This window comes from Paenarthrobacter sp. 4246, assembly GCF_040546855.1.
Lineage (GTDB): Bacteria > Actinomycetota > Actinomycetes > Actinomycetales > Micrococcaceae > Arthrobacter.
The window spans coordinates 461,373-516,928 of sequence record NZ_JBEPOP010000003.1 but is presented as its reverse complement, the minus strand read 5'-3'; the positions used below and the strand labels follow the sequence as shown (position 1 = coordinate 516,928).

Genomic DNA, 55,556 nt, shown 5'->3' with positions numbered 1-55,556 from the left:
CAGCACGGAAGGCCCGACGGGTTCCTTGGTAATGAGGATGCGCGTGTTGCCGTCCACGGAGGAGGCGTTGTCGCCCCCGATCCTGACTGCCTCTTCGGAGAACCAGCGGAGCATCTCGGCACCATAGGCCACTTCGCCCCTTGCCTCGGCGAGGGGCTTGCCCATCTCGGCGGTCATGATTGCTGCCAACCGATCGGTGTTGGCGATGACGAGGTCGAAGGCGCGGCGAAGGATGTCTGCGCGCTCACGGGGAGTGGTTTTCCTCCACGTTGCCTGTGCACGTCCTGCAGCTTCAATAGCCAAGGCTGCGTCTTCAGGGCTGCCATCGGCGACGTGCGCAATGACGTCGTTCGTGGCGGGATTCTCCACAGCAAAAGTGGCGCCGTTTGCAGCCTTCTGCCATACGCCGTTGATGAACAGATCTGTCTGCAGGTTTGTGGGATCAAAGGAGGTGGTCATGGTGGCTCTTTCAGTGATCGTAAGGTGAGGAAGTGGCCGCTTTGAGTGCCTGCGTGAACCTGGCCAGGCCGGCTTGGATTTCGTCGCTTGTGACGTTCAACGCGGGGATGAGGCGGATGACGTTACCGTGCGGCCCACACGTCAGGAGCAGGAGCTCTTCTTTGATGGCGGCCTGTTGGACGGCCAAAGCGGTGGGCGCGTCCGGGGTCTCGTCAGCGGTCGTGAATTCGACGCCCTGCATCAGGCCCCGGCCCCGGACATTGCCAATTCCGGCGAACTCGCTTTGCAGCGCTTCCAAGCCCGTCCGCAGTTCGTCGCCGCGAAGCTGCGCGTTTTCCACGAGGTTTTCGCGTTGGATGACGCCAAGAGTGGCGACGCCAGCGGCTGCGGCCACAGCGTTTCCACCGTAGGTTCCCCCCTGGGAGCCCGGCCAGGCTTTGCCCATCAGCTCTGCTGAGGCGGCGATTGCCGAGATGGGGAAGCCGCTGGCGAGGCCCTTGGCGGTGATGACGACGTCCGGCGTGATTCCGGCCCAATCGTGACCCCAGAACTTACCGGTGCGGCCAACCCCGGCCTGAACCTCATCCAGGACCAGCACGATGCCGTGTTTGTCTGCTCGTTCACGCAGACCTTGGAGGAAGGCAACGGGGGTGGGGATGTAACCGCCGTCACCGAGCACGGGTTCGATGATGAAGCCTGCAGTGTCGCCGGGGGCGCTGATGGTCAGCAGGAGGTGGTCCAGTTCCTTCAGGGCGAAGTCGACGGCGGTGGCCTCGTCCCAGCCGTACCGGTACCAGTGAGGGAACGGGGCAACGTGGACGCCGCCCATGATGGGGGAGAACCCGGAGCGGAACTTGGTTCCGGCTGTTGTGAGGGATGCCGCGGCAACGGTCCGGCCGTGGAACCCTCCTTGGAAGGAAATGATGTTGGGCCGCCCGGTGGCCATGCGCGCCAGGCGAATGGAGGCCTCAACAGCTTCAGATCCTGATGTGGCGTAAAAGACGCTGTCCAAACCTTGCGGCAAGACCTTGCCAAGAAGTTCGGTGAGTTCCAGGAGTGGCTTGTGCATCACGGTGGTGTATTGGGCATGGACAATCTTGCCCACCTGCTCGCGGGCTGCGGCCACAACATCCGGGTGGCAGTGACCCGTGCTGGTCACGCCAATCCCGGTGGTGAAATCAAGGTATTTCTTGCCGTCGGTCGCGTGGATCCAGCTGCCGGCCGCGTGGTCGACAACCACGGGGGTTGCCTGCTTCAGGATGGGGCTAAGTGTTGCCATGGCTTCATACTTTCTTAGGAACTGTAGATTGTCAACAATGTGCGATTGTGAGGTATTCCCGTTGTTGGGCGCAGAACTCGCTAGGAGTCTTGAAACCTCTGCGGGCGGAGGAAGTCCAGCCCGTCGTACCACCGTTTTCCGAGGGCTTCGTTGGCTGCAATTTCTCCATAGCCGGAGGCCATCTTGAAGCCGGCTCCCGAGAACCCGGTGGCGGGGTAGATCCGGGTGGATTGGCTGAGGAAGCCCATGAGAGGCTGCGAGTCGGAGGTAAAGAGGTCCGGGAATGCATCCGAGCGCACGATGCTTGGGATCAGCCCTGGAAAGAACTCCGACACAGTCAATGTGGTTTCCGTGATCTCGGCGTTGGTGAGATCACGGGGAACCGAGTCGGCAGCGGGAGTTGATGAACCCCGACCGTCGAGCGTGGCCTTAACGGTTACGCCGTCCACTGCGGGCGCCCCGTACATGGAGCGATCACCCGAAATCCTGATGAAAACCGGAAACTTCTCCGGCGAGAATTGGTCTGCGTCGCGTGCGACGAACCACGAGAGGAAGATCCTCTTGGTTTCTGTGTGGGCCTTGAGGTAATCGGGCATGAGTTGTTTGGACCAGGCGCCCGAGGCGACGATGATTCGTTCGAAGGTCCAGGAGTTTGCACCGGACGTGATAACCACGCCGTTGTCAGTTTCAGTGATGCTGTCAACAGGAGTGTTGGTGTTGACCGCTGCACCGTTGGCCTGGGCTGCAGTGATGGCCGCGGTGATTGCACGATCGGTTCGCAGGGCACCTGCCTTGGGGTCGTAGACGGCGATGTCGTCGGCACGGAGGTTGTGTTGGGGGTAGCGGACGGCCATCTCCTCACGGCTAAGGATCTGGTGTTCAGCTCCGGTAATTCGGGTCGTCTCAAGCAAACTGCGAACGTATGGTCCGTCGCTGGTGCCGATGGAGAGTCCCCCGCAGCGGGTGAGGATATCTTGCCCGGACTCCGCCTCGAGCTCTGCCCAGAGTTCGCGCGAGCGTTCCAAGATGGGGTAGTAGCCAGGGTTGCCGCGGTAGATCATACGAAAGAGCCTGGTGTCTCCACCTGCTGCGCTGCGTGCGTGGGCAGGGGACTGTGCTTCGAAGCCCACCACGGAGTCGGTGAGCCGGGAGGCCTGCCAGAGCGCCATGCTGCCGATGCTGCCCAAGCCGATGACTGCGAGTTTTCCGTCCATGGCTAGAGGACCTGCTTAAGGAAGGCCTGGGTGCGGGGTTCTTTGGGGTTGGTGAGGACTTCGCGGGCGTCGCCGCGTTCTACGACGTTGCCTTCGTCCATGAAGATCAGGGAGTCTGCTACTTCGCGGGCGAAGCCCATTTCGTGGGTGACCACCACCATGGTCATGCCCTTTTTTGCGAGGTCCTGCATGACGGCCAGGACTTCGCCGACCTTTTCGGGGTCCAGGGCGGAGGTGGGTTCGTCGAAGAGGATGATTTCGGGATTCATGGCCAGGGATCGGGCGATCGCGACGCGTTGTTGTTGCCCGCCGGAGAGTTCGGCGGGGTAGCGGTCCGCGAACGCGCCGAGGCCGACGCTGGTGAGCAGTTCCTGGGCTTGTTTGGCTGATTGTTTTTTGTCGGCGTGCTTGACCAGGACGGGGCCGGCCATGACGTTCTCGCGGGCGGTCATGTTGGGGAAGAGATTGAAGGACTGGAACACCATGCCCACGCGGGTGCGTTGTTGGGCCAGTTTTTTAGGGGGTAGTTCGTGGTAGGCGGTGTCGGTTTCGTAGTAGCCGAAGTCTTCGCCGTTGACTTTGAGGATGCCGGAGTCCACGGTTTCGAGGCCGTTGATGCAGCGCAGCAGGGTGGATTTGCCGGAGCCGGACGGGCCGATGATGCAGCAGATTTCGCCGCTGGCGATCTCAAGGTCGACGTCTTTGAGTACTGTTTTGGGTCCGAAGGATTTGCGGATTCTCTGGGCGTGGATGGTGCCGTCAGCGTTCATCGTGCGATGCCTTCCGGTGCGGTGAGTGTCACTTTCCTGGCCTTGCGGGGGACCCGGGCGGAGGTGTGGGAGTACTTTTGCTCGAGCTTTGACTGCGGGTAACTCAGCAGCATGGTCATCACGAGGTACCAGAGACTGGCCACGATGAGCAGCGGGATGGTCTCATAGGTGCGGGCGTAGATCAGTTGGGCGCTTTGGAGCAGTTCGGCGACGCCCAGGACTGAGACCAGGGAGGTGCCTTTGAACATGCCGATGACTTGGTTGCCGGTGGCGGGGATGATCGAGGGCATGGCCTGGGGGATGATGACTTTGCGCATTTTCATGGCCCCGCTCATGCCCAGGGAATCGGCGGCTTCGATTTGGCCTTTGCCCACCGAGGAGAATCCGCCGCGGATGATTTCGGCCATGTAGGCCGCTTCGTTCAGGGTCAGGCCCACCAGGGCCGCGGTGATCGGGCCCATGAGGGCGTTGGTGTCGATCGCTGTGCCGATGTCGGTGAACGGGATGCCGATGGACAGGTTCGGGTAGAGCGCGGAGAGGTTGAACCAGAAGATCAGCTGGACCAGGACCGGGGTGCCGCGGAAGATGGTGATGTAGACACCGGCCAGGGTGGCAATGGGCTTGATGGTCGAGGCCCGCATGATGGCCAGTCCCAACCCCAGGAGGGTGCCCATCGCCATGCTGGCTACGGTCAGGAAGATGGTGAGCATCAACCCGCGCAGTATCGATTCGTGTGTGAAGTACTTCGCTACGACGTCCCATTTGAAGTTCGGGTTCGTCGCGACCGAGCTCAGGACGCCGATACCGACCAGGATGCACACAACCCAGGAAACGTACTCAAACGTGCTCCGCCGCTTCAACCGCGGCTTGACCGCCGAATCCAACCCGCTCATTGGTTTACTTCTTTCAATAGTCGCTTGCTTCATCCGGGCACCCACTAATTGAGTTTGGCGTCGGTGATGGCTCCGGAGTCCAGACCCCAGTTCTCGAGGGACTCTTTGTACTCCGGCGTCGCAAGAACGGACTGGAGGGCTGCCTGGAACGCCGGTGTAAGTGGCGAGCCCTTCTTCAGGCCGATGGCCGTCAGGTCGCTGGAGCCGACGTCGACCCGACCGACGAGGACGAAGGAACCTGGCTGCTGCTTTTGAGCCCAGCCGAGTGCGGTGGTGTCATATAGGATGCCGTCGATGCGCTTGGAGTGCAGCTGGGTCAGCGCATCCTGCACGTTGGGCAGTGTCACGCCGTTGATGGCAGGCTGTCCCTTTGACGTGCAGGTCTGCTCGCTCAGGGCCGGAAGTCGCTTGAGCTGTCCGGTTGATCCCTGCGTTACCGCGATGTTCTTACCGCAGAGAGTCTCGACAGTGAGATTGAGTGGGTTACCGGCGGCCACGGCCACGGAGTTGCCGGCCTTGAAGTAGTCGATCATATCCAGGACCTTCAGGCGTTCCTCGGTTTTGGACATGGTGGTGGCAGTGAAGTCGAAGCGGCCGCCGTCGAGACCGGGAACAATCGTGTCAAATTTCGTATCCACGAACTTCAACTTCAGGTCAAGCTTCTTGGCGATGAGCCTGGCGATATCCGGGTTGAGGCCGATCGGAGTCGTATTGTCCTCAGCCAGGAAGGTGGTGGGCGGGTAGTGCAGGTCCATGGCAACTGTGAGCTCGCCCTTGTCCTTGATCGCCTGCGGCAAGAGGGCCACGGCAGCTGAGTCGGGCTGCACGCCTTCGGAAATGTCGGTGGTATTGGCAGTTTTGCTGCTGTCTGCGGAGTCGCTGTTGGCGGTGCCTCCACAGGCGGTCAGCGCCATCAAAACGGCAAGTCCAGCAGCGGCGGTCTGCGCCTTGGTTCGGATCTTCATGGTGGTTCCCTTCGAGGGAGTCGGGCGGTGGGGAGGGAGAAGTCTTGAGTTGAAATGTGATCCGGATCTCTCCGTCATCTAGTGCAATGCAACCGCTTCAACAGTAGATTGTCAACAATTTACAGAAAACTTTTTTGACAGTCTCTCTCAGTTGGGAATCATTCCGATGGGGGAGCGAAACTGTTGACAATTGACAATTTTGCGTCCTAGAGTCGAAGCAATGGTCGAGCAGCACACCGGCCCACCCTGCAGGATATTTCGGTGTATCCCCGCCGAACCCGGCAAAGCCATAAGCCGCTAGACCACCCCCATCCCACACACGTGATAAGAAACGGAATCGACATGGCAGAGACAAACTTCCGGCCGAAGTACATCTCCTTTGACATCTACGGCACCCTGATCAACTTCGACATAGATCCCACCACCCGGCGTCTGCTGGATGGACGTATCTCTGAAGAACAGTGGCCCACCTTCAAGAAGCAGTTTCGCGGATACCGCTTCGACGAAGTCCTCGGCGAATACAAGCCGTATGAGCAGATCCTTCAGGACTCCTTTGACCGTGTTTGCAAGCGCTGGGGCATTGGTCCCACCGAAGGGGCCGGTGCAGCGTTCGCTGACGCGGTTCGCGGCTGGGTTGCCCACGAGGACGTGCCGGCCCCGCTGAAGCTCATGGGCGACAACTACCAGCTAGTGGCTCTGTCCAACGCCGACACCAGCTTTCTGGACATCAGCATTCCCAAGCTCGGCGCGAACTTCCACTCCGTCCTCACCGCCGAGCAAGCCCAGGCGTACAAGCCGCGCTACCAGGCCTTCGAGTACATGCTGGACACCCTGAACGCAAAGCCGGAAGACTTCCTGCACGTCTCCTCCCACACCCGCTACGACATGCATCCCATGCACGACATGGGCTTCCGTAACCTCTGGATGCTGGACCGCGGCTACGACCCCATCGGTCATGGCTACGACCTCAGCACAGCGAAATCCCTGGACGAGATCAACAAGCACCTCGGACTCTGAAGCGACTACGAGGCGAAAGGCCACCCCGTGAAACTTGTTCCCTACTGGCTTGACACTGCAGAGCCATCCGGCGATTATCGCCGAACTCCGGTCCCGGACAATGTTGATGTTGCGATCATCGGCGCGGGCTTTACCGGGCTGTCCGCAGCCCTTGAATTCGCCAAACAGGGCGCCAGCGTGGCTGTCTTCGAGCGACACACTGTTGGCTGGGGTGCGTCGGGCCGTAACGGGGGCATGGCTACCACTGGTTTGGCCATTGGTTTCAGTACCGCAGTCAAACGCTACGGGGCACCCCGCGCGGTTGAGATGTTTCGGGAATACAACGACGCCATCGAAACCATCGAGAAGCTCGTGCACGACAACGGCATCGACTGCGACTTCAAGCGCTTCGGCAAGCTTTCGCTCGCGTTCCATAAGTCACACTACGATGGATTCCTGAAGTCCCAGGAGTTGCTTGCGAACCTTGTGGATCACCACGTAAAAGTCATCCCGAAGGCAGAGATCCACAGCGAAATCGGGACGGACTTCTATCAGGGCGCCATGATGGATCCCTTGGGTGCAGGCCTGCATGTGGGCAAATTCGTTCACGGGCTGGCAAAGGTGGCAGCTGACAACGGAGCGGACATCTGCGAGAACGCAGCGGTCACCGAGCTGAAAAAGGTTTCCGGAACGGTCCATGACGTCCACACCACCCGCGGCATTACCCGTGCAAAGCAGGTCCTGGTGGCCACGAGCGGCTACACGGGCAACGTCACCCCATGGCTGCAGCGTCGTGTGATTCCGGTAGGCAGCTTCATCATCTGCACTGAGCCACTGTCCGAAGAGATGGTCAACCGCATTCTTCCAAACAGGCGCCAAGCATCCGACAGCAAGATGCTCACCTACTACTTCCGGATTACCCCGGACAACAGGCTTCTGTTCGGTGGTCGGGCACGCTTCGCACTTTCCAGCCCGGATTCCGACGTCAAAAGTGCAGAGATCCTGCATAAGGCCATGACTGAGCTCTTTCCCTATCTGTCCAACGCCAAGGTGGACTACATCTGGGGTGGCCTGGTGGACCTCTCCATGGACCAGATGGTTCATGCCGGCCAGCATGACGGCCTCTTCTTCTCCCTTTGTTACAGCGGTCATGGCGTGCAGATGGCTGCCCACATGGGCAAAAGGATGGCTCACTACATGGCCGGTGACAAACAGGCCAATGTGTGGGAAGACCTGAAGAACCCGCCAGTGCCCGGCCACTTCGGCCCGCCGTGGTTCCTGCCATTCATTGGCGGAGCCGCGAAGATCATCGACCGCATCAAATAGCAGGTAAGGATCCCATGAGCTCACCAACCAAAGTCGCTGAAGGGCGCCCAAAAACAGGGCAGGAGACCGCATATCGGCGGGCGGCTATTTCCGTCCTGCCGGGCGGCGCGTTCCTGGAGGGCCGTTGGGAGACGGCTGACAGGATCCTCGAAGTCCGGGATCCTGAGGACGGCGTTCTATTGGGGACCGTGTGTTCTTCCACCCCACAGGACGTGCGCCGGGCGGTGGCGTACATATACCGCCACCTCCAAGAGAATGATTGGGCTCTACGGGACCGCCGGGAGGCTTTGGAACACGCCGCAGTGTTGCTCGCGGACCAGGGCGTGCATTTCGCGGAGATCATTGCCGCGGAAAGCAGCAAAACCATCACCGAGGCGGAACGCGAGGTGCGCCGGTGCATCGAGACGCTGAGGCTGTCAGCAGCAGCGTCGAGCGAACTCACGGGAGAGACTCTCGCCTTTGAGGACAGCATGGCCGGAGCCAACAAAGTTGGCTGGTACAACCGCAAACCAGTCGGAATCATTGCGGCCATCACCCCCTTCAATGATCCGCTCAATCTCGTGGCGCATAAGCTGGGCCCGGCCTTGATCGGAGGTAACGGCGTCGTACTTAAACCCTCAGGCCGTACGCCGCTCACGGGCCTTGCCTTCATCCAACTATTGTTGGAAGCGGGCGTCCCCGCAGGTCGCCTTGCCGCACTCGTCTCGGGACCGGGTGTTTCGGAGGCGATCGTGACCGACGCCCAAGTGGACCTCATCTCCTTCACGGGTGGACCGAAAACTGCCGACCGCATCGCTGCCGCCGCGGGAGCAAAGAAGATCCTTTCCGAACTCGGCGGCAACAACGCAACGATCGTCTGCGCGGACGCTGACGCCAACGCCGCGGCCGCGGCGATAGTGGCCGGCGCATTCGGAGTGGCAGGGCAAAACTGCCTGTCCGTGCAGCGGGTCTACGTTCACATCTCCCTGTTCGATCAAGTCCTCGATCAGGTGGTGGCTGGAACCCGGGCACTCCGTGTCGGGGCCAAGTTCGATCGCACCACGGACGTCGGCCCCCTCATCACCGAAGCCGAAGCCCGCCGCGTGGCGGAATGGGTGGAGGAGGCCAAATCTCTTGGCGGCACCGTCCACGTGGGTGGCCAGCGCCACGGCGCGTTCTACCAGCCGACTGTACTTACGGACGTGCCCGCGAACGCCCTGGTCATCAGCGAAGAAGTTTTTGGCCCGGTGGTCAGCATCATGCCGTTCATCCAGCTCACCGATGCCATCCACGCAGCCAATGACTCCGATTACGGGCTCCAAGCTGGAGTATTCACGGAGTCGATCGAGCTGGCCCTGGCCATAGCCGACAAGCTGCACGTGGGTGCGGTGGTGATCAATGAGACCAGCGACGTCCGCATTGACTCAATGCCCTTCGGCGGCTTCAAGAAATCCGGTGTGGGACGTGAAGGCGTCAAACACGCGGTACGAGAGATGACTGAACCCAAGAGCACCATTATCAAGTTGGCCGAGCCTGCCACCCGATGGCAACAGCTCTCTGCCTCCCCAGAACGGAATGCATCATGACGACCCATAAAATCGCAGTCATCGCGGGCGATGGAATCGGCAAAGAAGTTGTGCCCGCAGCCATCGAATGCCTCGAACGCATCGGGAAGCTCCACGCCATCAGCCTTGAGTTCACCCATTTCGGCTGGGGCTCGGACTACTACGGCGAACACGGGCGGATGATGCCGCTGGACGGACTCGAACAGCTGGCTCAGCACGACGCCATCTTCCTGGGCGCAGTCGGCTCACCCGAGGTTCCGGACGCTGAATCGCTGTGGGGACTGTTGATCCCCATCCGCCGCGAGTTCCAGCAGTACATCAACCTTCGTCCTGTGAAAACGCTCGACGGCGTCAAGTCACCGCTGGCCAACAAGGAACCGATCGATATCCTCATCGTGCGTGAAAACAACGAAGGGGAGTATTCGGAGGTAGGCGGCCGCGCCTATCGCGGGCTGCCCCATGAGACCGCCGTCCAGGAAACCATCTTCACCCGCCTAGGGGTATCGCGTGCCGCGCACTACGCGGCATTGCTGGCATCTTCCCGCAAAGGTCACCTGACGTCGGCCACCAAGAGCAACGGCATCATCCACACCATGCCCTTCTGGGACGAAGTAGTGGAAGAAACCACCCGCCTCTATCCGGACGTAACACTCACCAGCGAATTGGTGGACGCGCTGGCCGCGCACCTGGTCCTGAAGCCTTGGACCTTCGACGTCATTGTCGCCTCGAACCTGCTGGGCGACATCCTTTCGGACCTGGGCAGTTCAGTCACCGGATCCATCGGGGTCGCTCCCAGCGCCAATCTGAATCCCGAAGGTGACTTCCCGTCCCTCTTTGAGCCCGTCCACGGATCAGCCCCGGACATCGCGGGCAAGGGCCTGGCAAACCCTGTAGGTCAGATCTGGTCCGGAGCAATGATGCTCAAGCATCTGGGCCATCCGGAAGCTGCCGAGCACCTGCAACTGGCCTTCGAGTCAGTGTTGCGGGAGGGCCTGGGCACCCGGGACGTGGGAGGACCCTCAAACACCTCGGAGTTCACTGCCGCCGTCCTGGCTGCCATCGACGTCTTGGCGGAGGTCGGCCGGCCTGGAGCCGTCGAAGCAGCGAAGCCAGCGGCAGCAGCGGCGTCGTAAACATGACGACCGTCAACGCTCAACGACCAATCGTTGCTGTCCTGTATCGGGAAGCCATGCCGCCCAGATTGGACGAGATTGCAGAGCTGGCCGAAGTCCGCCTGACCAAGGCAGGGGGCCTCGCTGCAGCAATGAATGGCGCGGATGTGCTGTATCAGTGGCATTCCTTTTCGCCTGCACTGCGTGAGAACTGGGCTGCAGCCTCGACCCTGAAATGGGTGCACGTTTCAGCGGCCGGTGTTAGCCAGCTTCTGTTCGATGACCTGATCACCAGCGACGTTGCCTACACGAACTCGCGCGGCGTCCTCAGCCGTGCAATAGCTGAGTTCGCCCTGGGGTTTGTCCTGGACATTGCGAAGGATTCGCAAGGTTCACTCAAGCTTCAGCAGGGCAGGCGTTGGCAGCATCGGGTCACCCGGAAGGTCCAGGGCCAGCGTGCGCTGGTGGTAGGGACAGGCTCCATTGGGCGGGAAATCGCAGCCTTGTTCAATGCCGCTGGCCTTCGCGTCAGCGGTGCCGGGCGCAGAAGCCGGCCAGGGGACAGGTGCTTTGAAGAGATCCACTCTTCGAAACACCTGGCCCTGGTTGTCCGCGAATTTGACTACGTTGTCCTGGCAGCACCGCTGACCGACGACACTAAAGGCTTGGTAGACAGGGATGTACTGTCAGCAATGAAGCCCACGGCACACCTCATCAATGTGGGCCGGGGGGAACTGGTACACACCGACGCGTTGGTGGACGCGCTTCGCTCGGGATCCATTGCGGGGGCTGCACTCGACGTGGTCCATCCTGAGCCCCTACCGGCGGAACACCCGTTGTGGACCATGGACAACGTCATAATCACCCCTCACATGAGTGGCGACACCCAGGATTATCTCGACGACCTGGCGAAGCTCTTCGTGGAAAACCTCAAGCGGTTCAGTCGGGGTGAACCACTGCAGAATATGGTGGACAAGAGTCTGGGTTTCGTTTCCGCTCCGTGAATCCCGCTAGGACACCGGACCGTCATGACCTTTAGCAGGCCTGTGACCGGAGATCGCAGCACGGACATCGCCTTCTTTGTGTCCGTCCTTTTTCTTGCCGAACGGCAGCACCTTAAGAAGCGGGTGCAGGATGACCATAATGACCAGACCCCAGATGGCGCCGAGAATGGCTGAGCACAGCGTGTTGACCAGCCAGGCCAGGAAGCCACCCACAACGGGGATTCCGGCAAAGGGTGTCTCCAGGACATGAACCAGGTCGTAGGGGCCGTGCCAGCCGAGGTCGTGTGCCCCTTGCAACATGATGTGGCCGCCAACCCAGAGCATGGCAATGGTCCCGATGAGGGTGATCGCTGCCAGTACGGCGGGCATTCCCTTGACGAGAAGGCGGCCGAAGCGCTGGGAACCCGCGGAGTCCTTGGTGGTCAGGTGCAGGCCGATGTCATCCATCTTGACGATGAGTCCTACCGCACCATAGACGATGACCGTAATCGCGATCGCTACGACGACGAGGATGAACGCCCGGGCCCAGAGAGACTCAGTGGCTACCTCGTTCATGGCGATCACCATGATTTCGCAGGACAGGATGAAGTCGGTGGTGATGGCTCCCTTGGTCACCTTGGCCTCGGCTTCAGGGCCGCGTTGGACAGCCGGCGCCTTCTCGGCGTCAGCGTGGCCGCGGAGCTTGTGCCAGACCTTTTCGGCGCCCTCGTAGCAGAGGTAGGAACCGCCCAGCATGAGGATGAACGGAATGATTCCCGGGATGAAGGCGCTGACGAGCAGCAGTGCCGGCAGGATGATCACCAGTTTGTTGCGAAGGGAACCCCAGAAGATCTTCTTGATCATGGGCAGTTCGCGGGATGGGTCAGCCCCGGACACGTACTGCGGGGTTACGGCGGCGTCGTCGATCACTACGCCGGCAGCTTTGGCCCCAGCCTTGGCGGCTCCCGCTGCGATGTCGTCCACCGAAGCGGCCGCGATGCGGGCCAGGGCAGCAATGTCATCCAACAGGGCGACGAGACCGCCGCTCACAGAGCTGTTCCGTCCTGGCTGAGGCCGGAAGGCTGGGCATGGATAACTGGTACGGGGAGCATGAAAGGCATGCTCGGATTATACGTTGGCTGGTTAAACCGAGGATGGCCGTGACGCGCCTAAACCGTGACATTGCCACGTGAAATGTACCTGGGCGCGGGTTCTTCCTGCGGGGCATGGCGGGCGTGATCCACCTATGCTGGCTTCATGTCTAGTGATGAAGAGAAGGATCCTCCCGTACCTGCACACCTTGAGGGCAAAATGCCGAGAAAGGTCCACGACGCCTCCGGCCACGACCAAAAGGAAACAACCAAGGAAGAACCTGACGAAAGTTAGTTTGTCCGAGGGGCTAAGAGGAGTGTTGACAGAGTCGAAGTAACGCGGGTAACCTAAGTCACATGCTCGCTTGGTAACGCGCGTTACCAAAAGCATTACCAAGCAAGCGGACCAGACAATGAAGGTCTGGTCAGACACCCGGAACACTGAAGAACACCGGAGCATTCGATGGCGAAAAGCACCACCCCTGGCACTGCGGCTGTCCGGCAGCGCGGAGTCACCATGAAAGACGTCGCCAAACATGCCGGTGTTTCCCGGACTGCTGTTTCCTTTGTGTTGAGCAACCGCGAAAATGCCAGCATCTCCGAGGAAACCCGCACCCGGATCAACGACGCCGTGCAGGAATTGGGCTACCGCCCCAATGCCGGTGCCCGTGCGCTGGCATCACAGCGCAGCGACTGGTACGGGATCGTGACAGAGATCGTCACGGCACCCTTCGCCGTCGACATCATCAAAGGTGCGCAGGATCAAGCCTGGCTTGACCGCCGTTTCCTGCTCATCGCGCCATCCGACCAGGCCGATGCCGTAGGGCCCAACCAGGGCCTGGAGGATGCTGCCATCGAAAAACTGCTGGAGCAACGAGTGGAAGGGCTTCTCTACGCAGCCACTTTTCACCGGGGCGTCCGGGTTCCTGAGAGCGCCAACGAAGTACCCACCGTTTTGATCAACTGCTATGACGCTGACGGAAAACTGCCCTCAATCGTCCCAGACGAGCGTGGGGGTGGCAGAGTCGCCGTCGAACGTTTGCTCCAAGCCGGCCACACGCGGATCGGAGTCATCAACCTTGACCCGGTTATTCCTGCTGCCATAGGCAGGTTGGAGGGTGCACGCGAAGCACTTTCCACCGCCGGACTGGAGCTCGACCCGGAACTGGTGGTGTCCGGATACGCAACGGCGGACGGCGGTTACGACGCAGCATGCCGGATTCTGGACCGCTATCCGCCAAAGGACAGGCCAACGGCTCTGTTCTGCCTCAATGACCGCATGGCGATGGGCGCTTATGACGCCATCAAGGAACGGGGCCTGACCATCCCCGGGGACATCGCCGTGATCGGCTTCGACAACCAGGAACTGATTGCGGCCTACCTCAGGCCAAAACTGACCACGGTTGCGTTGCCATTCGAAAAAATGGGCGCCTTGGGTGTCCAAACGCTTGCCGCTCTTACAGCAGGACAGCCGATCCTTGCCGACCAGCAATTGGTCGACTGTCCGCTGCTAGAACGCTCTTCGGTCTGACCGCGAAATCAACCTCGAAGAGCAAACCCTTACCCACCCCTTCACCTTGGACGATGAAGATAGGAAAGAGATAACCATCATGTCACAACCCCGATTCAGGGCTGCCCGGATGACGGCGGCGAGCCTTGCAATAGGCGCTATGCTGCTCACCGGCTGCACAGCCAACGTTGCCAAGACCAATAACTCCGACGCCGGCGCGAACGCCGGCGCGTTCCTCACCATCCCGCGCGAGGACATGGGCACGTTCGTGCAGAATTTCAACCCCTTCGCCCCCACGGTGAACCCCATGGTTCAGCAATCCATCTACGAATCCCTCCTCATCTTCAACCCGGCCAAGGGTGAGACGGTGCCGTGGCTCGCCACCGAGTGGAAGGCAGCCGAGGATGGCAAGTCCGTCACGTTCACCCTCCGTGATGGTGTGAAATGGTCGGATGGGCAGCCTTTCGTTGCAGACGATGTTGCCTATACGTTCGATCTCCAGAAGAAGATCAAGGGCGGCTTCGAGTACTTGGACACCGTCACTGCCGAGGGCAACAAGGTCACCTTCAACTTCAACAAGCCGTGGTCGCCGGCCCTTTACGACGTCGGCCACATCACCATCTTGCCCAAGCACATCTGGTCCGCTGTGCCGGACCCGGAAAAGGATGCCAACGCCAAGCCCGTGGGCACCGGTCCATACACCGAGGTAGACAGTTTCCAGGCACAGTCCTTCGTGCTGAAGAAGAACCCCAACTACTGGCAGCCGGAAAAACAGAAGATCGCCGGTATCAAGATGCTCGCCTTCGCAGGAAACGACGGCGCCAACCTCGCCGCAGCGAACGGCGACGTGGACTGGGCTCCCCAGTACATCCCCAACATCGAAAAGACTTTTGTTTCCAAGGACAAGGAACACCGTCAGTACTGGTTCCCGGCCACCGGTGCCATGATTAACTGGCAGCTCAACACCACCAAAGCACCGTTCAACGATGTTGATGTCCGCAAAGCACTGAGCATGGCAGTTGACCGCGAGCAAGTCACCAAGATCGGCATGAGCGGTTATGCCAAGCCTGCCGACTGCACAGGACTGTCCGGCAACTACGAAACCTGGAAGAACACGCAGGTCAAGGACAACTGCACGTGGACCAACCACGATGTCCAGAAGGCCAACGAGCTGCTGGACAAAGCGGGCTACCCCAAGGGAGCTGACGGGAAGCGCACGCTGAAGGACGGCAAGCCTTTCGAATTCAAGATCTCAGTGGGTGCTACCTCCTCCGACTGGCTGTCCGTGGCCAACGTCATCTCGCAGAATCTGGCCGAGGTCGGCGTCACAACCAAGGTGGAGTCCCCGGACTGGGCGGCGGTGGTTGCCGGCTATGAGACCGGCGACTTCGACTCCGGCATTGTCTGGAGTGCCAACGACCCCAGCCCGTACAAGTACTTCAACACCTCCATGGGCACTGGCACTGTGAAGCCCGTGGGCACCAAGACGTTCGACAACTACCACCGGTTCGGCGACACTACGGCAGATGCCTTGCTCGCCGAGTTCGCAGCAGAGGCCGATCCGTCCAAGCAGAAGGACATCGCCAACAAACTGCAGGAAGAATACAACGACGTCGCACCGCTGGTGCCGCTGTTCTCCGGCCCTGAATGGGGTGCCTTCAACGACACCCGCTTCACCGGCTGGCCCACCGAGGCCAACCCTTACGCCACCCTCTCGGTCCGGTCGCCTACAACGGTGCTGGTTCTGACCACGCTGGAACCGCGTAAGTAGCGTTTCCTCCGTTTTAGGCCTGTTCGGGCCTTACAGTGCACGCCCGGCGGCTCTTCGCCGTTGACCCGGCTTCGCCGGGCGTGCTCCCATACTTTCCGCACTTCCCGAATGGAGGGAAACCGTGCGCTTCATCCTGCGCCGCCTGGGTTTCTACCTGATCGCCTTCTGGGCGTCCATCACCCTGAATTTCCTGCTTCCGAGGTTCATGCCCGGGGACCCCGTCTCCCGCATGTTCGCCCGTTCCCAAGACCGGATGCAGCCTGAACAGATCGAGGCCCTGCGCAAGCTGCTGGGTGTTGACGACCGGCCCCTCTGGGCTCAATACATCGATTACCTGCACAATATCTTCACAGGTCAGATGGGTGTTTCCATCTCCCGTTTCCCCACCCCGGTGACCGAGGTCATTTCGTCCCAGATCGGCTGGACACTCTTGCTGGGCGGTACGGCACTGGTCATTGCCGCCGTCGTGGGTAACCTGCTGGGCATCCTGGCCGCTTGGCGGCGCGGCGGTGCGATCGACTCCGCGCTTCCGCCGGTGCTGGTGTTCATCGGCTCGTTCCCGTACTTCTGGCTCGCCATGGGCGCGCTCTACCTGTTTGGCGTGGTGTTGGGTTGGTTCCCGATCCGCCATGCGTTCACTGACGGTTTGGAGCCGGCGTTTACTTGGGAGTTCATCGGCGACGTCGGTGCGCACCTTGTGCTGCCGGCGCTGACCATTGTGTTGGTGTCCATCGGCGGATGGATGCTCGGCATGCGGAACACCATGATCGCCACCAATTCCGAGGACTACATCACCATGGCCGAAGCCAAGGGACTCCGTCCGGGCCGCATCATGCTCCGCTACGCAGCACGCAATGCCATGCTTCCCTCTGTCACGAGCTTCGGCATGGGACTGGGATTCGTGGTGGGCGGCGCCCTGCTCACAGAGGTGGTGTTCGCCTATCCCGGCGTCGGCTACCAGCTCCTCAACGCCGTCCAAGGCCTCGACTATCCGCTCATGCAGGGCCTGTTCCTGACCATCACCGCTGCCGTGCTCCTGGCCAACTTCCTGGTGGACATCCTCTACGTCCGCCTCGACCCGCGCGTGCGCAGCAACTAGAGGGACTGATCATGACAACCGCACTCCTGAAGCAGCCAACTCCAACGCCGGTCCGCAAGCCGAACCGCAGCTTCGTCCACGGCCTGCTCACCAACAAGAAAGCCCTGACGGGCATGGCCGTGATGATCATCTTCATCGCCCTGGCCCTTCTGGCGCCGATCCTGTTTCCCGGCGACCCGTCGCGGATCACGGCCATGGCTTCACTGGAACCTTCTGCCGAGCACTGGCTGGGGACTACGGCCAAGGGACAGGACGTCCTGGCGCTGACCGTCCATGGTTCCCGGAGCTCACTGTTCGTGGGACTGACCGTGGGCCTGGCATCCACTTTCATCGGCATCCTGGTGGGACTTGCCTCGGCGTACTTCGGCAAATTCATTGACGAAGCACTGTCCCTGGTCACCAATGTCTTCCTGCTCCTGCCCGGACTGCCGCTGTTGGTCATCCTGGCCGCGTTCCTTCCGCCGGGACTGGGGACCGTAATCCTGGTACTCGTGGTGACCGGATGGGCCGGTTCTGCCCGTGTACTGAGGTCGCAGGCGTTGTCCATCCGTTCCAAGGATTTTGTGGCTGCAGCCGTGGTGTCCGGCGAACGGGCCGGCCGGATCATGTTCCGCGAGATCCTGCCCAACATGGCCTCGATCGTCATGGGCACCCTGCTGGCGTGCGTCATCTACGGCATCGGCGCCCAAGCGGGCCTGGAGTTCCTGGGCCTGGGCGATGTCAGCACGGTCTCCTGGGGCAACAACCTCTTCTGGGCCGGTAACGAAGGTGCCCTGCTCACTGGAAGCTGGTGGGTCTTTGTCCCCTCAGGTGTGTGCATCGCGCTGGTAGCTTTCGCCCTCGCCCTCATCAACTACGCGGTGGACGAGGTCACCAATCCGCGGCTTCGGAAGATCAAAACGCCTAAAACAACACCTACGAAAACCGAAAGGGGCGCCGCCAAATGACCATCTCCCAAGTTTCCTTCGGCTCCCACCAACCGGTCCTCGACGTCAAGAACCTCACCGTCAAGTACATCGGCGACACCCGCTCCACCACCGCCGTCGACCGCGTTTCCTTCAGCATCGGCACAGGTGAGGTATTCGGCCTTGCGGGGGAGTCCGGCTGCGGCAAGTCCACCATTGCCAACTCCATCATGAGGCTCCTGAAGGATCCCGCAAAGATCGCCGGCGGAAGCATTTCCTTCGGCGGCAAGGACGTCCTGGCCATGAGCCCGGAAGAGTTGCGGCGCTTCCGCTGGCAGGACGTTGCAATGGTGTTCCAATCAGCCATGAACTCGCTCAACCCGGTGCTGACCATCGGCGAACAGATCGTGGACATCTTCACCACCCACGCCGGTTACTCCCGTAAAGAGTCGATGCGGCGTGCCGGTGAGCTGCTGGAGCTTGTGAGGATCGATCCCGCACGGCTGAAGTCCTATCCGCACCAGCTCTCCGGCGGTATGCGCCAGCGTGCCGTTATTGCCATGGCCGTTGCGCTCAAGCCGTCACTTTTGATCCTCGACGAACCCACCACTGCCCTGGACGTGGTGGTACAGCAGGAAATCATGGCTCAAATAAAGGAGCTTCAGCGCGAACTCGGCTTCTCCGTCCTCTTCATCACGCACGATATGTCCCTCATGGTGGAACTCTCGCACCGCATGGCCGTGATGTACGGCGGCCGGATCGTGGAAACTGCCAAAGCCCAGGACGTTTACGCCACACCCCGCCATCCGTACACCCAGGCGCTGATGGGCGCTTTCCCGCCGCTCACCGGTCCCCGCGTGCCGTTGACAGGATTGCCCGACGGCGTGAAGTTCCGAAACATCCCGGACCTCGCCGAGGCCGCACCGGGCCACTTTGTGGCACCGTTCGGTGCCGACGCCCCGGTGGTTGATCCAACAAACCTGGAAGGAGCCGCACGATGAGCCACTCCCTGATGACCCCATCGGCCGTGTCCACTACCGGCACCCCTGCCCTCGAAATTCGAGGCTTGGGAAAGACTTTCCCGATTGGCGGCCTGTTCTCCCGCGATTCTGTCCGCGCTCTGCATGGGGTCGAACTGACCATTCGCCAAGGCGAAATCGTGGCCCTCGTGGGGGAGTCCGGTTCCGGCAAAAGCACCTTGGCCCGCTGTGTCGCCAGGCTCGAGAAGCCGAGCTCCGGGGAGATTCTCATCGACGGCGTCGATGTCCTGAAGCGGGATCGTTTCCAAGCGTCACGGGCCTTTCGGTCCCAGCTGCAGATGGTGTTCCAGGATCCTTTTGGCTCCTTGAACCCAGCCCACAGGATCGAGCATTTCCTGCGGCGCTCCCTGGCGATCCACGGGAAGAATGGTGGTTCCGAAGAGAAGACCCAGCGGCGGCTCGAGGAGCTCATGACCACTGTTGGTCTGGAGGCCGACATGCTGAACTCGTATCCACACGAGCTCTCCGGCGGTCAGCGCCAACGCGTTGCCATAGCCCGGGCGCTCGCCGTTGAACCGCAGGTCATCCTGGCCGACGAGCCTACGTCCATGCTGGACGTTTCCGTCCGGATCGGCGTTCTTAACCTCATGCGCAAGCTCCGCGACGAGCAAGGCATCTCCATGCTCTACATCACCCACGACCTCGCGTCCGCCCGGTACCTTGCGGACCGGACAGCGGTCATGTTCGCCGGTGAACTGGTTGAGGAAGGGGAGTCCTTGGACCTGTTGGCCAACCCGGCGCATCCGTACACGCAGCTCCTGGTGTCTGCTGTCCCGGATCCCGCCCGGGCCGGCTCGTACGATCCCGTCCGCAGGGCCGAATTACGGCAGGCGGTCATGGCCTCCACGCACTGCGCCTTCGACGGCGACCCGGACCAGGCCTGCTCGGCCAAAGAACCCGTCCGTCATCGGGTGGGGGACCCGGAAAACCGTCACTGGGTCCGCTGCCACCTGTACCGCCCATGGGCCGCTGCCGGCGGCCACGCCCTGGCGAGTGAACCACTCCAACCCGGCCACCCGGCGTCGAACGCTCAAGAAAAGGCTTCCGCATGACTGAACTGACCCATCCGCTCGCCACCGTTCCGCAGGATGAGTTGGTGGCCCGCGCCGAAGCCGATCCCCTGAGGCCGCGATTCCATTTTGTCTCACCAGCCGGTTGGCTTAACGACCCCAACGGTGTCAGCCACTGGGACGGCACCTACCACCTCTTCTATCAGTACAACCCTGAGGGCGCTTTCCACCACCGCATCCAGTGGGGTCACGCCACCAGCACCGATTTGGTCACCTGGGTTGACCAGCCTGTTGCTTTGGAACCGTCCGAGGGACCTGACGCCGAGGGGTGCTGGTCCGGGGTGTTGGTGAACGACGGCGGCACGCCCACCTTGGTGTATTCGGGCCGGGCACAGGGCAAGGAGCTGCCGTGCGTCGCTGTAGGAACCCCGGACCTGCTGAGCTGGACCAAGGACCCCGGGAACCCTGTTATTGGTGCGCCGCCGGCAGGCGTTGACATCACGGCCTACCGCGATCATTGCGTATGGCGTGAGGGAAACTCCTGGCGGCAGCTGGTGGGTTCAGGAATCCGACACCTCGGCGGCACGGCATTCCTCTACGAGTCTTCGGACCTTCGGTCTTGGGACTACCTGGGCCCACTGATGATTGGGGATGCCTCGCAGGGCGATCCTGCGGACACTGATTGGACAGGGACGATGTGGGAATGCGTTGACCTGTTCCGTGCGGGGCAGGGATCCTTGGGGTCTGCGCCCGCTGACGGCTCACCGGATGTGCTGGTCTTCTCAGCGTGGGACGACGGCGATACCCGCCACCCGCTGTATTGGACCGGCCGGTACGGCGGCAATACCTTCGAGCCGGATACGCTGCACCGGCTGGACTTCGGAGGCCGCTTCTTCTACGCACCACAATCGTTCCAGGATGAAACAAACCGCCGCGTCATGTTCGGCTGGATGCAGGAAGGCCGAAGCGATGCCGCCATGGTGGAAGCCGGCTGGTCGGGCGTCATGAGCCTGCCGCGCGTCACCACGTTGGCCAAGGATGGGACGTTGGAGTTCGCACCCGTTCCCGAAGTAGAGAAGCTGCGCAGAAGCCACGTCAGCGTCCCCGGCCAAGTGATGGTGGGGGCGGGTACGTCCGTGGAGACCGGCGTGTGCGGCAACCAGCTGGACCTTGAGCTGGACGTGCAACTTGCCCCCGGTGCGGAGGTTCGGCTCGGAGTGCTGGCGTCTTCGGAAGGTAGCGAGGAGACGGTGATCGTGCTGAACCGGGCCGCTGATGGGACCCCCAGCGGCACCCTTCGCCTGGACCGTACGCGCAGCAGCCTCGACCCCACAATCGATGTGGAGGACAAGTCCGGGCCCCTACCGATGACGGACGGTCGGGTCCGCCTGCGCGTGTTGGTGGACCGGTCCGCCGTCGAAATTTTCGCCAACGGCAAGCCGCTCACGGCCCGTGTCTACCCGACGCTGGGCGGCGGGCGCGTGACGCTGGCAGCCACTGAAGGCTCGGTGCGGCTCCTCTCCTTCGACGCCTGGGCGATGGCCGGGATCTTTGAAAGCACCCGCAGCCTCATCCCGGAAGGACTGTGAACCCATGGAATAGTTTGAAGCCAGAGGCAGGGCCACCTCAGCGGTGGCCCTGCCTCTGGTGCGTATGGTTCCGGTGCCTGCGCCCGAGGTTCGGGCTTCCTGTTGCGATGGTGTGCAGGTACGGTTCCCTACGCTTGCCGAACCTGTTCTTCGGCGGTCAGTGAGGTCCAGGACTTACATGATTCCGGTGGGGACCAGCAGGGCCCAGGTCAGTGCGGGTGCAACGAGGACCACTCCGCCGGCGTACATCATCAGTTGCTTGTAGACACGCTGGCGATCGTCTTCGCGGGCATTGGCGACAACCAGTGCGCCGTCGGTGGAGAACGGGGATACATCGACGACGGTCGCGGCGATAGCCAGTGCGGCCACTGTGCCCGACGCGCTCAGTGAACTGGTCGCAAGCAACGGTCCTGCCAAGGGGATGAAAGCCGTGAGCAGGGCGGTGGAGGATGCAAAGGCCGAGCCGACGCCGATGACGTAGCAAAGAACCAGTGCAATGAGGAGCGGGGCTCCGAGTGCCAGGGCCTGCTCGGCGAGTGTATCGATAACGCCGACGTGCTGCAGCAGGGATACGTAGGTGATCATGCCGGCGACCAGGAGCACGGTGGACCAGGAGACTCCGCCGATGAACGTCTGGTGTTCCTTGATGTTGACCAAGGCCAAGAGGAGTCCTGCGGAGAGTGCCACGAAGCCGATGGGCATGTGGAAGCCCAAGGCGCAGACAAGCATTGCGATGATCAGTGCCAGCGTGAGGATCTGCTGGCCGTGCGGTCGGGCGGTACGTGTGGTGTCCAGGTCAGCGAGCTGGCCTGCGGCGCCGTCGCGCATTTTACCCAGGAGTGCAAACAGCACCACTGTCAGGACTGACAGGATGAGGTTCAGGGCAAAGCTTGCGGCGAAGAGTGAGCCCTGCGAGATGGGGAAGCCGTTCTTCACTGCGATGTCGTGCACCAGAACACCCGCCACTGACAGCGGTGAGAATCCACCTGCATGTGCTCCGTTGATGATGAAGGCACCCATGAGGACGGGGTGGATGCGTGATTCATAGGCCAGCCCGATGGCGGCGGGGGCCAGAAGGGCGACGGCGGCAGGGGAGAAGGTGCCAAGGGCTGTCAGCGATGCTGCCAGGAGAAAGAACACCCAGGGCAGGAGCATGGTTTTGCCTCGAACCAGTCGAACACACGTCTGGACGATGATGTCGATGGTCCCATTCCGCTGGGCCATGCTGAAGAAATACGTGACACCGATGATGGTGATGACGATGTTGGCAGGGAAGTCCGCCAGGATTTCCTTGTCCGTCATGCCCAGCATGAAGTAACCGACGCCGAAGGATGCCACCAGGCCCATGACCCCGATGTTCAGCGGCCATTTGGTGGCGACGACGAACATCACCACGAGGATGACCAGCGGGATAATCTGGGTGGCAGTCATGGTCGGCTCCGATTCCGGGGTGGCCGCCGGGTTGAAGATGGCGCCCCCGAACAGGATGGCAACCAGGCCCAGGATCACGGAAGCGGCAACCGTTACCAGCAGGATACGGCGGCGGCGGTTGGGACTGCCGGAATTCTGATCCCGGGTTTTGCTCTCCGACTCGGGTGCTGGTTGGTATGTAACTTTAGCCATGGTGGTGTCTCCTCATTGAGTGGCTGATGCTAGCGAGGCTTCGACGGCACTGCCGAGAGTCTCAGGGACGTGAATGATGCTGGTGGCGATGGTGCGGGCGGTCCGGTCGACGCCCACCAGGAGGGAACCGTCCCGGTGCTCGGTCCAGGTTTCAATCACGCCCGCCGGCGTGCGGAGTTTTAGCGTGGGGCGGGAAAGGACGCCAGTGAAGTGGTTCAGCACTGTTCCCGGAGTGCGGGCGGCCAGTGTCAAAGCGATGCTTCCCGTGATGGCCAGCGCCGGATGCGGTTTACCCATTGAGAGCATCATGACGTTGACGTCGACTTCCAGGTCTTCCCCGGTGGGTGCGCCCACAATCGCAAGCTTGGGGACGGCCCGTGCGGCATCCGAAGGACTGGACGCCAGTCCCATCCGGACAGCCGCCTGGCGTCGGATCACGTCCAAAACGTCCAGCTGCAGTTCGACGCCTGCGCCCCAGGTTTCATAGCGGGCAGTGTCCAGTCCCAACTCCTCGGCGCGTACCATGACCACCGGCGCTCCGGCGTCGACCATTGATACCGTCCACCGGGTGCCGCCCGCGACAATAGTGTCCGTCGGCGCGCCGGTAGGAAGGAGCGTCCCGGTGGTTTTTCCTGCCGGATCACGGAAGCCGAGACCCACCCTGTAACCCGGAAAAACGACGCCGGGCATGTCTGCATCCGGGACGATCGGCAGGGCGCCATCAGGGGTTGAAACCCGCTGGATGATGATCTGGCCCGTATTGGTGTTACGGGTGACGACGCGGGTGGAATCGCCGTCGGGCGAAACCCAGCCCTTCTCGATGGCGTAGAGGCCCACAACCGCGGAGCAGTTCCCGCAGTTGCTGCCCCAGTCGACGGCTGCCTCTTCGATGCCTACTTGGGCGAAGGTAAATTCGACATCCACTTCATCATCGTCAGGTCGGCTGAGGATCATTGCCTTGCTGGTGGTGGAGGTGGCCCCGCCAACCCCGTCGATCTGGCGGGAGTCCGGGCTCCCGAAGAGCCTGGGAAGCAGCTCGTTGACGTCGGTGCCGGTTTGTTCCAGATGAGCAGTTTCAAAGACCCAGCACTTGCTGGTGCCTCCGCGCATCCATTCCGCTTCTATCTTCATGGTGTTCCCTGCATCTCGTTGATGTTCCTCTTGTTACGAGGATGATCCGGATCACAAATGAAGACAATGTTGGATATATGATGGGGGCTGTAGGGTTGGTTAATTCACTTAGCAGTAAGGGCGCTAAGAGTGAATTTTGACTCATCAAAGCCCGGAATAGCTGGCTGTACGGCGGCTCAGCCTCCAGTAGATACAGTGAATGAACTACTTGGACAGGAGCATGAACGCATGCTTAACGAAGAAAACCCCGAATTATTCGATATCCGGCGGCTCGCGCTTCTGGTGGAAGTGGTTGAGCAGGGATCCATCACCGCTGCGGCCGACACCATGATGTATACGCCGTCGGCCGTCTCGCAGCAGTTGCGCAAGCTCGAGCAGGAAGTCGGCCAGCCTCTCCTCAACCGCCGTTCGCGCGGTGTAGTCCCCACCGAGGCAGGCCAGATACTGGCAGGGCACGCTCGGAAGATCGTTGGGCAGATGCAGGCGGCCCGCGCGGACCTGGATCAGATCGCGGGCCTGCGCCGCGGTTCACTGACCGTTGGTACTTTTCCCACGCTGGCGGGATCGTTTCTTCCGCTTGTCATCCGTGCATTCAAGAAGCGTTACCCCGCCATTGGACTTTCTGTGCGCAGCGCCCGCTTCGACGAGTTGGTCTCCGACCTTGAATCCGGGGTTACGGGACTGTGTTTGCTCTGGGATTACCCTTGGAACCGGTTCAGTGACGAGTCCATCCGCATCACGGAGGTCTTCCAGGAGAGCACCGTGATTCTGGTGGCCAAGGGACACCCCTTGGCTGACCGTGATGAAGTAAGTATGGGTGAACTCCGGAAGGAGTCATGGATAGTGCGCGCTGAAGCCCATCCGGTAGTGGAAGTACTGCAGCGATCTGCCCACGATGCTGGCTTTGAACCAAATATCGGGTTCCTGGCCAACGACTACCAGGAGGCGCAGGCCATGGTCAGCGTGGGCATGGGCGTGGCAATGGTGCCAAAGACGGCAGTTTCACTGCAGCATCCCGACGTCCGCGTCCTCAGCCTGGGCCCCGACGCCCCCTTGCGGAGGGTGCTTCTGGCCCAGCGCCAGGACAAGGTCTACGCCCCCGCCGAAGTGGCATTCCACTCCACGCTCGTGGAAATCGCACGCGAACGGGGGCGCGACTACTTGTAATCAGTGGTCGGCGTCGGCCTCAGCCTTCCGGGCGCTTTTCTCCGCGTCCTTCTCCGCGCGCACTGCTTCTGCCTCGTGCTGCTCTTCTGCCTTTTCCTGGTGGATGACTTCGGCGAAGAGCTTTTCCATTTCCTTGGCCACGCCGGCGGCCGAGGCGGGGTTCTGGCCGGTAACCAAGCGGCCGTCCACCGCTACCTTCTCCTCGAAGACCCCTGCGGAGACGTGGCGGGCCCCCTGTTCCTCAAGCCGGTCCGCCAGGAAGAACGGAATGACATTGTCTTTCCCTGCAGCCACTTCTTCGTCATTGGTGAACGCGGCTACGTCGCGGCCTTCAACCAGCCTGAACCCGTTGTCCAGTTCTACGTTCAAAAGGCCGGCCGGCCCGTGGCAGACGGCACCCACCAGGCCACCGGCGTTGTAGACGCTGGCCACCAGATTCTGCAGGCCTTCGCTGTCCGGGAAGTCCCACATGGTGCCGTGGCCGCCCACGAGGTAGATGGCATCGTACTGAGATGGATCCACGACGTCGACGCGGGCGGTGTTGTACAGCCCGGCGCGCGTTGTCTCATCTTGGGTAAAGGCAACCTGGATGGGATCGTCCGCATCCACTTCGTCGCGCGGAGGCTGGCCACCTTTGATGGAAGCAAAATCGACGAAGTGGCCTGAGTCTTTGAAGACCTTCCAGGGATGTGCGGCCTCAGCCACGTTGTAGCCGGTCTTCTCTCCCGTGTCGCCGAGCTCGGAAACGCTGGTAAGTACCATGAGGATTTTCTTCATGAAGTGCTCCTTTCGTCCTCATCCCACCCTACGCCCCCATCAATTCCGGCCCTTTAGTAGGCTGGACGAGCATCTATGCGTCTGCTGTCACATGCTTAAGTTGTTCCCTGGATCAGGAGAGTGAGTGCCATGCCCAAGACCGGCAAAAACGATCATGCCCGGAAAAACGAGTTGCCATCGACACTTCAGCGCTCGGACCAGAAGGCCCAAGACACGTTCGCCAAGACCTACGACTCGGCGATGGATTCCTATGACGGCGATGAGAGCAGGGCCGCCCGCACGGCTTTCGCGTCGCTGAAGCACAGCTACGAGAAGGTGGGCGACCATTGGGAACCCAAAGAGGAAAGTGGACCTTCCGATGACCGCGCGGCGGAAGGGCTCAGCTCGGATAAGCCCACTGCGGGCGGAGTTGACGCCAACGCTTCCAAGGAGCACCTCTACCGGCGGGCCCGCGAGCTGGACATCAAGGGCCGTTCAACCATGACCAAGGATGAGCTGGTCCATGCACTGCAGAAAGCCAACGACGCGGCTACCCGAAAAGCCCGGGAAAGCTGAACCTGGGTGCAGGGTGCCGTAGCGAGCGGATTGTTGGGCCGGCGGTGATCTCAGGCACATTGTGACGCGTCTGCGAAGCGTCCTGGTTTTGGTGTTGCGCCGAGGTAAGGCTAACCTAAATAGTCTCCATTCCCCATGCCCTCCCGTTCCGGGCATACATCGCAGGCGGTTCCCTTTGCGCACACTCAGCCGTTCCACAGCAGCCCTTGGGGTCGCTGCACTTCTTTCCCTGACCGGTTGTGGTCTCAGCGGTGGACAGACAGGCACCACCGGGAAGGTGGCCGATACCAACCAGCGTATCGTCGTGGATAACTTCCGGGCCCCCATAGCCAACTGGGCGCTGGAGTCCGATGCCGCGTACATTCTGTCGCTGTCCGGCTGCCTGGAAACCCTGACTAAATATGATGCCGCCCAGGGCAAAGTGGTCCCTTTCCTGGCAACTGAGTGGAAGCAGGTCTCGCCACTTGAGTGGGACTTCACCATCCGTGAAGGCGTGAAGTTCCAGGACAGTACCGATCTCACCGCAGAGAACGTCGCCGCTTCGCTGAACTCAGTACTTAAGGCCAAGGTTCCTGCCAGGGCCTTCAGCCCCAGCATTGTCAGCAGAGTCCAGGCAACGGATGCCAAGACCGTTCGCGTGACCACGCCGGTAGAGAATCCGCTGGTGCCGTTCCGCTTGGCAAGCGTCAACACGGGCATCCTCGCGCCTGCCGCCTATGCCGGTGCCACAGTGAGTCCCTTCGGCCATTGCACGGGCCCGTTCACACCAGTGTCTGAGAAAGCGAAGCAGTCCTTGACCTTGGACCGCAACGAGAATTACTGGGGCGGAAAGGTGCAGTTGGCGGGCGCCGAAGTCCGCTTCATCACCAACGGCGCTACCCGGGCCGCGCAAGTACAAACCGGCGAGGCAGACATTTCCTTGTCCATTCCGGCCTCCGCACTGTCCACGCTTGAAAGTGCACCTGATGTTTCCGTCCTGAAGGCAGATTCGCCCCGCACGGCCACCCTGTACATGAACAACGGCCGGGCACCCTTCAACAACGTGGATTTCCGCAAGGCACTCCGGTCCGCTCTTGACCTGGAAGCCCTGGCTGCCAGCGTCTACGAAGGCGCGGCGTTGCCTGCAGCTGGTCCTTTCGCGCCCTCCGAACCATGGGCATCCAGTGAAGCCAAGACACCCAAGCAGAACCTGGACGAGGCGAAGAAACTCCTGGCCGATGCCGGCTACACCGCGGACAAGCCGCTGGAGATCATCGCCATCGTTGAGCGGACGGAGTTCGCGGACGTAGCTACAGTGATTCAGGACAACCTCAAGGACATCGGTGTTCCGGTGACCATCCAAGCCAAAGAATACGCCTCGGCTGAACCGGACGTTCTGGCCGGGAACTATGACATGATCCTGAGCCAGCGCAACCGGCTGATTGACATCGCCGATCCCATTGGCTTCCTGACGGCCGACTACACCTGCAAGGGCACGTACAACCTGAGCCACTTCTGTAACGAAGAGTACGACGCACTCATCACAGAAGCAGCCCGGACCTCCAACACTGAGGAACGGTACAAGCTGTATGGCAAGGCCGGTCAACTCCTGGACGACCAAGCCGTGAACCTGTGGCTGGTCAATGAACAAGCCACGGACGCCGTCCGCAGCAACGTCCTGTCCTACGTCCAGGATCCTCTGTCCCGTTACGTCCTGACCGCGCAAACGGCCAAGGCCGGCTCCTAGCAACGGGCTGAGACAGACCGAAGCACGTATGATCACGTTCCTTGCGAAGCGGACGGTGACCTTGGTGGTCGCCGTCCTGCTGTCGTCTTTCGCTGTCTTCCTGATTCCTTACGTGACCCCAGGCGATCCGGTCCGGAAAATCATCCGTTCCCGTGTGGCCGGGGATGTGGTGGACGAAGCCACCGTTCAGTCACTGGCGGAAAGCCTGGGGCTCAATGATCCGCTTCCCGTGCAATATCTGCGGTGGCTGGGTGACTTCTTCACGGGAGACATGGGGTTGTCGCACATTAGCCGTACGCCCGTCATTGATCAGGTGTTGCCGGCCTTGGGGATCACCCTCAGCCTCGTGCTGGTGGCTTTGGGCACGGCCGTGCTGGTGTCCCTGCCCCTGGGCATTGTGGCTGCCCTGAAGCAAGGCAGCAAAACCGACAAACTCATCACCACCCTCACGCAGTCCTTTATTGCCATGCCGGAATACTGGTTGGCACCACTGCTGGTGTTGGTCTTTGCCCTCAAGCTTTCCTGGCTGCCCTCGGCGGGGTGGAACACGGCGTCATCCATTGTCCTGCCAGCTGCCACGCTGTCCCTTCGTCCCATCAGCTTCTTCACCTCAGCGGTGCGCTCGGGCATGATCGATGCCCTGGAAGCGGAGCACATTCCCGCTGCCCGGGCCCGCGGCCTCAGTCACGTGCAGGCTGTCCTGCGGCACGTGGTTCCCAACGGCCTGGTTCCGTTATCCACTTTGTTCGCGGTGTGGTTCGCGGGACTTCTGGGAGGTTCGGTCATTGTGGAGGTCATCTTCGCGATCCCGGGGATGGGGCGCCTTCTTTACGACGCCGTGGTCAACAGTGACATCCCCTTGGCGCAGGGAGGCGTGGTGGTTGTGGTGGCTTTGGCTGTTGCCATCACCACTCTCGCGGACTTCCTGCACCGGATTCTGAGCCCAAAGGTGAGTGGCGCCCTTGCGTAAACGGTCAGTGCTCGACGGCGCCGCCGTCGTTATTCTCATCCTGATAGTTGCCGCCGTGGTGGCTGCACCGTGGCTGGCACCTTTTCCACCGGACGATCAGAACCTCGCTGCTCGGCTCGCGCCACCCAGTGCCACACACTGGTTGGGGACGGACCACCTTGGGCGGGATACGCTCAGCCGCTTGCTGGACGGCGGCCGGTTCTCTTTGGTGGTGGCGGCACTGGCCACGGTCCTGACCGGAATCATAGGTTTGGTGGTCGGTGTGCTCAGCGCCCGGCGGAAGGGCTGGGTAGACGAACTGTTCACCCGTACCAATGATGTCTTGTTGGCGCTGCCGGAGATGGTGGTGGCATTGTTCATCGTCGCTGCCATGGGCACGGGCTTTACGTCCCTACTGGTCGCGCTGACCGTGACCGGGTGGACGCCGTTTGCCCGCCTGGCGCGGACATTGGCCTACGACGTCTCTGCCCGCGGGTTCGTCGAAGCCGCGCGCGTGGTGGGCTGTTCGCCGTCGTTCATTGTCTTCCGTCACATCATCCCGCACCTCGCAGCGCCGATGCTGGGGCAGGCGACACTGCGTTTCGGACAGCTCTTGATCAGTGTGGGAGTCCTGTCCTACCTCGGGCTGGGCGTCCAACCGCCACAATCCGACTGGGGTTCCATGGTGGCAGCGGCCCAGCCGTATGCGGAGCGGGCACCGTGGGGGATCATTGCTCCGGGACTGACCATCTTCCTGGTTGCCCTTTGTGTGACGTTGATCGGTCAGCGGACATCACGGCGGGCAGCCGACCCGGTGGATGTCCTGGTGGTGGAGGGCCAGCATGCCTGAACTGGTTATCGAGGACCTGACGGTGCTCGGCGCCGACCCCAGGCGCCCGGTTCTTTCCGGTGTGAGCCTGAAAGTGCATCCCGGCGAGTTTGTGGCGCTCGTGGGAGGTTCGGGGTCAGGCAAAACCATGACTGCCCGGTCCGTCCTGCAGTTGCTGCCGCAACAATTGCGGATTGCCTCGGGGGCCATCCATGTGGGCTCCGTAGACGTCACCCGTGCCCCTGAAATTGAGCTGAACCGCATCCGGGGTGGCCGGTTGGGGATGCTGTTCCAACAACCCAAGAAGATGTTCAACCCCAGCAAGACCATCCGGGCCCATTTGAGGGAACCCCTCCAACTCCATTCAGGGCTGCGCGGAAAAGCTGCGGAGGCGAAGGTGCTGGAGCTACTGGCTGAAGTGGGGTTCGAGGATCCACAGTGGGGCGCCCGGGCCTACCCGCATCAGCTCTCCGGAGGCATGGCCCAGCGTGCCATGACAGCCATGGCCCTGGCAGGCCAGCCCGGAATCCTGCTGGCTGACGAACCGACGTCCGCTTTGGACAAGGTCCTGGAACGCCAGATCCTGCAGTTGCTGGATCGCGAACGGAGCCAACGTGGTCTGGGGATTCTCTACATCACGCACAACCTTGCCTCCGTTGCGGCCTTCGCAGACCGCGTCCTGGTGATGGACGCAGGGAAGATCGTGGAGTCGGGCACCACGGAGGAAGTGTTGGGCCATCCGAAGACTCCGTACACGCAAAAGCTTTTGGAAGCATCAAACCTCCTGCCATCAGGGACTGTGAGGCAGGTGCACCCAGAGCGGAGCGTCCTCACCCTCAACAGTGTGGTCAAGAATTTCGGCCGCGGCCGGCGGGGTCGCAGTCAAGCACTGGACGCGGTTTCCCTCGAGCTGAAAAAGGGCGAGATCCTGGGGGTGCTCGGCCAATCCGGATCCGGGAAAAGCACCCTCGCCCGGACCATCGTTGGTCTCGACGGAATCAGCAGCGGCAGCATCACCCGGGCTCTGTCAGCAGAACGTTTTGCCGATCCGACTGCTGTCCAACTGGTGTTCCAGGAGCCACATGACGCGTTCGACCCCCGCATGACACTCCGCGCCAGCCTGGAAGCACCCTTGCCACGGCGGCTCCCGTCGAGCGAGAAAACCCGGCGGCTGAGCGACGCGATGACAGAGGTGGAACTGGAACCCATGCTGCTGGACAGGCGCCCGGGCCAATGCTCCGGAGGCCAGTTGCAACGGGTCACCATCGCCAGGGCGCTCCTGATGGAGCCGGAAGTGCTAATTTGCGACGAAGCAACGTCCGCCCTGGATGCACTGACACAAAGAACCATCCTTGACCTGCTGCAACGCCTACACCGCGAGCGTGGACTGTCCCTGATGATGATCACCCACGACATGGACGTAGTGCGCCACATGTGCCAGCGCGTAGCTGTCCTCTACCAAGGGCGGTTGGTGGAACTCACCGACACGGATAAGTTCTTCGCTGACCCGCAGCACCAGCACAGCAAAGACCTGGTCTCGGCCGCGATTCCCTGCAGGGGACTGCACCTGAAAAAGATAAGAACTGCCCCTTAGCGGCAGTTCACGTCAGATGATCAAAGTCTCCCCGCACCCAGGCAGCATGACGTTCAGCGGAGTCGTGCAAAATGGCTTTGGCTCCGGACGCTATGACGTTATTGAAATTCCCGTAGATGCGATCGAACCCAAGGGTGTCCAACTGCGCGGCGATCCGCAACACCACGGCTCCGGACAACGGCAAGCGGTTAGGGTAGCTGCGCATGAAGGAGATGGAACGGCGATCCGGATTGGGAAACACGCTGTCACCGGTCAGCAGAACCCCCATGCCGGCTGCTCCGGCCGCCCAGTGCGCCACGGCGCTGCCGGGAAAGTGTCCGCCGGTTTGGTGCAGGGCCAGCCCGGGGGCGATCGACGTGCTGCCAGACCAGTAGGCAATGTTTGGATCATCGCGTCCCAGCCATTGGCGGTCTGCCTCAGCCACCCATATCGGGGCGCCGCCCAGCCGCCGTGACCATTCCACCTGCACGCCGAACATGTGGGGATGGCTGGCGGCGATGGCCAGGACAGGTCCGTGCTCCAGCACCGCCCTCACTGCGTCTTCGTCGATGTAGCCCACCGGATCCCACAGCAACGAGCCCTGGGACGTCACCACCAGCTGGGCCGTCTGGCCGATTCCGACCTTCGGGTCAGTGCCCATGCCGACAAGACCTGGCTCGCTTTCTGAGAGCGTTATCCGTTGGCCAGCCGTCCTGAGTTGGTCAAGGGTAACCCAGTGTTGCCCTTCCTCAGGGACGTACTGCCGTTCGTCGGCGCAGATGGGGCAGACTTCGGGAACGGGTTCATCACGTTCCACCGCGCAGGCCGCGCAAATCAGCATGGATGGTCCTTTCGGAGCTGTTCGGATTCCGGGCCCACGGCCCCGCCGTCCGCCGCAGGCTGGTGGGCCCAGAATATTGCACGGTGCGACTGTCCGGAAGTGCAGGTTTTCGGGTCCGACGGTGTTGCCAAAGTCAACGTACAGGCTCACAGTGGGATACGTCAGGTCACGAACACGATCAGGGAACTGTGTATCCGCCATGGAGGCCAACCATGAGCACCACATCCGACGACGTCTACCAAGCTTCACCCCCGGACGAAGAACCACAGCTAAAGCGGGTTCTGGGGCCCAAACTCCTGCTCCTCTTCATCGTGGGCGACATTCTCGGAGCGGGTGTTTACGCGGTCACCGGGACGATGGCAGGGACAGTGGGCGGCATTGTCTGGTTGCCGTTCCTTCTGGCCTTCATCGTGGCGACGCTGACGGCTTTTTCCTACTTGGAACTGGTGACGCAGTACCCTCAGGCGGCGGGGGCGGCTCTGTATACACACAAGGCATTCGGGATCCACTTTGTTACGTTCCTTGTGGCGTTCGCCGTGGTGTGTTCCGGCATCACCAGCGCGTCAACATCCGCGAACGTCCTCGCCCAGAATCTGTTCGGAGGGCTGGAGGTCAACGGGTGGATGGGCGCGCCGGACAAGGGAATGATCACGCTGGTCGCTATGGCTTTCATGCTGTTGCTGGCAGTGATAAACCTTCGTGGGGTTGGCGAAAGCGTGAAGTTCAACGTGGTGCTGACCTCGGTTGAGGTACTCGCCCTATGCATTGTGATCGGCGTCGGGTTCTTCGTGATGGCGCAGGGAACAGGCAACATCCAGGAAATCACGGTGTTCACCGACTACCAAGACAAGGGGCTGTTCCTGGCTGTAACTGCCGCCACGTCCATTGCCTTTTTTGCCATGGTTGGATTCGAGGACTCGGTGAACATGGTGGAGGAGACCAAGAACCCGGAGCGCATCTTTCCCCGAACCATGTTGACGGGCCTCGGCATCGCAGTGTTGCTCTACATGCTGGTAGCAGTGTCCGTTGTCAGTGTGTTGTCACCCACCGAATTGGGGGAGATCAGGGAATCCGAAGGGGCTGCACTCCTCGAGGTCGTCCACAAGGGTTCCCCGGATTTCCCGATCGATAAGATCTTTCCGTTCCTGGCAGTCTTCGCGGTGGCCAACACTGCCTTGATCAACATGCTGATGGCGAGCCGGCTGATCTATGGGATGGCCCGCCAGCATGTCCTGCCCCGCGGCTTGGGCAAGGTGTTGCCCGGGCGACGTTCACCGTGGGCCGGCATCACTTTCTCCACCGTCCTGGCCCTGGGACTGATCTGGTACGTCAGCATCGATCCGGACAGCAACATCGTGGCCAACCTGTCGGGGACAACCGCTTTTCTGCTGTTGTGCGTCTTCACCGTGGTCAACGTGGCGTGCGTGGTGCTCCGACGCAAGAGGCACCCGGACCGCAAGGTCTTTTTCACCTCGCCCGGTCAGTTGCCGTGGGTGGCCGCCATCCTCTGCGCCTTCCTCGCTGGTCCCTGGGTGGGCAGGAACCCCATACAGTACCAAGTGGCCGGCGGGCTCATGGCCATTGGTGTCGTGCTCTGGTTCATCACGTGGCTGATCACCAGAAAGTCCACTCCGTCAGCAGGGCCACGCGACCGGGAGCAGGGAACTCCTTCCGGATGAATCACCAGGAGCTGCTGTGAACGATCAAGCAGGCACCACCGAACCGGTCAACGCGGAGCCTCCGCTGGACGGCGATGAAGCCGCCACCCTGATGGGCTTCCTTGAGCGACAGAGAGCGACGTTTGCCTGGAAGACGGAGGGACTTGACCGGGACGGCCTGAGGGCCCGGCACGCTCCGTCGTCGTTGACTTTGGGTGGGCTGCTCAAGCACCTGGCCCGCTTCGAGGACGATATGTCCACCGAGTGGCTCCATGGCCGCAGGCAACTTCCCCCGTGGAACGCAGTTGACTGGGACGCCGACCCCGACTGGGACTGGAATTCCGCTGCCGGAGACCCGCCGGAGGAGCTGTATGAAAGGTGGCGTGACGCTGTTGCCCGCTCCAGGGTCTTGTTCGAAGCAGCTATGGCAGAAGGCGGCCCGTCCCGGCAAGGCACCATCGCGTCCCGTCCGGACATCGAGTTGCCCAGCCTGCGCTACATCCTCCTGAACATGATTGAGGAATACGCCCGGCACAATGGCCACGCAGACCTTATCCGCGAATCTGTGGACGGTCTCGTGGGGCAAGACCCGCCCGGCTGAGGCTGCGTCCAGCAACGTCCTCAGGAGGGTTCCGCGAAAAAGATCATCATGCTTACTATTGTGGAGCGCTTGAAGTCAGAGCTGAACACCACACATTGGAGCGGATATGGCACTGAGCAAGGGAACGCGCGTGGAGTGGAACACCTCCCAGGGCAAAACGCACGGGAAGATTGTGGAGAAGAAGACCAGCGACTTCGAATTGGACGGCAATACCCACCGAGCCACTGAAGACGAGCCGCAGTACGTGGTGGAATCAGACAAGACCGGCGCGCGGGCGGCCCACAAAGGCTCCGCCCTGACCGAAAAGAACCAGTGATATGTCCCATCAGCACGATGTAGTCATCATCGGAGGGGGCAATGCGGGAGTCTCGCTTGCGGCCCGGCTGAGCAGATACGGGGTCAAGAACATTGGCCTCATTGAACCCAAGGACCATCACCTCTATCAGCCTCTGTTCTCCCACATCGCCGGCGGCAGGGCTGCGGTCAAGGAAGCCACCCGCAGCCAGGCATCCGTGATGCCCCGGGGGGTTGCCTGGATCAAAGACCATGCGGTGGGCGTGGACACCACGGCCAACATGGTGATGCTGGCCTCAGGCAGCACCGTGGGCTATCAACATCTGGTGGTGTGTCCGGGGCTCCAGTACCGGTGGGATTCAGTGCCGGGCTTGGCCGAGGCTGTCCATTCCCCGTACGGTGCGTCCCACTATGAATTCGAGCTCGCACCCAAGGCCTGGTCACTCCTGAGCAGTGTGCGGTCCGGCACAGTGATTTTTACCATGCCGTCAGGACCTATTAAGTGTGGGGGTGCCAGTCAGAAGCCGATGTACCTGGCGTGCGACTACTGGCGCGAGCAAGGTGTCCTGGACAAGATCCGTGTGGTGATGGTGCAGCCATATCCCACCGTATTCGGCATCCCTGAGGTGGACAGGGAGCTTGAGCGGAAAATTGCTGAATACGGCATTGAGCTCCGGACAAACAGCGAATTGGTGGCCGTGGACGCTGCCAACAGGCAAGCGACCATCCGCAACAATGTCTCCAACACCACTGAGGAGCTGGGGTACGACGTCCTGAACGCCGTCCCACCCCAGTCTGCGCCGGAGTGGCTCAAAGCTACGGATCTTCCAGCCCCTGGTGGGCAGGACGGGTTCGTCCACGTGGACACCGAAACATTGCGCCACGTCCGCCACTCCAACGTGTGGTCCCTGGGCGACGCTGCAGCCACCACCAACTCCAAAGCCGGCGGTGCCCTGCGCAAGCAGACCAAGGTGCTGGCGAAGAACCTCGTGGCGGCCCGCCAGGGAAAACCGCCCACGATGAAGTACGACGGCTACTCCGTATGCCCCTTCACTGTTTCGCGTACCACGGTGGTCTTCGCTGAATTCGACGACCATTATCGGCCTATGCCCACCATCCCGAAAGTGCCCACGTGGAAGGAAAGCCGGTTGTCGTGGTGGGTGGACCGCATCATGTTTCCCCAGGTCTACTGGCACATGATCCTCAAGGGCAGGGCTTAAGGACAAGTCCACTCCCACCACGTCAACCATGCAGATGTGCGTTCCCGGCTAGGGTGTGGGGCTGCCACCGTTGACGTTGAGGGTTTCGCCAACTACGTAGCTGGATTCGGGCGAAGCGAGGAACACGTACGCCGGGGCAAGCTCTGCCGGCTGGCCGGCGCGGCCCAGGGGAGTGGAGTGCCCGAACTCCGGCAAGGCCTCTTTGGGCTGGCCGCTGCTCACCTGCAGCGGGGTCCAGATGGGACCGGGTGCCACCGCGTTGACTCTGATGCCCTTGGGGGCCAGCTGCTGGGCCAGGCCCTTCGTGAAATTGTTGATGCTGGCCTTCGTGGTGGCATAGTCCACCAGCGTGGGCGAAGGGTTGTAGGCCTGGATCGATGTGGTGTTGATAATGGTTGAACCAGCGGGCAGGTGGGGCAGTGCAGCCTTGGTCAGCCAGAACATCGCGTACACATTGGTCTTTAGTGTGTGGTCGAATTGCTCGTCGGTGATGCCTGCGAGGTCTTCCTGTGCCACTTGCTTGCCTGCGTTGTTGACCAGGATGTCCACTCCGCCCAAGACGGCGATGGCGGTATCCACCAGCTCCCGGCATGTAGCGGAGTCTTTGAGATCGCCTGGCACCTTGACGGCCTTGCGGCCTGCGGCTTCAATAATGCCGGCGATCCGGGCGGCATCTTCTTCCTCTTCGGGAAGGTAGGAAAGCACGACGTCGGCACCCTCCCGCGCGAAGGCAATGGCGGTCGCCGCGCCGATGCCCGAGTCCGCGCCGGTGACGATCGCCTTGCGGCCATCCAGCCGACCGGTTCCGCGGTAGGTTTCCTCACCAAGATCCGCTGTGGGCGTCAAATCTGCGTCCAGTCCTGGCTCGGGTTGGTGCTGTTTCGGCGGGGAAATTTTTTCGTAGGCGGTGACAGGGTTTCGGAACGTGTACTGATCAGTCATGATGGTCCTCCTGTTGTCTACGGGAGAAGCGCTGCGGGTATCGCGCCCCTAAAGCTAAGGAAGCTTATGAATCCACACTAAGCACGCCTGAGGTCAGGTGCAAAACCTGGTGGTGCGTCCCTGCTGCCCGACGCTGGCTGCGCCTAGGTGCTGCTGCCGGAAGCGCCCGACGGCGGGAGGTCGCCGTCGTGCTTCTGTTGGTCTGGGCGTGGACTGCTGTCGGCCAGCAGTGCCGCCGCAGGGGCCGTTGTGGCCCCGCGCTGGAGTTGCAGCAGGGCCAGCAGTGGGAACAACAGGACGGAGAGCATACCGGCGCCGACGAGTGCGGAGGAGATTCCGCTGGTGATGAATCCCTGCTCCCGTCCGATGGTGGTCACGGCCACGATGATGGGCAGCCCCGTTGCCCCGAACAGCAGGATTGCCCGCTTATGGGCCCATGTCGAGCCCCGGGGCGCCGCCAGCAAGGACGGCAGGCCGCGGATGACCAGCAGGAGCACCAGGAACAGCGGGACCAAAGCGAGGGTAGCAGGGCTTGACGTCAACGCGCCGAGATCAAAATCAATACCGGTATCTATGAAGAAGATGGGCACCAGGAATCCGAAGGCGACCGCATCGATTTTTGTTTCAATGACTCTTCGGTCAGCTTCGGGAGCACGCGCGATGGTTACCTGCCAGAGGACGCCGGCCGCGAAGGCACCCAGCAGCATGTCCAGCCCCAGCACCATGCTCAGGACAACCAACGAGCTGAGGACCAGCATGATGGACCGCATGGCGAATTGGCTGCTGGTATGGAGGGTCCTGGTGACCTGGGCGTGGAAGAGAGTGTGCCGCGCTTTTGAAGCGAAGTAGATGGATACGCCGGTCAGGAGGACAAATCCCAACAACACCACTGAAGCCGTTCCCACTTGCTTCCCGGAGAAGAAGAGTGAAATCGCAATCAGGGGACCAAACTCGCCTACGGCGCCCAGGGCTGCAACGGCAGTGCCGACGGGAGATGTGGATTCGCCCGCATCACGGATGATGGGCAGCAGGGTTCCCAATGCTGTGGAGCACAAGGCCACTCCAATGATCACGGCGGCCTCGGGGGCGGGAGCCAGCACAAAGCCGGCGCCGACTCCGGCTGCCAGGGAGATCACCCATCCCGCGGAAGCACGTTTGATGGGGCGCCCGCGGATTGCCGTGAAGTCGATTTCGTTCCCTGCAACGAAAAACAGCATCGCCAGCCCAAAATCAGCCAAGGTGTCGGTGAACGGAGTGGATTCGATCCAGCCCAACAGGCTGGGGCCAAACAGGATCCCCAGGACAATTTCGAAGACCACGATCGGCACCTTGATCACGGGATCAAGCAGCCGAACGGCTAGGGGAGCTGCAACTGCCAACGCTGCGATGAGGACCAGTGACGCGGACAGGCCTTGCATGTCAGGCCCCGGGCCGTCCGGGCCATGTCTTGCCCGCCCATGGATCGTAGTCGGCAAGGAGTTCCTCCTGCGGCGGGCGCCCGCTGTCGGGAACGTGCTGCAGGTTGATCCGAACCCTGTACCAGAGCGAGCTGGATCCCCTCATCCCGTCAATAAGGACATCTGCCGGGTGCAAAGCGGAGACGACGTCCGGGTGCCGTTCTTTCCATTCCTCCAGCGCGGCGAGGGCTTCTGGTTTCGTTTTGGTGCGGGCCACCTCGATGAGTGGCATCGTGGGCATCCGGCGGCCTGAGCCGTCCCCGCTTCGCGGAGCCTTTTCTGCCGGGCCGAGCTCGGCAGCCAACGCCAGCAGCCCGTCGAGTGACCCTACGGCGTGGTCGATGCCGGCGTGGGGATCACCCATATCGGCATAGCGGCCAGGGACAGTGAGGACCGTGAACTGGTCCGGCCGGGCTGAGCGTACTTCGGCCCAGGTCAGTGGTGTTGAGACGCGGGCATCGGGGAGAGAGCGGACGGAGTAGGCGGAAGCAACGGTGCGGTCCTTGGCGTTCTGGTTGAAGTCGACGAACACGCTTTCACCCCGTTCCTCTTTCCACCATCTGGCGGTGGCGAGCCCGGGAGCGCGGTTCTCCACCTCCCGGGCCAGGGTTTCAGCGGCGAGGCGCACCTCATGGTAGGTCCAGTCCGGCGCGATCCGCACCAGGATGTGAAGCCCGCGTGAACCGCTCGTCTTCGGCCATCCCACCAAGCCGACGTCGTCCAGGACGTCCTGCGCGACGTACGCGGTGTCCACGATCTGTGACCAATCCACTCCCGGCATGGGGTCGAGGTCCACGCGAAGCTCGTCAGGGTGCTCCAGGTCCTCGGCGCGGACGGGGTGCGGATTGAGGTCAAGGCAGCCAAGGTTCACTACCCAGGCCAAGCCCGCGGCGTCCCGGATGACCGTCTCTTCAGCCGACGTTCCGGAGGAGTAGTGGAGCGTAGCTGTGTCGATGAACGGCGGATGGTTTTCAGGCACGCGCTTTTGGAAGAACGGTTCTTCGTTGATGCCCTTGGGGAAGCGCTTGAGGACCATCGGCCGGCCGCCGGCTCCCCTCAGCGCGCCGTCCGCCACCTCAAGGTAGTAGCGGACCAGATCGAGTTTGGTCAGTCCGGGTTCCGGGAAAACCACTTTGTCCGGATTCGAGACACGAACCTCGGCACCGTCAATGTCGAGGATCTCCGCGGGGCTCTTGGAGGGGCTCATGCGGTCACGCTAGCAACGAACGGCTGTCCCAGCCAGAGGAATCGAAGAAAAAGTGGTTCCATGCCGTTACCGCACCCACCGGAATTGCAGAACTGGCGTTTAAATTAAAAGTAGGTATGGTGATAGTGAAGCACCTTGGAATGGAGTGATTTGATTGTCAGGAAAGTCCCCAAACGGAGCAAAGTCGAAAAAGTCTGGAAAGACCATCCTGGAGAAACGGGCGGAAAAAAGGGCCAAGGCCGAGGGTAGCGAAAACGTCTTCTCCAAACCCCGAAAAAGCCAGAGGTAGCCGGGCGCCAACCCCGCGGGGTGTATCCGTAGCGGTGGAATGCACGTTGACGTTTTGAAGGCACATTGATGAAACGAAGTTGTCCCGGCATCTATTATGACTGCCCGGATGGCTCACCAATGAAATGGGAATGGATTGGGCATGGCCTGGACCTTCGACAGAAATTGGGAAAGGTAAATGTCGAGACGGTTAACGGGAGGATTTTCACGTTTTCTTAAATGACGAGGCCGAATTCATCCCCCGCCCCGGAACGCCTGGTAAGCATGGCGGAACGCCTCTTCGAGACGCGTTCGGCGGCCTGGAGGCATCCAGCCGCCGCCAAGGCAATCCGGCTATATTTGGCCATGTCAGCCCGCCACCATCCACTGAGGGAGTCTGCACACTATGGCCAAGGAACTTGCCACCCAGCTCATCGAACAACTCCAGGCTGCAGGAGTGCAGCGGATTTACGGCATAGTCGGCGACAGCCTTAACCCGATCGTTGACGCTGTTCGCCAGACCGGAGGCTCGGCGAAGGGAGGCATCGACTGGATCCATGTACGCCACGAGGAAGCCGCAGCGTTCGCCGCCGCCGCGGAGGCGCAATTAACCGGCCGGCTTGCCGTCTGCGCAGGATCGTGCGGCCCCGGCAATTTGCACTTGATCAACGGCCTGTACGATGCCAACCGGACTGGAGCTCCGGTGCTGGCCATCGCCTCGCATATCCCCAGCAAGCAGATCGGCAGCGGCTTCTTCCAGGAAACGCATCCGGACCGCCTGTTCACGGAATGCTCGGTGTATTCGGAATTGGTCAGTACCGCGGAGCAGGCACCACGGGTCATGCACAGTGCCATCCAGAACGCCATTGCCCTCAGGGGAGTATCAGTGGTCACCCTCCCGGGCGACATCGCCGGTCTTGAGGCAACGGCCCCCACGCCGTTGCCTGCTACGTTCCGGCCCGCAACAGTGGTGCCCGATCCTGCAAGCGTCCAGGAGTTGGCCAAGGCCATTAACGACGCCGATAAGGTGGCTGTTTTCGCCGGTGCCGGGGTTGCGGGGGCCCACAGGGAACTTATGGCGCTTGCAGAGCTCATCAAAGCTCCCATTGGCCACTCCCTCAGGGGCAAGGATTTTGTCCAGTACGACAATCCGTTCGACATTGGAATGACCGGGTTGCTCGGCTACGGTGCTGCGGCGGAGGGTATCGAGGACGCAGACCTTCTGATCCTGCTGGGCACCGACTTTCCCTATGATCAATTCCTTCCGGATACCCGGACAGCCCAAGTGGACCGGGCCGCGCAGCGGCTGGGCCGGCGGACCGACGTCGATATTGCTGTCCACGGCGACGTCCTGCCAACACTCCAAGCACTGCTGCCACTGATCCAAGCGAAGAAGAGCCGCCGGTTCCTCGATCAGATGCTCAAGAAGCACGACCGCCTGATGAACAAAGCCGTGGGCGCCTACACCCGCAAAGTGGAGAAGAAGCAGCCGATCCACCCCGAATATGCTGCCTCCTTGTTGGACCAGGTTGCAGCAGAGGATGCCATCTTCACGGCTGACACCGGCATGTGCAACGTCTGGACCGCGCGCTACATCAACCCGTTGGGCACGCGGCGACTTATCGGTTCCTTCCTTCACGGCTCCATGGCCAACGCCCTTCCGCACGCAATTGGTGCGCAAGTGGCGTATCCCGGCCGGCAGGTCGTTTCGGTCTCCGGTGATGGTGGCCTGTCCATGCTGCTGGGTGAGCTCATCACCGTTGCTGCGCACAAGCTGCCCGTGAACGTGGTGGTGTTCAACAACTCCACCTTGGGCATGGTCAAGCTGGAGATGCTGGTGGATGGACTCCCCGACTTTGGCGTGGACGTTCCGGACGCAAACTACGCCGAGGTTGCCAAGGCGTTGGGCTTCCACGCAATGCGCGTCACGGATCCAGCGGACATCGAGGCTGCGTACAGGGAGGCCTTTGCCCACCCTGGACCGTCGCTGGTGGAGCTCATCACCGATCCGAACGCGTTGTCCATTCCGCCGAAGATCTCTGGGTCCCAGGTCATCGGATTCGCAACCGCCATGTCCAAAGTGGTCCTGAACCGGGGCGCAGGCGAGGCCGTGAGCATGGCCCGCAGCAACCTGCGCAACATCCCGCGGCGCTGACTTACTGCCGGAGCGCGGCAGCCAAGTACGGGGCCGTCCGGCTTTCCGTTGAGCGCGCGACGTCGGCGGGCGGGCCGGTGGCGATCACCTGGCCACCGGCGTCGCCGCCGCCGGGTCCCAGGTCGATCACCCAATCTGCGTCCGCCACCACGTCCATTTCGTGTTCCACCACGATCACGGTGTTGCCGGCGTCGACGAGCCTGTGAAGTTGCTTCATCAGCAACTTCACGTCAGCGGGGTGCAATCCCGTGGTGGGTTCGTCCAGCAGGTACAGGGTGTGCCCGCGCTGGACGCGCTGAAGTTCGGTGGCGAGTTTGATGCGTTGGGCCTCCCCGCCGGATAGCTCCGTGGCGGGCTGCCCCAACCTGAGGTAACCCAGTCCGACTTCCTTCAAAGTTTGCAGGCTTCGCGAGACGGACGGGAGATCTGAGAGGAACCCGGACGCTGTTGAAACGGTCATGCCCAGGACCTCGGCGATGGTCCGGCCACGGTAGGTGACTTCCAGGGTCTCCGGGTTAAAACGGGAACCGTTGCACTCGGGGCAGGGGCCGTAGCTTCCCGGCAGGAACAACAACTCCACGGCTACGAACCCTTCCCCCTGGCATGTTTCGCAGCGGCCGCCGGCGACGTTGAACGAGAACCTTCCGGCGCCGAAACCCCGGGCGCGGGCGCCATCAGTGGCGGCAAATTCTTTCCGCACACCATCGAAAAGGCCCGTGTAGGTGGCCAGGTTGGAGCGCGGAGTGCGGCCGATGGGCCTCTGGTCGACTTTCACGAGGCGATCGAGACGGTGCAGCCCGGACACGACCGCAGTCCCCGGTGCCGCGGCGGGCGACTCGCTGTCCGTGGACTCCGGATGCAATTCGGCACTGACAACATCGGCCAGAACCTGGCTGACCAACGTGGACTTACCCGAGCCGGAAACGCCTGTCACGGCCGTGAGTACACCCAAGGGAAAATCGACCGCAAGCCCGCGGAGGTTGTGCCGGGTGATTCCTCGAAGCTCCAGCGATTCATCCCATGTGCGGGCAGCACCTGTACCCGCACTACTGCCTTGAGGGAATAGGAAGGGCCTGGTCACGGATTCCTGCACGTCCTCCAGACCGCCCACGGGGCCGCTGTAGAGTACTTGGCCGCCACCTTCTCCGGCGTGCGGTCCGACGTCCACCAACCAGTCCGCGGCCCGGACGAAGTCCATGTTGTGCTCCACAACGAACACTGAGTTTCCGGACGCCTTGAGCTGGTTGAGGACCTCAAGCAGGGGTTCGGCATCAGCAGGATGAAGCCCGGCGGACGGTTCATCCAGCACGTAAATGACGCCGAACAACCCGGAGCGCAGCTGTGTGGCAATCCTGAGCCTTTGCATCTCGCCGGGGGAGAGCGTGGGTGTTGCGCGCCCCAGTGCCAGGTAGCCCAGGCCAAGTTCCAGGAGCACGGTAACCCTGGCGAGCAGGTCCCGCGTGATGGCGACTGCCACCTCGTTGCTTTCTCCGGACGTCTGGGTACGGGACGCCGTACCCGCGGCGGTGAGCTCGGCGGTGGGCCTGATGATCTCTGCCAGTTGGGTCATTGGCAGGGCGTTGAGCTCTGCGATGGTCTTTCCGGCGAAGGTGACTGCGAGCGCGTCTGGCCTGAGTCCGCTGCCGTCGCACCGTGGGCATCGGCCGGTCTCCATGAAGCGCAGCACCCGGTCCCGCATGGTGGTGCTCTTGGAGTCCGCGAGCGTGTGGAGAACATAGCTTTTGGCGCTCCAGAACCTGCCTTTGTAGGGCTTGGCAACGCGGTCGCGTTGGGGTGTCACTTCGACCACTGGCTGTTCCTCGGTGAAGAGAATCCAGTTTCGGTCCTTCTTCGGCAGTTTTTTCCACGGAGTGTCCACGTCGTAGCCCAAGTGGGTGAGGATGTCCCGGAGGTTCTTACCTTGCCAGGCGCCCGGCCACGCCGCGATGGCGCCGTCCCGAATGCTGAGGGAGGGGTCGGGCACCAAAGATGATTCGCTGACCGTGTGGGCAACGCCCAGGCCATGGCACTCGGGGCATGCTCCGGCGGCGGTGTTGGGGGAGAACGCATCTGAGTCCAGTTGCTTGGCGCCTTGCGGATAACGCCCGGCCCTGGAGAACAGCATGCGCAGCGAGTTGGAGAGGGTTGTCACTGTACCCACGCTGGAACGTGCGGTCGCGGTGCCGCGGCGTTGTTGGAGCGCGACGGCGGGTGGCAGCCCGGTGATGGACTCCACCTTGGGGTTGTGGCCCTGTTGGATGAGGCGGCGGGCGTAGGGGGCCACGGATTCGAAGTAGCGGCGCTGTGCTTCGGCAAAGATGGTGCCGAAGGCCAGGGAAGATTTGCCGGAGCCGGAGACGCCGGTGAAGGCGACGATTGCATCTCTGGGGACGTCCACGTCAACGGTGCGGAGGTTGTTTTCGCGTGCTCCCCGGACTCGGACAAAGCCATCCTCGGGGGCGGCAACCTGCGCTGCCGGCGCATGGGGAACGGGCCGCTGGGAATTTGTCAGTACTCTGTCCATTTCTATGACTCTAGCGGCGTTCGCGACTTGTCGCTTGGACATGCCCTGCTCCCGGCCCCTGCGCCAGGGGCGGTAATGATGAAATCGTGCCTACCGGCCGCTCAAACGGTAGTGCATGGGGGTCACCAGGAGGAGAATGCGGATCATGGCTGACGAAACCCTGGATGAACAGCGCACCAACGAGAACGTGGTCAAGCGGCTGATCGGCTGCATCAACGATCGCCATATCGAGGTCATGGATGAGTTATTCCATGACGACGCCGTAATGCATTGGCCTCAATCGGGGGAGCTGGTGCGCGGGGCGGAGAACCGCAGGGCCATCTACAGCGCCTTCCCGCAACTCCCCACCATTACGCCGCGCCGCCTCCTGAGCGGCGGCAACCTGGTCACGGCCGAGGCCCTGCTGGACTACGGCGGACCTACCTATGAAACAGTCTTCATCTTTGAATTCCGCGACGGCAGGATTGCCAAGGAAACTGCCTACTGGAGCGAAGCCTTCCAAGCTCCAGAGTGGCGCGCGCAGTGGGTTGAGGTTACCAAGGCCTAGACGAGTCCAGGACCGCCCCGGAATCGGCATCACTCTGTTGGAGGCCGGCGTCGTTGTTGCTTGGTTGCGGATCTGAGTTCCTTGGCCGCGCGGTGCCGGCGGGCCGAGCCGCGGGTGGGTTTGGAAGGGCGGCGAATAACTTCCGGGACAAGGCCGGCCCGGACGATGTCAGCGAGTTTGGCCAGGGCGATCTCCCGGTTCCGCAGCTGTGACCGCTCTTCGGCTGCCGTCACTGTGATCACTCCGTCAACAAGTCTCGGCCCCAGGCGCTTGAGCAGCAGCTGGAGCTGCCCGTCCGTCAGCGCCGCAGTTTTGGCAACGTTCCACATCAGCTCTGCCCGGCTGTCGGTGGTGTTGACGTGCTGGCCGCCGGGTCCCGACGAACGCGAAAACCGCCAGGACAGCTCCGAGGCGGGAACCGTCACTGTGGGGGAGATGTCCAGGTCCATGGGTCTAGCCTCGCACGTCCCGGGTCGTCCGGAGCCAGCGAGTGCAGGACTTCCACCAACACGGTTTTAGAAATTAGGTAAGGCTAAGCTAATCTATCGTTTTGTGATTGAACTGAGTGAACTCTCCGGGCTTGAGGCCACAGACTTGGTCCTCCGCTATGGGGACAAGGACGTGGTTCACGGTGCCGGGCTCCACTTGGAGCCGGGCCGTATCGTGGCCTTGGTAGGTCCGAACGGCAGCGGTAAGTCCACGCTGCTCCGTGCGCTCGCCCGTCTGCATGAGGCTACCTCCGGAACTGTGACGGTCCGGCCCGACGGCGGAGAAGCATCGGATGCGCTGATGATGAAGCGCAGTGACTTCGCACGCCACGTAACGTTGTTGTCGCAGAGCCGGCCCGTGCCGCACGGACTGAGCGTTCGTGACGTCGTGGAGTTCGGTCGCCATCCGTACCGAGGACGGTGGCGTGCTGCCGATCCCGAGGGACCCGCTGCTGTCCACCGCGCCATGGAGCTGACAGGCGTAGCTGAACTTGCCGATCGTGGTGTCCAGGAACTTTCCGGCGGGCAACTGCAACGGGTGTGGCTGGCAAGCTGCCTTGCCCAGGACACGTCGGTGTTGCTCCTCGATGAACCAACCAACCACCTGGACCTCCGCTACAAGGTGGAGATCTTTGACCTGGTCTACGACCTCGCCCGCGTCCACGGTGTGGCGATTGGCGTGGTCCTGCACGACCTCGATGAAGCAGCCGCGCTGGCCGACCACGTGGTGGTTCTCTCGGAGGGTCGGATTGCAGCAGCGGGCCCAGCCCACGAAGCCCTCGACGCAGCGCTGTTGAGCGATGTCTATTCAATCCCCATCGTGACCCACACTGACCCGCTGACCGGCAGGCTGCGCACCCGCGCAGTGGGCCGGCACAACGACGGCTGAAGACTGCAAATACAACGTAAGCACCCCAACATGAAAGGGACCCCGTGTCCATGAAGATCCACAAGGCCCTGGCCGCTACTGCTGCCTTGGCAGTCCTGCTCACCGGCTGCGGCACTACTGAAGCACCCGCCAGCCAGGCGTCCAACACCGCCGCGTTCGGCGAAGCCATCACCGTGACCGACGCCCGTGGCACGGAAGTCACGCTCGACGGCCCGGCCAAGCGCGTGGTGGGCACCGAATGGAACGTGGTGGAGAACCTGACCACCCTCGGCGTCATGCCGGTAGGTGTTGCAGACGTCAAGGGCTACAGCGCCTGGGTTACCGCCGGCAAGCTGGACAGCACTCCCACGGACATTGGAACCCGCAATGAGCCCAGCTTCGACACCATTGCGTCCCTCGATCCTGACCTGATCGTTGCGACCACAGATCTTGCCGAGCCAGTCATCAAGCAACTCGAAGAGTTGGCTCCCGTTGTTGTGGTGAAGTCTGCCGATGGCAGCCGCCAAATTGCGCAGGCGGAAGACAACTTGAAGCTGGTGGCCAAGGCAACCGGCACGGAGAAGAAGGCTGACGAGGCCATCGCTGCGTTTGATGCCGCCGTTATCAAGGGCAAGGCTGATCTTGAGAAGGCCGGCCTCGGCGGTTCCCGCGTGGCGTTCGCCGATGGCTGGGTTGCTGACGGCAAGGTTTCCATCCGCCCCTACACCAAGGGCTCCCTGCTGGCTGATATCAATACTGAACTGGGGCTCATCGACCCCTGGACAGTTGAAGGCGACCCTGCGTACGGCTTGGGCTCCACGGACGTCGAAGGCCTGACTGCCGTCAATGCCGACCACTTTGTCTACATCACCAACAACGTTGATGGTGACTTCACCGAGCAGTTGAACGACAACGCCGTGTGGAAGTCCCTTCCGTTCGTGACCTCCGGCAAAGTGCACCGCCTTTCCGATGGCATCTGGATGTTTGGCGGCCCTGCCTCGATGACCCAGTATGTCGACGCGATCGTCGCGTCCCTCACCAAGTAGTCCCACCTCATGACCGACACTGTGAAGAGGCCCGCCATGACCGTTCCCACGGCCGTGGCGGGTACTTCCGTCCCCACACCGCCCGCCGGACCCCGTGCCCGCAAAGGTATCCGGCGTCTTGCCGGCCCGGCCCTCGTGGCCGCGGCCGGGATGGTTGTCCTGGTGATGTTGTCGGCGCTCCACCTCACGCAAGGAACGGCCGACGTCGGCCCGTCGCAGTTGCTGGGGCTGGTCACCGGTGGCGGTACTGACCAGGAAACCGCAGTGTTGGTCGCCTCGCGCGTACCGCGGCTTTTCGCCGGCCTGTTGGTCGGCGTCGCGTTGGGGGTGGCCGGTGCAGCACTGCAGACGGCCACCCGCAATGTTCTTGCTTCCCCGGACACTCTGGCGGTCAACGCCGGAGCCCACTTTGCCATCGTGGCAGTGGCCGCCTTCGGGCTGACGCTGCCCGCGCTGCTGTCAGGTGGTGTTGCCTTCATCGGCGGACTGGTCGCGGCGATGCTGGTTCTGGCGTTGTCCGGCGGGGGAGCCAACGGCAACGGTGGTCCCATCCGTTTGGTGTTGGCCGGCACGGCGCTGGCCCTCGGCCTGCATTCGGCTACCAGCGCACTGTTGCTGTTGTTCAGCCAGGAAACCACCGGACTCTACGCCTGGGGGCAGGGCAGCCTTGCCCAGTCACGCACTGACAAACTGATCCAGTTCACACCGGTAGTTTTTCTGGCCATGGCCGGCCTGTTCCTCCTCGCCCGCCGGATGGATTTACTCGGTCTGGGCGACGACGCCTCCCGGCTGGCAGGTGCGGATCCGCGCCTGGCCCGGGTCGGCGCTGTCGTACTTTCCGTCGTCCTGTCCGCGGCGGCAGTAACCATCGCCGGGCCGATCGGGTTCGTGGGTCTATGCGCCCCGGCAATTGTTCGACTGCTGGCATCCCGGCTCCGCGGCGTTGGCCGGCACCGGGCGTTGCTGCCAATCTCCGGTTTGGCCGGTGCAGTGGTGGTCATTGGAGCCGACGTTCTTGTCCGTGGCCTCTTCGGTGCCCAAGCCGGCGTCGAAATCCCCACGGGGGCAGTCACCACGGTCTTCGGCGCCGTTTTCCTGGTTGCCCTGGCCATGCGGATGTCCGACGCCGGATTGAGTGTTGCAGGCGACGCTTTGGCGCGGCTGCGTTCACGCCGGTTCTTCCTCTCGGTATTGATCGGGCTGCTGGTGGTGCTCACAGGTTTGCTGGTGGCGGGAGCGCTGTTGGGCGATGCGAAACTCCTGCTCGGCGATCTGGTCAATTGGCTTACGGGGCAGTCCGGAAACCGGGTCAGTGCCGTGCTGGGTACGCGCATGCCGCGGGTCCTGGCAGCGGTTCTGGCCGGCGCTGCCCTGGCTCTTGCCGGTGCGCTCATCCAGGCAGTCTCCCGGAACTCCCTGGCCGAGCCTGGAATTCTGGGCGTCTCCGGCGGCGGCGGACTGGCGGCAATCATCGTCATTACCACCGTCCCCACTGCGGGCTCGTGGGTCATCACCGGCTCCGCGCTGGGCGGCGCGGCATTGTCCGCGCTGCTGGTCTTTGGCCTGGCCTTCCGCGGAGGGCTGCAGCAGAACCGCCTGGTATTGATAGGCATCGGTGTCTCCGCGGGATTGGCCGCGATGATTACAGTCCTCCTGGTGAGTACGGACCCGTTCAACCAGACGAAGGCGCTGACATGGTTGTCCGGCTCCACGTATGGACGTAATTTCGCGTCGGTCCTGCCGCCCCTCCTTGCTTTGCTGGTCTCGCTGCCTCTGCTGGCAGGCATGCGGCGGGACCTGGACCTCATTGCGGTGGATGATGATTCTCCCCGCGTGCTGGGCATCGGGCTGTCCGGATCACGCCTGCTCCTGTTGTCGGTCGCCGTGCTTTTGACGGCGGGCGCTGTTTCATCGGTGGGCGTGATCGCATTCGTTGGTTTGGTGGCGCCCCACGCTGCCCGTACCTTGGTGGGGGCGCGGCACTCCCGCGTCCTTCCGGTGGCCGCCCTTATTGGGGCCAGCACGGTGGTGTTCGCAGACGTGATTGGCAGGACTGTCATAGCACCCGCGCAGATTCCCGCGGGCATCATGACGGCCTTGGTGGGAGCACCGTACTTCGTCTACCTGCTGTGGCGCTCACGGGTGGACCGAAACGTCTGACCTCCCTCTCCAAAACCTCCCGGACACTGGCCTCGAGCACATAGGATCGACTGTATGGCCGGTACCGTGGACGTTCTTGGCCCCATTCTGGAAATGATGACCTGGGTGGGGTTCGTCCCGGGCGTGCCTTTGCTGGTAAGTGCTTGGATCATCGCCAAGCGCCGATGCGTTTGGGTGACCGCGGACGGTGAACGCTTTGCCGCGGGCGGATTCATGGGCCTCCACTGGGTTGACCAGTCAGACGAGGAACGCAAAGTCCTGCTGGACGTCCCCGCCGGCGCGGGAAGCTATGAGCCGAGCGCGGTGGTGGTCCACTACGACGTCTGCCATCCTTCGCGATGCTCGCTTGAACCACCGCGGCACGACCATACCGTGCTGATTGTCGGTTGGATCCTCACTGGCGTTGGCATCCTGAGCACCCTTGGCGGATTTGCCCTCCTGGTGCTCTAAGCCGAACCCCTTGTATGGTTCTCCGCTCCGGGGCTGGCATGTCTTTGGCCTGGCCCAGTTCGGAGTTGGTGTCCGGCGATGCCGATGAAGCGGTGCGGAAGCTGACAGCCCTCGGCCGATTCGTAGCGGTTGAGGGCTTCGCTTAACGTGGTTGCTCTGCGCGATCGTCAAAGAAGGGCGCCAGGCAGTCCGCGTAGTGGTCCATTGCCTCGGTAAAGGTGAGCAGCCGGATGGTATCCGGCTGGGCAGTTTCCGTTGCGTCGGCGTGCTCTTCATCCATAAGGCACAGCAGCGGTTCTGCGCTGAATCCGTTCGCTGATAGCGTGGCGATTCCCTAAGGATGGTCGGGATCGGCCACCGAGATGCCAGCGGAGTCAAACGTGTCCCTGAGGACATTGCCCGTCACGGTCCGCCATGACTGGAGGTACGGCGGCCTTAGTTGTTCGATAAGGTCTTCGTCGCTGGCCTCATAGGCTGAACTCAGTGCCGTGGTGAGACCGTCCCACTCTTGGGCGTCGCGGACCATGAGGTGCGCGGCCCGCAGGTGGGCAAGTGTTTCGTCCAACGTCATGGCAGTCCCCAAACTTCCCGTCGTTTGCGTGCCCCGGACAGGCATGCCTGACCGCCGTCGGCCGTCATTATCAAGGAGAACGGACAACAGGCCGCCATGATTCCCGGCAGGTCGCCTGCCGTGCAATCCTGGCCTTTTACCGACATTCCTTGGCCGCCTAGTAAATCAGTAGTCTTACTATTAGGCTGACCGTTTGGGGAAAGTCCCCGGCACGGAAAAGAGCGAGGCGAGGCATGACTGAAGAGCAGGACATCAAGAAGGTCACGGACATCATCAACGACTCAAGGATCGGAATGCTGACCACCATCAACCCCGACGGCGCGCTGGTCAGCCGTCCGCTCGCCGTTCAGGACGTCAGGGACGACGGCGACATGTGGTTCTTTACGGGACTGGACACCTCGCAGGTGGCGCATGTCCGGCAGGATGCCCGGGTGAACGTGTCCTTCGGTAAAAACACGGAGTGGGTTTCGGTGGCTGGTACGGCTGAAGTTGTCACAGATCGAGAGAAAATCCGGGGTCTGTGGAACCAAGTGGTGGAAGCCTGGTACCCGGATGGACCGGATACTCCGGAGGTGTGCCTGCTGCACGTTGACTCGGACTCGGCGGAATACTGGACCAGTCCGGGTGGAACAGCCGCTACGGTACTTCAGTGGGTCAAGTCCAAAGTCACAAACTCCCGGTTCAGCGTAGGCGAGAGCGGAACAGTGGAACTCTGAACCATCGTGGAGGACGCAGAGCCGTTCAGGGTCCTCCTTGAGGAGGAGCGGGACCGAAAAGTGAAGCTGGTGAAGGCGCTGCGCAGCGACATCACTTCGGTGAGCCGTGCACGCCAGGACTCCAATGTGGATGACGAACATGATCCTGAGGGAAGCACCATTGCGTTTGAGCTTTCGCAGGCCGAAGCCCTCCTGGAACAAAGCCGCGCCGGCCTGGAGGAGATCAACGCTGCCCTGGAGCGGATAGCCGAGGGCAGCTACGGCAGGTGCCAGGTGTGCGGGGCGGCCATTCCGGAGGCCAGGCTCGAGGCCCGGCCGTGGACGCCTTTCTGTGTGGAGCACGCCTCCGGCCGGCGACGGTGAGCTACCCGGACATGCCCGGCGAGACGGGAATGAACTCGATGGTTTGCTGGACCTTTTTCCGGGGTCCGCGGTTGAACCCTTTGGCGTCAAGGTTGTTGCCGGCACGATAGGCAGCCAGCGCTTCGTCGTAGATGTCGTTGAGCCGTTGCCCGGTGAAAACCTCCTGGGTTCCGTCAGTGAAGAGTATGGACACGGAGGCACCGCCAGGGAAGTGTCTCTTCATCCGTACGAAGCCTTCGGGGTCTTGCTGCAGGGAGATCAAGGGTGGACCGCGCTTTCTTTAGTGGTTAGTGACAGTTTCCCGCACTTTCCGGCTGCTGCGGTCTTTGGTACCTGGCCGGTTGCGGGCCGGCACCCGGGTGACGGCTTGGCGCCGCTCTCCTACGGTGTTGAAAATTGAGCCGATGCCATCCACTGTCATTCCCACAGAATCCCCGGTCTTCAATGGCGGGGGAGTCTTGGCGCCGTTCCGGCCCCATAGTTCGGCCAGGCAGCCGCTGCCGCAGGTTCCCGAACCCAGGACATCGCCTGGCCGGACCACCGAGTCCTGGGACGCGTAGGCCACGAGCTCTGCGAAGGGCCACCCCATGTTGGACAGGAGGTCCTGCCCAATGGCTTCGCCATTGACCTCCTTTCCTTTGCAGGGGCCAAGGCTGACCTTCATCTCCCGCCTTTGAAGGTCGCGCGCCGACCAATCGCTGAGAATGGTGTAACCGAAGATGGCCGGTGCGCCTCCGACGCGGACAGGTTTTTGCCCTCACTACCTGGTACATGCCCGACGACGGCCGCGACTTCGGTCTCGAAGTCCAACTCGCTGCAACCTGCGGGAAGGCCGATCACCTCGCCGGTGTCGGTCACCTTATGCGGATTCGTGAAATAGAACGTCGGCGCTTCGTACCATTCGGCCACGACGCCTTCTACGCCATCGATGCTCCTGCGAACCCCTTCAACATGTTCCTCGAAGGCAACAAAATCCCGGATGGTGCCCGGTAGCAGCGGTGCCAGCAGCTGCACGTCCCGCAACGCAACGGGACGCACGGTCTGGTGCGTTTCCGCGGCGATGGACAGAGTCTCTTCCAGGCCGGCCTGCAGCAGGTGCTGGACGGTGCGTCCCCCAGACAGGGCAAAACAATTGTCGTCGTCGACAAACCCTTCCCGGGTACCGCCGTCGGAGAGCCCCACAGCATGAACCTCATGGGCGGCGAGGACCTGCAGCTCCGGGTAACGGTCCAGGACCCCGCTGAAGGTGAGGTGGGACAGGGCCACAGCGTTCTCGGCCGGCTGGGACACGGTGTTGGCCAGGTAAAACCTGTCTAGACGCTCGTCCAGGGAACAGCCGAACGGATGCAGGAAGACCAGGGCACCCAATTCCTCCGCCCGGCTCCAAAAGGATTCCAACCGGGGATCCGACAGCCCCACGGTGGTGCGCTCCGCCGCCCCGGGCGTGCCGGCGAATGATCCGATCTCCACACCAGCCAAACCGCATTCCGTCACGGCGTGCTCCAGCGCTTCGACCATGAGATGGGGATGCTGCAAAGGAGCCAGCCCGAGTCCGTTCAGCCGATCCGGAGCCCTGTCGATGAGCTCACGGACTGCCGCATTCGCCTGCTTGGCCAACGCCAGTGCGAGCTCCGCACGGGCAAAGTAATGGAAGTGCGAGGGTGACGGGGAGACGAGTTGGACATCCACGCCTTGGGCGTCCATGTCTTTCAGGCGTCGGGTGAGGTCAGTGAGCTGTTGCCACCGCTCCTTGATCATGGCGCCCGAGGTGGCCATGGATTCAGGCCCGTTCCTCCGGACTTCCAGCGCGTGGAGCGCCGCAAATCCCTCCGGGTCACCTTCCGCCACTGCTTGCTGGAGGGCCGGAATGAGGACGTGTGCGTGGACATCGATGACGGGTTGGTGGTCTGTGGCACGGGTGTTCACGCGGGTTCCTTCAGCATGGTGGACAGGGATTCATGAGTCCGGGCACATCGGCGTCCCGGACGCCGTCCAGCATCCACTGGCCCAACTGGACGGACGCCTTAACCACGACTGCCGCCCTTTCCAAGCGTCGATCAGTGAATTCTTTCCACCCCGGCTGACAAGCTTTTTGAGTCCAGGGGCGTTCGACGGCGTGTGGCTGCGACGGTGGCTGGTTTTCTGTCCTTGCCCCTCATTGTTGAGGGTACTGACTTGGTGGCCTTGGTACCGCGGATGCTGGCGTCCAGGGCCCAACGTGGAGCAAGGATCGAGGTTCTGGAGTTCACCGGAGACTTGGAGGCTTCCTTGGTGGAGGCGATGTACTGGCATCCATCACAGACCGAAGACCCAGCCAACGCCTGGCTGCGGTCAGTGGTTCAGCGGGCATGTTCCCAACTGCACCTCATTTTCCCCGTGACGGCACATCCCATACCCGTCGCAGCCGCCTGCTCGAGGCAAGACCGGCCGATCTCGCCGAGGTATCGGAGGTGAACGTCACTGGGGCCCTGCTGGGAATACAGGCCTGCGTTCCGTTGATGAAACCCGGGGCTTCAATCGTCAATGTTGGCTCAGACGGTGGGCAGAGCAGCCACGGCGGAGCGAAATCGATCTCAGATGCCCTGCGTTGAGCGATTCCCGATGACTGGCCGTCGCTGAACTCCTACGTCCTGGGGCTCACCAACCGGTAGTTCAGCAGGACGATTCCGGACGGGTAATGGCGGCACTCCATGAGTTCCAACTTCGTCCACTGACCCAACCGGCCGAAGAACGGAACACCACCGCCCAGGATTACGGGGATCACGGAAATGCCCAGCTCATCGATCAAACCCTGCTCGATGAATTCCGTCACCAATTCACCGCCGCCAAACAGGCAGATGTCTTTGTCCACGGCAATGGTTTCCTTGATATGCGCAACCAGTTCCCGTAGATCGCCTACGAACAGTTCCGTAGTGCCCTTGGTAGCGAGTGTTTGGTTGTGGGTGACCACATACGTTGGGACCTTTGATACCCCGCCGCCCATCGCAGACACCTCACGGTAGGTGTTGGCCCCCATGACGTATGCCCCGGTCCTGCGCTCGGAGGCTTCAAAACCGTAGTCTTCGTCCCTGGCCATGGCGTCGTTCAGCCAAGAAAGATCGCCGCTCTCTGAGGCGATGTAACCGTCCAAGCTGGAGGCCATGCCCCCGAACACCTTACTCACGGCAAGGATTCGGTGTCCGGGGCGGTTTCAGTTGTGACGGCCGTGTCCGCCGCTGCGCCTTGCTTCCGGCTTGCCAGCAGGAATGGCACCGCGATCAGCTCGATGACGCCGGCCACAGCCAAGGATGCCGGG

Annotated in this window: 56 protein-coding genes and 1 pseudogene (2 of these 57 cut by a window edge); 33 read left to right on the top strand and 24 right to left on the bottom strand. The window is 61.9% G+C overall.

Going from position 1 to position 55,556, the window contains the following annotated elements; all coding sequences use genetic code 11:
- The 6 genes from ABIE35_RS07750 to ABIE35_RS07725 all read right to left on the bottom strand — a co-directional run.
- A protein-coding gene (locus ABIE35_RS07750; RefSeq protein ID WP_354513774.1) for an NAD-dependent succinate-semialdehyde dehydrogenase crosses the window boundary here: on the bottom strand, window positions 1–459 show its start. Its footprint begins 996 nt before the window's first position; the window shows 459 of its 1,455 coding nt (coding positions 1–459); its start codon is at window positions 457–459; the stop codon falls past the left edge of the window.
- Between the two features lie 10 nt (window positions 460–469).
- Window positions 470–1,738, bottom strand: coding sequence for an aspartate aminotransferase family protein (locus ABIE35_RS07745; protein ID WP_354513772.1), 1,269 nt, complete (start codon window positions 1,736–1,738; stop codon window positions 470–472).
- A gap of 80 nt (window positions 1,739–1,818) precedes the next feature.
- Window positions 1,819–2,952: an N-methyl-L-tryptophan oxidase gene (gene solA, locus ABIE35_RS07740; RefSeq protein WP_354513770.1), complete on the bottom strand. Its 1,134-nt coding sequence runs from the start codon at window positions 2,950–2,952 to the stop codon at window positions 1,819–1,821.
- A gap of 2 nt (window positions 2,953–2,954) precedes the next feature.
- Window positions 2,955–3,722 carry an amino acid ABC transporter ATP-binding protein gene (locus ABIE35_RS07735; RefSeq protein ID WP_354513768.1) on the bottom strand — a complete coding sequence of 256 codons (768 nt, stop codon included), beginning with the start codon at window positions 3,720–3,722 and terminating at the stop codon, window positions 2,955–2,957.
- Complete coding sequence (locus ABIE35_RS07730; RefSeq protein ID WP_354513766.1) at window positions 3,719–4,615, bottom strand: amino acid ABC transporter permease; 897 nt, start codon at window positions 4,613–4,615, stop codon at window positions 3,719–3,721. Before ABIE35_RS07730 ends, ABIE35_RS07735 begins: the two co-directional genes overlap by 4 nt.
- A 44-nt stretch (window positions 4,616–4,659) precedes the next feature.
- Entirely contained in the window at window positions 4,660–5,580 is a 921-nt protein-coding gene (locus ABIE35_RS07725; protein ID WP_354513764.1) for an ABC transporter substrate-binding protein, read from the bottom strand.
- Between the two features lie 342 nt (window positions 5,581–5,922).
- Here ABIE35_RS07725 and ABIE35_RS07720 point away from each other — a divergent pair, with 342 nt between their 5' ends.
- From ABIE35_RS07720 to ABIE35_RS07700, 5 genes are read left to right on the top strand one after another with little or no spacing between them, the layout of a single operon-like run.
- Window positions 5,923–6,597, top strand: a complete 675-nt coding sequence (locus ABIE35_RS07720) for a haloacid dehalogenase type II (RefSeq protein ID WP_354513762.1) — start codon at window positions 5,923–5,925, stop codon at window positions 6,595–6,597.
- Window positions 6,598–6,624: 27 nt separating this feature from the next.
- Window positions 6,625–7,902: an NAD(P)/FAD-dependent oxidoreductase gene (locus tag ABIE35_RS07715; protein WP_354513760.1), complete on the top strand. Its 1,278-nt coding sequence runs from the start codon at window positions 6,625–6,627 to the stop codon at window positions 7,900–7,902.
- Between the two features lie 14 nt (window positions 7,903–7,916).
- On the top strand, window positions 7,917–9,467 hold the full coding sequence (locus ABIE35_RS07710) for an aldehyde dehydrogenase family protein (RefSeq protein WP_354513759.1): 1,551 nt from the start codon (window positions 7,917–7,919) through the stop codon (window positions 9,465–9,467).
- On the top strand, window positions 9,464–10,579 hold the full coding sequence (locus tag ABIE35_RS07705) for a tartrate dehydrogenase (RefSeq protein WP_354513757.1): 1,116 nt from the start codon (window positions 9,464–9,466) through the stop codon (window positions 10,577–10,579). The genes ABIE35_RS07710 and ABIE35_RS07705 overlap by 4 nt, the downstream gene beginning before the upstream one ends.
- 2 nt (window positions 10,580–10,581) lie before the next feature.
- The gene (locus ABIE35_RS07700; RefSeq protein ID WP_354513755.1) at window positions 10,582–11,562 is read left to right on the top strand and encodes a D-2-hydroxyacid dehydrogenase; all 981 of its coding nucleotides are present in this window, start codon (window positions 10,582–10,584) and stop codon (window positions 11,560–11,562) included.
- Window positions 11,563–11,568: 6 nt separating this feature from the next.
- Here ABIE35_RS07700 and ABIE35_RS07695 read toward each other — a convergent pair whose 3' ends face one another.
- Window positions 11,569–12,591: a DUF808 domain-containing protein gene (locus tag ABIE35_RS07695; protein ID WP_354513753.1), complete on the bottom strand. Its 1,023-nt coding sequence runs from the start codon at window positions 12,589–12,591 to the stop codon at window positions 11,569–11,571.
- Between the two features lie 207 nt (window positions 12,592–12,798).
- Here ABIE35_RS07695 and ABIE35_RS07690 point away from each other — a divergent pair, with 207 nt between their 5' ends.
- The 8 genes from ABIE35_RS07690 (at window position 12,799) to ABIE35_RS07655 (ending at window position 21,556) form a co-directional block, all read left to right on the top strand.
- Entirely contained in the window at window positions 12,799–12,927 is a 129-nt protein-coding gene (locus ABIE35_RS07690; protein ID WP_354513752.1) for a hypothetical protein, read from the top strand.
- Window positions 12,928–13,095: 168 nt separating this feature from the next.
- Window positions 13,096–14,163, top strand: coding sequence for a LacI family DNA-binding transcriptional regulator (locus ABIE35_RS07685; protein ID WP_354513750.1), 1,068 nt, complete (start codon window positions 13,096–13,098; stop codon window positions 14,161–14,163).
- A 79-nt stretch (window positions 14,164–14,242) separates the two neighbouring features.
- Complete coding sequence (locus tag ABIE35_RS07680) at window positions 14,243–15,913, top strand: ABC transporter substrate-binding protein (RefSeq protein WP_354513748.1); 1,671 nt, start codon at window positions 14,243–14,245, stop codon at window positions 15,911–15,913.
- Between the two features lie 121 nt (window positions 15,914–16,034).
- A complete protein-coding gene (locus ABIE35_RS07675; protein WP_207597335.1) occupies window positions 16,035–17,012 on the top strand; it encodes an ABC transporter permease in 978 nt (325 codons plus the stop codon).
- A gap of 11 nt (window positions 17,013–17,023) precedes the next feature.
- Window positions 17,024–17,959 carry an ABC transporter permease gene (locus ABIE35_RS07670; RefSeq protein WP_354513746.1) on the top strand — a complete coding sequence of 312 codons (936 nt, stop codon included), beginning with the start codon at window positions 17,024–17,026 and terminating at the stop codon, window positions 17,957–17,959.
- Window positions 17,956–18,918: an ABC transporter ATP-binding protein gene (locus tag ABIE35_RS07665; RefSeq protein WP_354513744.1), complete on the top strand. Its 963-nt coding sequence runs from the start codon at window positions 17,956–17,958 to the stop codon at window positions 18,916–18,918. The genes ABIE35_RS07670 and ABIE35_RS07665 overlap by 4 nt, the downstream gene beginning before the upstream one ends.
- A complete protein-coding gene (locus ABIE35_RS07660) occupies window positions 18,915–20,009 on the top strand; it encodes an ATP-binding cassette domain-containing protein (protein ID WP_354513742.1) in 1,095 nt (364 codons plus the stop codon). The genes ABIE35_RS07665 and ABIE35_RS07660 overlap by 4 nt, the downstream gene beginning before the upstream one ends.
- Window positions 20,006–21,556, top strand: a complete 1,551-nt coding sequence (locus tag ABIE35_RS07655) for a glycoside hydrolase family 32 protein (RefSeq protein ID WP_354513740.1) — start codon at window positions 20,006–20,008, stop codon at window positions 21,554–21,556. Before ABIE35_RS07660 ends, ABIE35_RS07655 begins: the two co-directional genes overlap by 4 nt.
- Before the next feature lie 174 nt (window positions 21,557–21,730).
- Here the strand turns inward: ABIE35_RS07655 and ABIE35_RS07650 are convergent, their stop codons facing one another.
- Window positions 21,731–23,179, bottom strand: a complete 1,449-nt coding sequence (locus tag ABIE35_RS07650; RefSeq protein ID WP_354513738.1) for an SLC13 family permease — start codon at window positions 23,177–23,179, stop codon at window positions 21,731–21,733.
- A 12-nt stretch (window positions 23,180–23,191) separates the two neighbouring features.
- Window positions 23,192–24,310 carry a PrpF domain-containing protein gene (locus tag ABIE35_RS07645; RefSeq protein ID WP_354513736.1) on the bottom strand — a complete coding sequence of 373 codons (1,119 nt, stop codon included), beginning with the start codon at window positions 24,308–24,310 and terminating at the stop codon, window positions 23,192–23,194.
- 228 nt (window positions 24,311–24,538) lie between these two features.
- Here ABIE35_RS07645 and ABIE35_RS07640 point away from each other — a divergent pair, with 228 nt between their 5' ends.
- Window positions 24,539–25,477 (top strand): LysR family transcriptional regulator, encoded by a 939-nt coding sequence (locus ABIE35_RS07640; RefSeq protein ID WP_354513734.1) that lies wholly within the window; start codon window positions 24,539–24,541, stop codon window positions 25,475–25,477.
- Here the strand turns inward: ABIE35_RS07640 and ABIE35_RS07635 are convergent, their stop codons facing one another.
- A complete protein-coding gene (locus ABIE35_RS07635; protein WP_354513732.1) occupies window positions 25,478–26,254 on the bottom strand; it encodes a type 1 glutamine amidotransferase domain-containing protein in 777 nt (258 codons plus the stop codon).
- A gap of 129 nt (window positions 26,255–26,383) precedes the next feature.
- On the opposite strand from ABIE35_RS07635, the gene ABIE35_RS07630 reads away from it, so the two are divergent.
- From ABIE35_RS07630 to ABIE35_RS07610, 5 genes are all read left to right on the top strand, one after another.
- Window positions 26,384–26,809 (top strand): ChaB family protein, encoded by a 426-nt coding sequence (locus ABIE35_RS07630; protein WP_354513731.1) that lies wholly within the window; start codon window positions 26,384–26,386, stop codon window positions 26,807–26,809.
- A gap of 175 nt (window positions 26,810–26,984) precedes the next feature.
- A complete protein-coding gene (locus ABIE35_RS07625; RefSeq protein WP_354513730.1) occupies window positions 26,985–28,535 on the top strand; it encodes an ABC transporter substrate-binding protein in 1,551 nt (516 codons plus the stop codon).
- Between the two features lie 28 nt (window positions 28,536–28,563).
- A complete protein-coding gene (locus ABIE35_RS07620; protein WP_354513728.1) occupies window positions 28,564–29,505 on the top strand; it encodes an ABC transporter permease in 942 nt (313 codons plus the stop codon).
- On the top strand, window positions 29,489–30,334 hold the full coding sequence (locus ABIE35_RS07615; RefSeq protein ID WP_354513726.1) for an ABC transporter permease: 846 nt from the start codon (window positions 29,489–29,491) through the stop codon (window positions 30,332–30,334). Before ABIE35_RS07620 ends, ABIE35_RS07615 begins: the two co-directional genes overlap by 17 nt.
- Window positions 30,327–31,907, top strand: coding sequence for an ATP-binding cassette domain-containing protein (locus tag ABIE35_RS07610; protein WP_354513724.1), 1,581 nt, complete (start codon window positions 30,327–30,329; stop codon window positions 31,905–31,907). Before ABIE35_RS07615 ends, ABIE35_RS07610 begins: the two co-directional genes overlap by 8 nt.
- A gap of 7 nt (window positions 31,908–31,914) precedes the next feature.
- Here ABIE35_RS07610 and ABIE35_RS07605 read toward each other — a convergent pair whose 3' ends face one another.
- A complete protein-coding gene (locus ABIE35_RS07605; protein ID WP_354513722.1) occupies window positions 31,915–32,727 on the bottom strand; it encodes an MBL fold metallo-hydrolase in 813 nt (270 codons plus the stop codon).
- A gap of 212 nt (window positions 32,728–32,939) precedes the next feature.
- On the opposite strand from ABIE35_RS07605, the gene ABIE35_RS07600 reads away from it, so the two are divergent.
- The 4 genes from ABIE35_RS07600 to ABIE35_RS07585 all read left to right on the top strand — a co-directional run bounded on the left by ABIE35_RS07600 (window position 32,940) and on the right by ABIE35_RS07585 (window position 36,500).
- Window positions 32,940–34,406, top strand: coding sequence for an APC family permease (locus ABIE35_RS07600; protein WP_207597351.1), 1,467 nt, complete (start codon window positions 32,940–32,942; stop codon window positions 34,404–34,406).
- Window positions 34,407–34,422: 16 nt separating this feature from the next.
- Window positions 34,423–34,986, top strand: a complete 564-nt coding sequence (locus ABIE35_RS07595) for a DinB family protein (RefSeq protein WP_354513719.1) — start codon at window positions 34,423–34,425, stop codon at window positions 34,984–34,986.
- 106 nt (window positions 34,987–35,092) lie between these two features.
- The gene (locus ABIE35_RS07590; protein ID WP_354513717.1) at window positions 35,093–35,302 is read left to right on the top strand and encodes a hypervirulence associated TUDOR domain-containing protein; all 210 of its coding nucleotides are present in this window, start codon (window positions 35,093–35,095) and stop codon (window positions 35,300–35,302) included.
- Window position 35,303: 1 nt separating this feature from the next.
- Complete coding sequence (locus ABIE35_RS07585) at window positions 35,304–36,500, top strand: NAD(P)/FAD-dependent oxidoreductase (RefSeq protein WP_354513715.1); 1,197 nt, start codon at window positions 35,304–35,306, stop codon at window positions 36,498–36,500.
- Window positions 36,501–36,548: 48 nt separating this feature from the next.
- On the opposite strand, the gene ABIE35_RS07580 is transcribed toward ABIE35_RS07585, so the two are convergent.
- From ABIE35_RS07580 to ligD, 3 genes are all read right to left on the bottom strand, one after another.
- On the bottom strand, window positions 36,549–37,442 hold the full coding sequence (locus ABIE35_RS07580; protein WP_280627871.1) for a glucose 1-dehydrogenase: 894 nt from the start codon (window positions 37,440–37,442) through the stop codon (window positions 36,549–36,551).
- Between the two features lie 143 nt (window positions 37,443–37,585).
- Window positions 37,586–38,860, bottom strand: a complete 1,275-nt coding sequence (locus tag ABIE35_RS07575; protein WP_354513713.1) for a cation:proton antiporter — start codon at window positions 38,858–38,860, stop codon at window positions 37,586–37,588.
- A 1-nt stretch (window position 38,861) separates the two neighbouring features.
- A complete protein-coding gene (gene ligD, locus ABIE35_RS07570; protein ID WP_354513712.1) occupies window positions 38,862–40,106 on the bottom strand; it encodes a non-homologous end-joining DNA ligase in 1,245 nt (414 codons plus the stop codon).
- A gap of 673 nt (window positions 40,107–40,779) precedes the next feature.
- Here ligD and ABIE35_RS07565 point away from each other — a divergent pair.
- Entirely contained in the window at window positions 40,780–42,528 is a 1,749-nt protein-coding gene (locus ABIE35_RS07565; RefSeq protein ID WP_354513710.1) for a pyruvate dehydrogenase, read from the top strand.
- Window position 42,529: 1 nt separating this feature from the next.
- Here the strand turns inward: ABIE35_RS07565 and uvrA are convergent, their stop codons facing one another.
- A complete protein-coding gene (gene uvrA / locus ABIE35_RS07560; protein ID WP_354513708.1) occupies window positions 42,530–45,052 on the bottom strand; it encodes an excinuclease ABC subunit UvrA in 2,523 nt (840 codons plus the stop codon).
- Between the two features lie 145 nt (window positions 45,053–45,197).
- Here uvrA and ABIE35_RS07555 point away from each other — a divergent pair, with 145 nt between their 5' ends.
- The gene (locus ABIE35_RS07555) at window positions 45,198–45,599 is read left to right on the top strand and encodes a nuclear transport factor 2 family protein (RefSeq protein WP_354513706.1); all 402 of its coding nucleotides are present in this window, start codon (window positions 45,198–45,200) and stop codon (window positions 45,597–45,599) included.
- A gap of 29 nt (window positions 45,600–45,628) precedes the next feature.
- Here the strand turns inward: ABIE35_RS07555 and arfB are convergent, their stop codons facing one another.
- On the bottom strand, window positions 45,629–46,048 hold the full coding sequence (gene arfB, locus ABIE35_RS07550) for an alternative ribosome rescue aminoacyl-tRNA hydrolase ArfB (RefSeq protein WP_354513704.1): 420 nt from the start codon (window positions 46,046–46,048) through the stop codon (window positions 45,629–45,631).
- Window positions 46,049–46,151: 103 nt separating this feature from the next.
- Here arfB and ABIE35_RS07545 point away from each other — a divergent pair, with 103 nt between their 5' ends.
- Genes ABIE35_RS07545 through ABIE35_RS07530 form a run of 4 tightly spaced genes read left to right on the top strand, consistent with a single transcriptional unit; the run spans window position 46,152 to window position 50,611 of the window.
- Entirely contained in the window at window positions 46,152–46,976 is an 825-nt protein-coding gene (locus ABIE35_RS07545; protein ID WP_354513702.1) for an ABC transporter ATP-binding protein, read from the top strand.
- Between the two features lie 44 nt (window positions 46,977–47,020).
- Window positions 47,021–48,001, top strand: a complete 981-nt coding sequence (locus ABIE35_RS07540; protein ID WP_354513700.1) for an ABC transporter substrate-binding protein — start codon at window positions 47,021–47,023, stop codon at window positions 47,999–48,001.
- Window positions 48,002–48,010: 9 nt separating this feature from the next.
- Window positions 48,011–50,161, top strand: a complete 2,151-nt coding sequence (locus ABIE35_RS07535; protein WP_354513699.1) for an iron ABC transporter permease — start codon at window positions 48,011–48,013, stop codon at window positions 50,159–50,161.
- 54 nt (window positions 50,162–50,215) lie between these two features.
- Window positions 50,216–50,611 carry a hypothetical protein gene (locus ABIE35_RS07530; protein WP_354513697.1) on the top strand — a complete coding sequence of 132 codons (396 nt, stop codon included), beginning with the start codon at window positions 50,216–50,218 and terminating at the stop codon, window positions 50,609–50,611.
- A gap of 142 nt (window positions 50,612–50,753) precedes the next feature.
- Here ABIE35_RS07530 and ABIE35_RS07525 read toward each other — a convergent pair whose 3' ends face one another.
- Both ABIE35_RS07525 and ABIE35_RS07520 read right to left on the bottom strand, forming a co-directional pair.
- A complete protein-coding gene (locus tag ABIE35_RS07525) occupies window positions 50,754–50,891 on the bottom strand; it encodes a hypothetical protein (RefSeq protein WP_354513695.1) in 138 nt (45 codons plus the stop codon).
- Between the two features lie 54 nt (window positions 50,892–50,945).
- Window positions 50,946–51,182: a hypothetical protein gene (locus tag ABIE35_RS07520; protein WP_354513694.1), complete on the bottom strand. Its 237-nt coding sequence runs from the start codon at window positions 51,180–51,182 to the stop codon at window positions 50,946–50,948.
- A gap of 233 nt (window positions 51,183–51,415) precedes the next feature.
- Here ABIE35_RS07520 and ABIE35_RS07515 point away from each other — a divergent pair, with 233 nt between their 5' ends.
- The gene (locus ABIE35_RS07515) at window positions 51,416–51,898 is read left to right on the top strand and encodes a pyridoxamine 5'-phosphate oxidase family protein (protein WP_354513692.1); all 483 of its coding nucleotides are present in this window, start codon (window positions 51,416–51,418) and stop codon (window positions 51,896–51,898) included.
- A 6-nt stretch (window positions 51,899–51,904) separates the two neighbouring features.
- The gene (locus tag ABIE35_RS07510) at window positions 51,905–52,261 is read left to right on the top strand and encodes a TraR/DksA family transcriptional regulator (protein WP_354513691.1); all 357 of its coding nucleotides are present in this window, start codon (window positions 51,905–51,907) and stop codon (window positions 52,259–52,261) included.
- 1 nt (window position 52,262) lies between these two features.
- Here ABIE35_RS07510 and ABIE35_RS07505 read toward each other — a convergent pair whose 3' ends face one another.
- From ABIE35_RS07505 to ABIE35_RS07490, 4 genes and pseudogenes are all read right to left on the bottom strand, one after another.
- Window positions 52,263–52,523 carry a hypothetical protein gene (locus tag ABIE35_RS07505; protein WP_207597366.1) on the bottom strand — a complete coding sequence of 87 codons (261 nt, stop codon included), beginning with the start codon at window positions 52,521–52,523 and terminating at the stop codon, window positions 52,263–52,265.
- 18 nt (window positions 52,524–52,541) lie between these two features.
- Window positions 52,542–52,925: a fumarylacetoacetate hydrolase family protein gene (locus ABIE35_RS07500; protein WP_354513689.1), complete on the bottom strand. Its 384-nt coding sequence runs from the start codon at window positions 52,923–52,925 to the stop codon at window positions 52,542–52,544.
- Window positions 52,922–54,187 (bottom strand): amidohydrolase family protein, encoded by a 1,266-nt coding sequence (locus tag ABIE35_RS07495; protein WP_354513687.1) that lies wholly within the window; start codon window positions 54,185–54,187, stop codon window positions 52,922–52,924. Before ABIE35_RS07495 ends, ABIE35_RS07500 begins: the two co-directional genes overlap by 4 nt.
- A pseudogene (locus tag ABIE35_RS07490) lies at window positions 54,184–54,335 on the bottom strand (2-polyprenyl-6-methoxyphenol hydroxylase); the annotation flags it as partial. The pseudogene ABIE35_RS07490 and the gene ABIE35_RS07495, both read right to left, overlap by 4 nt.
- On the opposite strand from ABIE35_RS07490, the gene ABIE35_RS07485 reads away from it, so the two are divergent.
- Both ABIE35_RS07485 and ABIE35_RS07480 read left to right on the top strand, forming a co-directional pair.
- Window positions 54,326–54,715 carry a LysR substrate-binding domain-containing protein gene (locus ABIE35_RS07485; protein WP_354513846.1) on the top strand — a complete coding sequence of 130 codons (390 nt, stop codon included), beginning with the start codon at window positions 54,326–54,328 and terminating at the stop codon, window positions 54,713–54,715. The pseudogene ABIE35_RS07490 and the gene ABIE35_RS07485 sit on opposite strands and share 10 nt — an antisense overlap.
- Complete coding sequence (locus ABIE35_RS07480; protein WP_354513685.1) at window positions 54,610–54,852, top strand: SDR family oxidoreductase; 243 nt, start codon at window positions 54,610–54,612, stop codon at window positions 54,850–54,852. Before ABIE35_RS07485 ends, ABIE35_RS07480 begins: the two co-directional genes overlap by 106 nt.
- Window positions 54,853–54,884: 32 nt before the next feature.
- On the opposite strand, the gene ABIE35_RS07475 is transcribed toward ABIE35_RS07480, so the two are convergent.
- Both ABIE35_RS07475 and ABIE35_RS07470 read right to left on the bottom strand, forming a co-directional pair.
- Complete coding sequence (locus ABIE35_RS07475; protein WP_354513683.1) at window positions 54,885–55,403, bottom strand: dihydrofolate reductase family protein; 519 nt, start codon at window positions 55,401–55,403, stop codon at window positions 54,885–54,887.
- A gap of 17 nt (window positions 55,404–55,420) precedes the next feature.
- Window positions 55,421–55,556, bottom strand: partial view of an MFS transporter gene (locus ABIE35_RS07470; protein ID WP_354513681.1) — the 3' portion only. 1,136 nt of this gene lie beyond the right edge of the window; the window shows 136 of its 1,272 coding nt (coding positions 1,137–1,272); its start codon lies off the right edge, out of view; it ends in the stop codon at window positions 55,421–55,423.

What these genes read in the sequence shown, in the direction of transcription:
- ABIE35_RS07670 (WP_354513746.1), top strand. Translation starts at nt 17,024, where the DNA reads ATGACAACCGCACTCCTGAAGCAGCCAACTCCAACGCCGGTCCGCAAG.
- ABIE35_RS07745 (WP_354513772.1), bottom strand. Translation starts at nt 1,738, where the DNA reads ATGGCAACACTTAGCCCCATCCTGAAGCAGGCAACCCCCGTGGTTGTC.
- arfB (WP_354513704.1), bottom strand. Translation starts at nt 46,048, where the DNA reads ATGGACCTGGACATCTCCCCCACAGTGACGGTTCCCGCCTCGGAGCTG.
- ABIE35_RS07500 (WP_354513689.1), bottom strand. Translation starts at nt 52,925, where the DNA reads ATGAAGGTCAGCCTTGGCCCCTGCAAAGGAAAGGAGGTCAATGGCGAA.
- ABIE35_RS07575 (WP_354513713.1), bottom strand. Translation starts at nt 38,860, where the DNA reads ATGCAAGGCCTGTCCGCGTCACTGGTCCTCATCGCAGCGTTGGCAGTT.
- ABIE35_RS07520 (WP_354513694.1), bottom strand. Translation starts at nt 51,182, where the DNA reads ATGACGTTGGACGAAACACTTGCCCACCTGCGGGCCGCGCACCTCATG.
- ABIE35_RS07525 (WP_354513695.1), bottom strand. Translation starts at nt 50,891, where the DNA reads ATGGATGAAGAGCACGCCGACGCAACGGAAACTGCCCAGCCGGATACC.
- ABIE35_RS07635 (WP_354513732.1), bottom strand. Translation starts at nt 26,254, where the DNA reads ATGAAGAAAATCCTCATGGTACTTACCAGCGTTTCCGAGCTCGGCGAC.
- ABIE35_RS07650 (WP_354513738.1), bottom strand. Translation starts at nt 23,179, where the DNA reads ATGGCTAAAGTTACATACCAACCAGCACCCGAGTCGGAGAGCAAAACC.
- ABIE35_RS07680 (WP_354513748.1), top strand. Translation starts at nt 14,243, where the DNA reads ATGTCACAACCCCGATTCAGGGCTGCCCGGATGACGGCGGCGAGCCTT.
- ABIE35_RS07665 (WP_354513744.1), top strand. Translation starts at nt 17,956, where the DNA reads ATGACCATCTCCCAAGTTTCCTTCGGCTCCCACCAACCGGTCCTCGAC.
- ABIE35_RS07690 (WP_354513752.1), top strand. Translation starts at nt 12,799, where the DNA reads ATGTCTAGTGATGAAGAGAAGGATCCTCCCGTACCTGCACACCTTGAG.
- solA (WP_354513770.1), bottom strand. Translation starts at nt 2,952, where the DNA reads ATGGACGGAAAACTCGCAGTCATCGGCTTGGGCAGCATCGGCAGCATG.
- ABIE35_RS07700 (WP_354513755.1), top strand. Translation starts at nt 10,582, where the DNA reads ATGACGACCGTCAACGCTCAACGACCAATCGTTGCTGTCCTGTATCGG.
- ABIE35_RS07735 (WP_354513768.1), bottom strand. Translation starts at nt 3,722, where the DNA reads ATGAACGCTGACGGCACCATCCACGCCCAGAGAATCCGCAAATCCTTC.
- ABIE35_RS07645 (WP_354513736.1), bottom strand. Translation starts at nt 24,310, where the DNA reads ATGAAGATAGAAGCGGAATGGATGCGCGGAGGCACCAGCAAGTGCTGG.
- ABIE35_RS07530 (WP_354513697.1), top strand. Translation starts at nt 50,216, where the DNA reads ATGGCCGGTACCGTGGACGTTCTTGGCCCCATTCTGGAAATGATGACC.
- ABIE35_RS07580 (WP_280627871.1), bottom strand. Translation starts at nt 37,442, where the DNA reads ATGACTGATCAGTACACGTTCCGAAACCCTGTCACCGCCTACGAAAAA.
- ABIE35_RS07685 (WP_354513750.1), top strand. Translation starts at nt 13,096, where the DNA reads ATGGCGAAAAGCACCACCCCTGGCACTGCGGCTGTCCGGCAGCGCGGA.
- ABIE35_RS07630 (WP_354513731.1), top strand. Translation starts at nt 26,384, where the DNA reads ATGCCCAAGACCGGCAAAAACGATCATGCCCGGAAAAACGAGTTGCCA.
- ABIE35_RS07610 (WP_354513724.1), top strand. Translation starts at nt 30,327, where the DNA reads ATGCCTGAACTGGTTATCGAGGACCTGACGGTGCTCGGCGCCGACCCC.
- ABIE35_RS07555 (WP_354513706.1), top strand. Translation starts at nt 45,198, where the DNA reads ATGGCTGACGAAACCCTGGATGAACAGCGCACCAACGAGAACGTGGTC.
- ABIE35_RS07705 (WP_354513757.1), top strand. Translation starts at nt 9,464, where the DNA reads ATGACGACCCATAAAATCGCAGTCATCGCGGGCGATGGAATCGGCAAA.
- ABIE35_RS07725 (WP_354513764.1), bottom strand. Translation starts at nt 5,580, where the DNA reads ATGAAGATCCGAACCAAGGCGCAGACCGCCGCTGCTGGACTTGCCGTT.
- ABIE35_RS07600 (WP_207597351.1), top strand. Translation starts at nt 32,940, where the DNA reads ATGAGCACCACATCCGACGACGTCTACCAAGCTTCACCCCCGGACGAA.
- ABIE35_RS07730 (WP_354513766.1), bottom strand. Translation starts at nt 4,615, where the DNA reads ATGAGCGGGTTGGATTCGGCGGTCAAGCCGCGGTTGAAGCGGCGGAGC.
- ABIE35_RS07605 (WP_354513722.1), bottom strand. Translation starts at nt 32,727, where the DNA reads ATGCTGATTTGCGCGGCCTGCGCGGTGGAACGTGATGAACCCGTTCCC.
- ABIE35_RS07660 (WP_354513742.1), top strand. Translation starts at nt 18,915, where the DNA reads ATGAGCCACTCCCTGATGACCCCATCGGCCGTGTCCACTACCGGCACC.
- ABIE35_RS07640 (WP_354513734.1), top strand. Translation starts at nt 24,539, where the DNA reads ATGCTTAACGAAGAAAACCCCGAATTATTCGATATCCGGCGGCTCGCG.
- ABIE35_RS07535 (WP_354513699.1), top strand. Translation starts at nt 48,011, where the DNA reads ATGACCGACACTGTGAAGAGGCCCGCCATGACCGTTCCCACGGCCGTG.
- ABIE35_RS07720 (WP_354513762.1), top strand. Translation starts at nt 5,923, where the DNA reads ATGGCAGAGACAAACTTCCGGCCGAAGTACATCTCCTTTGACATCTAC.
- ABIE35_RS07710 (WP_354513759.1), top strand. Translation starts at nt 7,917, where the DNA reads ATGAGCTCACCAACCAAAGTCGCTGAAGGGCGCCCAAAAACAGGGCAG.
- ABIE35_RS07585 (WP_354513715.1), top strand. Translation starts at nt 35,304, where the DNA reads ATGTCCCATCAGCACGATGTAGTCATCATCGGAGGGGGCAATGCGGGA.
- ABIE35_RS07480 (WP_354513685.1), top strand. Translation starts at nt 54,610, where the DNA reads ATGTTCCCAACTGCACCTCATTTTCCCCGTGACGGCACATCCCATACC.
- uvrA (WP_354513708.1), bottom strand. Translation starts at nt 45,052, where the DNA reads ATGGACAGAGTACTGACAAATTCCCAGCGGCCCGTTCCCCATGCGCCG.
- ABIE35_RS07475 (WP_354513683.1), bottom strand. Translation starts at nt 55,403, where the DNA reads ATGGCCTCCAGCTTGGACGGTTACATCGCCTCAGAGAGCGGCGATCTT.
- ABIE35_RS07515 (WP_354513692.1), top strand. Translation starts at nt 51,416, where the DNA reads ATGACTGAAGAGCAGGACATCAAGAAGGTCACGGACATCATCAACGAC.
- ABIE35_RS07655 (WP_354513740.1), top strand. Translation starts at nt 20,006, where the DNA reads ATGACTGAACTGACCCATCCGCTCGCCACCGTTCCGCAGGATGAGTTG.
- ABIE35_RS07620 (WP_354513728.1), top strand. Translation starts at nt 28,564, where the DNA reads ATGATCACGTTCCTTGCGAAGCGGACGGTGACCTTGGTGGTCGCCGTC.
- ABIE35_RS07590 (WP_354513717.1), top strand. Translation starts at nt 35,093, where the DNA reads ATGGCACTGAGCAAGGGAACGCGCGTGGAGTGGAACACCTCCCAGGGC.
- ABIE35_RS07565 (WP_354513710.1), top strand. Translation starts at nt 40,780, where the DNA reads ATGGCCAAGGAACTTGCCACCCAGCTCATCGAACAACTCCAGGCTGCA.
- ligD (WP_354513712.1), bottom strand. Translation starts at nt 40,106, where the DNA reads ATGAGCCCCTCCAAGAGCCCCGCGGAGATCCTCGACATTGACGGTGCC.